This window comes from Streptomyces sp. NPDC093544, from assembly GCF_040683495.1.
Classification (GTDB): domain Bacteria; phylum Actinomycetota; class Actinomycetes; order Streptomycetales; family Streptomycetaceae; genus Streptomyces.
Genome location: NZ_JBFBEA010000044.1, coordinates 1 through 46,525 on the forward strand (window position 1 = coordinate 1; position 46,525 = coordinate 46,525).

Below are 46,525 nucleotides of genomic sequence, written 5' to 3' on the forward strand. Positions count from 1 at the left end.
ATCAGCGGCACGTGGACCGCCACGAGCGGTGGAAGCGTGCTCACCGCGACCGCGGACGCCACGAACACCGTCACCGAGACCAACGAGAACAACAAAAGCGGTACGACCGGACGCCGCCGTCGTCTCCGTGCGCGCGCCGTCCCCCGAACGGGCGGTGCGGTGGGCCGCCGACTGCCGCGAGGCGGGACTCGCTGTCGGCTGCTTCCGTCCCCCGTCCGTGCCGGACGGCATCTCCAGGCTGAGGCTGACCGCACGCGCGGACCTCACCGACGCACAGATCGACCACGCGGTACGGGTGATCAGCGCAACCCGATGACGCTCAGCTCGGTCGGACGATGCTCAGGTCGGTCCGGTGATGCTCAACTCAGTCCGGTGATGAATCCCTCCCAGGTGGCAGGGGTGAACAGCAGGACGGGACCTGTCGTGTTCTTGGAATCGCGGACGGCCACGAGTCCGGACCAGAGACCTGGGCCCGGCCGTGCCGTCTCGACGCAGTTGTTCATTCCCGTACTACGGCTGCTGCGCAGCCAGCGCACGTCGTGCAGCGAAGTACTGGAAGGTACGTACCGAGGCAGTGCAGACATGGTGCCTCCTTACGCGCCGTCACCTATCACGGCGATGTAATCCAATGAGTCCTCGGGCGAAAGGGCTTGGATCTGAAGGGCGTTGAAGGCCTCGCTGTAGGCCTCTAGGTCTTCTTTCCGTTCGAGATAGAGGCTACTCGTCAAGTGGTCTAGAACAACCACATCCAGATCAGATGTGTTCGGAAAGGAGAAGATAACGAAAGGCCCGGTGACTCCGATGTGAGCCCCGGCGCCGAACGGCAGGACCTGAAGCCGCACTTGAGGCAGGGTGGCGGCCTCTCGCAGGCGGTGCAGCTGGCGTGCCATGACCTCCGGGCCGCCGACGTCTCGTCGCAGCACCGCCTCGTCGAGGACAGCGCTCAGTTTCAGCGGCGGATTCGAACGCAGCACGTCCTGCCGGGCCAGGCGCACCTCGACGAGCGTGTCGAGCTTGCTGTCCTCAAGTCCCCCCACGGCGGCCTGCGTCACCGCACGGGCGTACTCGGGTGTCTGCAGCAACCCCGGCACCACGGACGTCTCCAGCGTGCGCATTCCGCTGGCCTGGGACTCAAGGCTGATGAAGTCGCGGTAGGTCGGTGGCAGGACACCTCGGTAGGCGTGCCACCAGTGGTGCCGTCCGTCGCCCTCCGCGCCCGCCAGTACGACCAGGAGGTCACGTAACTCGGGTTCTTCGACGGCGTACGCGTCCAAGAGCCGTTCCACGTCGGGGGGCTTGACCCCGCTGGTGCCGGTCTCGATCCGGCTCACCTTCGACTGGTGCCAGCCGAGGAGACCGGCCGCCTCTCCGCTGGTGAGACCTGCGCCGATGCGCAGAGCGCGCAGTTCGGCACCGAGCTTGCGGCGGCGTACCGCGGGACCGTTCTGCATGGCCGTACTCCTTACTCCTTCCGGGCCGCCCAAATACGGTCCTCCGTCGCAGAGTTCACCGCTTCGAGCGACAGATATATGCATATCTCGGTGGATCGCACCCGTGACAGGCCTGCTAATGGCAGTCTGGCGCGAAGCACCAGTCCGGGACCGTACTCGAACCATCCGCTCCGTGTCGGACCCCGGTCCCGTGGGAAAGGGACGACCGCGCCATGGCAGACCATCAGGAAGCATCCGTCACTCTGCCGAGCGATCCAGCCTCGGTTTCCACGGCCCGGAAATTCGTCGCCGAAGTGCTGGCGGAATGGGGCCTGCCGCGTGACTCCGAAGTCGCCGACACCGTCCGCCTGATCGTGTCCGAACTAGCCACCAACGCCGTCCAGCACACTTTCGGGCAGTCGCCCACCTTCAGAGTGGACGTCCGCCTCGACCGGGACGAACGTCTGCGCCTCGGCGTCACCGACAGTCACCCACGATTCCCCAAACGACTGCCCGCCGCTGTCCAGCAGGACAACGGGCGCGGCATGGTGATCATCCGCTGGCTGACCGCCGAGTGCGGCGGCAGACTCACCGTCCGGCCCACCCGCGAAGGCGGCAAGACCATCGCCATCGAGCTGCCCTGGAGAGCGCCGGCCGAGCCGGTGGTGACGGCCGGGGGGCCGCAAGAGCCCTGAGGGGCCGTGGAGACGGTCAGTGGTACGGCGGCTCACGCTGCTGGGTCCGAATCCCCTCCTCGGCCTTCTCCTCGACCTTCCCCTCGGCCCTCTGCTCGATCCTCTGCGGACGTGACGTAGTGCCGCACCAGCCGCGGCAGGACGCCCCACAGGGCCAGACAGACGGCCAGGGTCCCCGCGCCCGCGGCGATCCCGGCGCCGCGCCCCAGCGTCACGTCGACGACGAGGAGCACCGATCCGGTGAACGCCAGCATCAGCACGTACAGGCCGATGAGGGTCAGCCAGGAGGAGACCCGGACGATGGCGGGTTTGGCGTTCTGGTGGAACAGCGCCCGGTGCAGGGCGGCGGGCGCCGTGAACAGGGCGGCGGCCAGGAACGCGAGCAGGAGCGTGGTGACGTAGGTGGCGCGCTGTGTCGTGTCGAGCGACGGGAAGCGCGGGGTGAAGGCCAGGGTCAGCAGGAAGGCGAAGAGGATCTGCACGCCGGTCTGGGTGACCCGCAGCTCTTGGAGGAGCTCGGCGAAATTGCGGTCGGCACGCTCCAGCGGCTTCTCGTCGCGTGCCGCGCGGGGGCGTTGTTCCACCATGCTGGACGAGTAGCCAGTTCGTCCCGTTTCAAGCCTTTTTCACGTCCCGTGGGGGCGACGGCGCACGCCGTCGCCCCCACGGACGGGTCAGCTGACTCGCCCGTACCAGACGCTCTTCGTCCAGATCTTCTGGAGCTTCACGACCTCCCCCGACTTCGGGGAGTGCCAGATCTTCCCCTTCCCGGCGTAGATGCCGACGTGGTACACGCTCCGGCCCGAGTGGAAGAACACGAGGTCTCCGGCCTTGCGTTTCGAGGCGGAGACATGGTGCGTCTTGTTGTACTGCGCCGCGGCCGTACGAGGCAGCTTCTTGCCCGCCTTCTTGTACGAGTAGAGCGTGAGCCCGGAGCAGTCGAAGCGGCGCGGGCCGGCGGCGCCGTACTTGTACGGGGAGCCCTTCTTGGAAGCCGCGACCTGAAGTGCCTTCGTCGCCGAGGTGGCCGCAACGGCGTCGGATGCGACGCCCGGGACCACCAGGCTGCCGCCCACGGCGGCGATGGTGAGAGCCGAGGCCGTCCCGGCCCTCGTCCACAGCGACGGGACACGATTGAGCGCAGTCATGCGCAACCCTTCGTCAGCCGCCTGTGAAGGATGACCTGTCGGATTCGGGCTGGCGAAGTAGCCCGGCCGCGTGGTGCGGCTTCACCCCAAGGACCGCCCGGATCTCTCCGGCGGCCCGTCGTGCTGGGTCCTCCACTCCTGCCGATGCACATCTGTCGACCGGTCATCCGGGAGGCGGCAGGACTCGGCGTCCACCCGGACCGCCCCGCCGGTGCGGCGGGGGCTTGTCGTCGGAAGGGATCTTCACGCATGGATGTCGGAAAATCCGAGTGGAATCGGTGGTTTGTGGGCTTAGTCACCACTCACCCGTTCGGGTGGACACCCGGCCGTTCGAGCGAGTGTCCAGAAGGCCGACGACGCTCGTACCAGCAACGGAGGGCCCAAGTCCGCATCTGCGCTACGCGCGTTGCGCAACTTTCCCGCGCCGTTGAACGGACCCGTGTCTACGCCAACCGGGGGTACATCATCTGGGCCGTTTGAAACCCGGGCCGGACGCCTCGCGGCTCGGTGTGTGCGGCGGCCCGGGGCGTGGGTGCGTCAACGGGCCGGGTGTGGCCGCGTCAGCTTTCGGCACTGGGCGGCAGGGTGACGCGGGCCGCCCGCCGTTCGCCGTCCAGGACGCGCAGTGCCTGCGCCAGGGTCGGGGCGTGCACCTCGCTCTCGCCCCGCTGGTGCATCAGCGCGAGGGCGTCCCGCAGGGCCGTCGCCTTGGAGACCAGCGCCTGGGCGGCCTTCAGGCCTCGGTAGGTGTCCCCGGGGCGGGCCGGGTTGATGCGGCCGAGCAGGTCGACCACGTCCAGGTAACGGTCTATCAACTCGGCTTCCGCGCGCGTCAGTGCGGGCAGCGGGGGCAGTTCGGGTGGGGGCATCGGCCGCTCACCTCGCGCCGGGTGTGGGCCGCGGAGCCTTGCGGCTCGGGATGACCCCGTCGATCAGCCCGTACGCCAGTGCCGCCGGCGCGTCCAGGATCTTGTCCCGTTCGATGTCCGTGGCGACCCGCTCCGGACTCTGACCTGTGTGCCGCACGAGCATCTCCTCCAGCATCCTCCGAGTACGCGTCAACTCCTCGGCCCGGATGGCCAGATCAGAAGCCTGCCCCTGGATCGGCTCGGGAAACGACGGCTGGTGGATCAGCATGCGGGCACCCGGCAGCGCGAACCGCTTGCCCGGCGTACCGCTCGCCAGCAGCACGGCCGCTGCCGAGGCGGCCTGGCCGAGGCAGATGGTCTCCACGTCGCAGGTGACGAACCGCATCGTGTCGTAGATGGCCGTCATCGCGCTGAACGAGCCGCCGGGGGAGTTGATGTACAGCGAGATGTCCCGGTCCGGCTCCAGGTGCTCCAGGTGCATGAACTGCGCCATCACGTCGTTCGCCGAGGTGTCGTCGATCTGCGTCCCGAGGAACACGATCCGCTCCTCGAACAGCTTCGAGTAAGGGTCCAGGGTCCGCTGCCCCGAGCTCGTGCGTTCGGTGAATTCGGGCAGGACATAGCGGGCGGACGGGCTGTCCATGGCGCGTGCCTCCTCTGATCGACCTGATCGGCGTCTGTAAAAAATGTACAGGACGTACGCTTGAGCCGGTGAGGGTGTTCGCTCTCAGGGGAGGGCGTGGAGACCCGGTCTAAGGTGGAGGGCATGGCCTACGAGATTCCGGTGACGCAAGCCAGGGCTGAGCTCGCCGATCTGATCAACCGCGTGGTGTACGGCGGTGAGCGCGTCGTCGTTACGCGGCACGGGAAGCCCCTCGTCGCCCTGGTCTCCGCCGCCGACCTGGAACGCCTCGAAGCGCTCCAGGACCCCGCGGCCGAGCAGGTGGTCAGTTCCTACTCCACCGTCCGCGAGGCCACGCCCGCTCCGCGCGAGCGACAGAGGTTCGGCATCGCGGCGGAGCACCGGGGGCCCAACGCGTCGTAGGGGCCGGGTCGTTCAGCGGGGAGCGGCAGCCGGACGGCGCGGCGGTATGCCGACCACCTGGCACACCGCCCCCGTGGGCCGCCGGGCGGCGTGCCGGCGAGAAGTGACGCGCGGGGCCCCTGCTTGCGTGAAGCGGCGTGCGCTGCTTCTACGGATGGCCTTGCTTGCGTGAGGGGGCGGAGCTCATGCGCCCGACTTTGCCCGCGTGGCGAAGCGGTACCCGCGCGGGCGGCCCTGTCTGCGTGAAGCGACGCGGAACCCGTCCGTCTGGCCCGGCCCGCGTGAAGCGACGGAGGTCCGTCCGCCTGGCCTGGCTCACGTGAAGCGACGGGGGCTCGTCAGTCTGGCCCGGCCCGCGTGAAGTGCCGCGGCGATTGGCCCTGCCGAGCTCGCGGCAATACACCCGCAGTGGCTCCCACTGGCGATCCGCCGTCGTGAAGCGCTGCGGCGTTTCCCCCGGTCCTCGGAGTCAACCCACCGTGCAGTGGCTCCCGGTGGCGGCCCGCCGTCGTGAAGCGCCGCGGCATTTCGCCCCGCTCCTCGGAGCAACCCGCCTCCGCCCCGGCCTCGTTGGCAATCTGCCCCCAACAACTCGCCCGTGGCGTACCCGAGTCACAGGATCCCGCGCCCCCGGCGAACCGGATCCCGACCGGAACCGACCGTGCACATCCGCCTCGTCAGACGGGCCGATCCGCCGCCCGCGGCCAACTCCCCGCGCAGTGCGTGCTGAGCGTCCGCACTCGCGGCGGGCGTGCAACCGGCGGGGTCCCCGCGTCAGTTCACCAGCGCGGGCTCCCGCGCGGTGACCGTCTTGATGGGAGCCGACCGGCGTCGCTTGAGCGTGTCGCCCAGCAGTACGGCTCCCAGGCCGAGTACGGCCCACCAGGTCAGGGTCAGCGCCGGCCCGGTCGCGGCGGCGCCGTCGAAGAACGACACCGAGCGGAGCAGTGACGCACCCGCGCCCGGCGGCAGCCACTGGCCGATGGTCCCGACCGGCTCGGGCAGCATCTCCGGGGCGGAGGACGCGCCGGAGAAGGGATTGCCGAGCAGGACGACCAGGAACGCGCCGAGCCCGATGCCGGGCGGTCCGACGAGCGCCGCCAGCCCCGCGACGGCGCCACTCACGGCCAGCGTCGACAGGCTCAGCGCGCCGGCCTCGACCCACCAGTCGCCGGAGAGGATGCCGAGCCAGCTGTGTGTGAGCGCGGCGGCCACCAGCCCGACGAAGAGGGCGGTGCCGGTCAGCGCGCCGGCCGCGCGGAAGCCGCGGAGCCCGAGCAGGGTGGCGATGGATCCCGCGGCCACCCCGGCCAGCCCCATCGGGAGCACGCTCGAGGTCAGGGCCGCACCCCGTGGATCCTCCGCCGGGGCGGGGACCACGTCGACGGTTGTGACGTTCGTACCCTCCGGGGCCTGCCCCGCCACCGACTGCTGGAGCAACTGGGCGACGAGCGGGCTCGCCGCGGACGCGGTCAGCAGCTTCGGGCCCTGTCCGGTGGCCACGATCGCGCCGTATACGGTCCGGTCCTCGATGGCGTCCCGGGCGGCGGCCTCGTCGGCGTAGCGGTGGATCTCGAAGGCGCCGTTCTGCTGCGCCAGTTGCTTCTCGATCGGTGCGGTCGCGGTCACGGAACCCGCCACACCCAACGGCAGATCGCGGGGCGCGGTACGGGCGGCGGGCCAGGCGAAGGCCCAGAGTGCGAGTGCCACCAGTACGGGGATCAGCACGATCACGGCGGCCATGTTGCGGCCGTGCCGCGGCGGTGTCGAGGCGACATAGGAAGAGGGCACGGAGGCGGACGACATGGGTGGTCTCCCTGGAGGCTGGAATAAAGAAGGATCGTTCGTTTTAGGAATGCGTCCACCATCCTGCGGCCTCATTCCCTAGTCAAGAAGGAATGTTCGTTCTACGTTGAACGGCATGGCCCGTGTATCCCAGGAACACCTCGACGCCCGCCGACGCCAGATCCTCGACGGCGCGGCCGTCTGCTTCGCCCGCAACGGATTCCACGCCACGTCGATGCAGGACGTGCTGAAGGAGGTCGACCTCTCCGCCGGGGCCGTATACCGCTACTTCAGCGGTAAGGAGGAGCTGATCGGCGCCATCGTCACCGAGGTGCTCGACGAGGTCCGCGAGACGTTCGAGGAGGGCGCCCGGCAGAGCCCGCCGCCCCCGCCCGACGTGCTCGTGGGGTGGGTCATGACCAAGATGCTGCATAAGGAGCCGGGGCTGGCCCAGGAGGGGGAGTCGATCCTTCCCCGGCTGATCATTCAGGTCTGGGCCGAGACCCTCCGCAACGACCACTTGTCGACGGTCATCAACGAGGGATACGCCAAGGTTCGCGGGGGGTGGATCAAGGTGGTCGAGGCCTACCAGGACGCGGGCATGATGCGGGACGACGTATCGCCCGACAGCGTCGCGCGCACCATGATCGCCCTGGCTCAGGGATTCATGGCGCAGATGGCGCTGTTCGGCACCGTGCCGGTCTCGGTGCTGCAGGACGGTCTGCGGGGTCTGATGAGCATGGAGGAGCCCGGTCCGCGGCCATGAGTGGACCAGTCGTGGGTCGCGGGTGCAGACCACTCGCGGTCACCGGTGGCCCCTTCTTGGCCATCGGTGGGACCCTTCTTGGTCACGGGCGGATCAAAGGCTGGTTAACGTCGTTGAAACGCCGTCCAACTAGCCTGCGCATCCACGCCACCAGGGGTTTTGGTGGCTGCGGCCACCGGACCCCGCACGGTCCGGAGCAAGGACTGTGAGGTGGGACGCCGTGCAACTGACCCCGCACGAGCAAGAGAGGCTGCTGATCCATGTGGCCGCCGACGTGGCCGAGAAGCGCCGGGCCCGTGGGCTGAAACTGAACCATCCCGAGTCTGTCGCGCTCATCACGTCGCACATCCTCGAAGGCGCGCGTGACGGCCGTACCGTCGCCGAGCTGATGTCCTCCGGACGCAAGATCCTCACCCGGGCCGACGTCATGGACGGTATCCCCGAGATGATCCACGACGTTCAGGTCGAGGCGACCTTCCCGGACGGCACCAAGCTCGTCACCGTCCACGATCCGATCGTCTGACGGGGGAGCGAGAGCCATGATTCCCGGAGAGTTCCTGTTCGCCGACGGACCCGTCACCTACAACGAAGGCCGTGAGGTCACCCGGCTGACCGTCCTCAATGCCGCCGACCGGCCCGTCCAGGTCGGCTCCCACTACCACTTCGCCGAGGCCAACCCCGGTCTGGACTTCGACCGCGCCGCCGCGCGCGGCAAGCGGCTGAACGTCGCCGCCGGCACCGCCGTGCGCTTCGAGCCCGGGATCCCCGTCGACGTCGAACTCGTTCCGCTCGCCGGTGCCCGCGTGGTGCCCGGACTGCGCGGCGAGACCGGAGGTGCCCTCGATGCCTGAGATCTCGCGTGCGGCGTACGCCGATCTGTTCGGCCCGACCACCGGCGACCGCATCCGGCTCGCCGACACCGATCTGCTGATCGAGATCGAGGAGGATCGTTCCGGCGGTCCCGGACTCGCCGGTGACGAGGCGGTGTTCGGGGGCGGCAAGGTCATCCGCGAATCGATGGGTCAGTCACGCGCTACGCGCGCAGACGGCACCCCGGACACGGTCATCACGGGTGTGGTGATCGTCGATCACTGGGGGATCGTCAAGGCCGACCTCGGTATGCGCGACGGCCGGATCACCGGCATCGGCAAGGCGGGCAACCCGGACACCATGGACGGCGTGCACCCCGACCTGGTCATCGGCCCTGAGACCGAGATCATCGCGGGCAACGGGCGGATCCTGACCGCGGGCGCCGTCGACGCACACGTGCATCTGATCTGTCCGCAGATCGCCGACGAGGCGTTGGCCTCCGGCGTCACCACGCTTGTCGGCGGTGGCACAGGTCCGGCCGAGGGATCGAAGGCGACGACGGTCACTCCCGGCCCCTGGCATCTGGCGCGGATGCTGGAGGCGATGGAGGGGTACCCGCTCAACTTCGGTCTGCTCGGCAAGGGCAACACCGTCTCGCGCGAGGCGATGATGTCGCAGATCCGCGGCGGAGCGCTCGGTCTCAAGATCCACGAGGACTGGGGTTCCACTCCCGCCGTGATCGACGCCGCGCTGACCGTCGCCGACCGGACCGGTATCCAGGTCGCCATTCACACGGACACCCTGAACGAGTCCGGCTTCGTCGGCGACACCCTCGCCGCCATCGCCGGACGCGGCATCCACGCGTACCACACCGAGGGTGCGGGCGGCGGGCACGCGCCCGACATCATGACCGTGGTCTCCGAACCGCACGTGCTGCCCAGCTCCACCAACCCGACCCGGCCCTACACCGTCAACACCGCCGAGGAACACCTCGACATGCTGATGGTGTGCCACCACCTGAACGCGGCGGTTCCCGAGGACCTGGCCTTCGCAGAGTCCCGGATCCGGCCCTCGACGATCGGGGCCGAGGACATCCTGCACGACCTCGGCGCCATCTCGATCATCTCCTCGGACGCCCAGGCCATGGGCCGGGTCGGCGAGGTCATCATGCGGACCTGGCAGACGGCGCACGTGATGAAGCGGCGCCGCGGATCCCTCCCCGGTGACGGTCGCGCGGACAACCACCGTGTACGTCGCTATGTCGCCAAGTACACGATCAACCCGGCGCTCGCGCAGGGACTCGCCCGCGAGATCGGCTCCGTCGAGACCGGCAAACTCGCCGACCTCGTGCTGTGGGAGCCCGCGTTCTTCGGGGTCAAGCCGCACCTCGTGATCAAGGGCGGGCAGATCGCCTACGCGCAGATGGGCGATGCCAACGCGTCCATCCCGACTCCTCAGCCGATTCTGCCCCGGCCGATGTTCGGCGCCATCGGGCGCTCCCCCGCGTCCAACTCGTTCAACTTCGTCGCCCCGCTCGCCATCGAGGACGGGCTGCCTGAACGCCTCTCGCTCGGCAAGCGCTTCGTCGCCATCGAGTCGACGCGGGCGGTTACCAAGGCGGACATGCGCGAGAACGACGCGCGGCCACGCGTGCAGGTCGACCCGGACAGCTTCGCCGTGCACATCGACGGGGAACTGGTCGAGGCGACTCCGGCCGCCGAACTGCCCATGGCCCAGCGTTACTTCCTCTTCTGATGTCCAGGGCAGCGCTTCTCGTCCTGGCCGACGGCCGCTTTCCCGCCGGGGGGCACGCGCACTCCGGCGGGGCCGAAGCGGCCGTCAAGGCCGGGCGAATCACCGGCGCGGCGAGTCTTGAGGACTTCTGCCGGGGGCGGTTGCACACGGCGGGGCTCGTGTCGGCCTCGCTTGCCGCGGCCGCCGCGATCGGGGTCGACCCGGTGGTGCTGGACGCGGCCGCGGACGCCCGCACGCCGTCGCCCGCGTTGCGTGCCGTCGCGCGTCGGCTCGGGCGGCAGTTGATGCGGGCGGCCCGGGCGACGTGGCCGTCCGCCGAACTCGACGCGCTGGCGCGGGAGTTTCCCAAAGGGGCGCATCAGCCGGTGGTCCTCGGGCTGGCGGCGCGGGCCGCCGGGCTCGGGCCCGATGATGCCGCGTACTGCTCGGCCTACGAGGCGGTCAGTGGGCCGGCGACGGCGACGGTGCGGTTGCTGAGCCTGGATCCGTTCGATGCCACCGGGGCGCTGGCCCGGCTTGCACCGGAGCTGGACCAGGTGGCCGGTCAGGCGGCCGATGCCGCTCGCCGTGTTCTTGCCGAAGGAGTGGATGCGCTTCCTGCCGCATCGGCGCCGCTGCTGGAGATCAGTGCGGAGGCGCATGCGGCTTGGCCTGTACGTCTGTTCGCGTCGTAGGAGCCCGCGGCGGAGCCGCTGATGGATGCGGTCGCTCCCTCCGCCCCTACCCGTCCCGTACCTGGGGGCTCCGCCCCCAGACCCCCGATCGCCCGAAGGGCTCGTCCTCAAACGCCGGACGGGCTTGAAATAGCCCGGCCGGGCTGAAAGCCACCGGACGGGCTGAGACCTGGGAGCTGTAGCCATGCATCTTGACCACAGTCACGACGGGCCCGCCGCCCTCAGCGCCGATGCCCATCGTCCCGACGGCAGCCGCCGTGCCCTCCGTATAGGACTTGGCGGGCCCGTCGGGTCGGGGAAGACCGCGACCGTCGCTGCCCTCTGCCGAACGTTGCGCGACGAGTTGTCCATCGCTGTCGTCACGAACGACATCTACACGCGCGAGGACGCCGAGTTCCTGCTGCGGGAAGCGGTGCTGCCGCCGGAGCGGATCACGGCTGTCGAGACCGGGGCCTGTCCGCACACCGCCATCCGGGACGACATCTCCGCCAACCTCGAAGCGGTCGAGGATCTGGAGGACGAGGTCGGGCCGCTGGATCTCATCCTCGTCGAGTCAGGGGGTGACAACCTCACCGCGACCTTCTCCAAGGGGCTGGTCGACGCACAGATCTTCGTGATCGACGTGGCGGGCGGGGACGACATCCCGCGCAAGGGCGGGCCCGGGGTGACCACGGCCGACCTGCTGGTCGTCAACAAGACCGACCTCGCGCCGTACGTCGGGTCGGATCTGGGGCGAATGGCGGCCGACGCGAAGGCGCAGCGGGCCGAACTGCCGGTGGTGTTTCAGTCGTTGCGGGCCGAGAGCGGGGTCACGGACGTCGCCGCGTGGGTGCGGGAGCGGCTCGCCGCGTGGACAGTATGACGGCGGGGGTCCGGGCCACCGCACGGATCGCGGCACGGGACGACGGCCGGGGTGGTACCTCCCTGCCGGTCCTTGAGGGGGACGGGCCGCTCGCCCTGCGGCGCACCCGTGGGGTCGGATCCGAGGCGCGGGTCATGCTCGTCGGCGCGATGAGCGGTCCGCTCGGCGGTGACCACTTCACCGTGGAGGCGGAGGCCGCCGAAGGTGCCCGGCTGCACATCGGGTCGGCGGCCGCAACCATCGCCCTGCCGGGGCAGGCCAAGGGCGAGTCGCGCTACGACGTACGCCTGAAGGTCGCCGACGGCGGTGAGCTGTGCTGGCTGCCCGAGCAGTTGATCTCGGCCAACGGGAGCGATCTGTACGTCTCCTCGCGCATCGAGCTGGCGGCGGGCGCCCGGCTGGTCTTCCGGGAGGAGCAGGTACTCGGCCGCGCGGGTGAGGAACCCGGGCGACTCAGCAGCCGGCTCACCGTGCGGCTCGGCGGACAGGCGCTGCTGGACCAGGAGGTGGCGTGCGGACCCGGCGCCCCTGGCGGCTGGGACGGTCCCGCTGTCCTGGCGGGGCAGCGCGCGCTCGGGCAACTCCTCGTCGTACGACCGGAGTTCGCAGACGTAGCGGTGCAGGCGCGGCTCCTTGGCGAGTACGCCTCACTCATGCCGCTTGCCGGGCCCGCCGTGCTCGTGACCGCGCTGGCGTCCGACGCGCTGCGGCTGCGGCGGGTGCTGGACGAGGCGCTGAACTCACTCCTCCAAGGTGCGTGACGTGGGTTTCTCCGCTCAACGGGGCAGGGCTCACCGGTTATCGGATTAGTAAAGAAACCCCCGCCGCATCTGTTCTCAGGGACCTCACAGCCGAAAGGATCCCTGTACCAATCGAAACGATGTACGGGGAGGTCCCACTTGAGGGGCATCAGACCGACGAAACGGGTGACAGCGCTCGGTTCGGCCGGAGCGTTCGTCACGGCGACCCTGATTGCCGGAGCCATGGCGGCGCCGTCGGCCACCGCCGACTCCGGCCGCGGTCAGGACCGTGAGGCCCGTGGCGCGGCCACCGCCGCGGCCAAGGCCGCCAAGGCCGGGATCGACTGGCAGGACTGTCCTGCCGACTGGGCGCTCGCGAAGCCGATCCAGTGCGGCTGGGTCACCGTTCCGCTCGACTACGCCCACCCGAACGGCAAGCAGATCAAGCTTGCCGTCGACCGCATCGGGAACACGGGCACGACGGCGGAGCGCCAGGGCGCCCTCGTCTACAACCCGGGCGGCCCCGGCGGCTCGGGCCTGCGCTTCCCGACGCGGGTCACCAACAAGAACCCGATCTGGGCGAACACGGCCAAGGCGTACGACTTCGTGGGCTTCGACCCGCGCGGTGTCGGCCACTCGGCGCCCATCTCCTGCATCGACCCGCAGGAGTTCGTGAAGGCGCCCAAGGCCGACCCCGTCCCGGACTCCGCGGCGGACAAGCGTGCCCAGCGCAAGCTGGCCGCCGAGTACGCGGACGGCTGCGCCGAGCGCAGCGGCGAGATGCTGCCGCAGATGACCACGCCGAACACCGCGCGCGACCTGGACGTCATCCGGGCCGCACTCGGCGAGAAGAAGCTCAACTTCCTGGGCGTCTCCTACGGCACGTACCTCGGCGCCGTCTACGGCACGCTCTTCCCGGGGCACGTCCGGCGCATGGTCGTCGACAGCGTCGTCAACCCGTCGCGCGAGAAGATCTGGTACGAGGCCAACCTCGACCAGGACGTCGCCTTCGAGGGCCGCTGGAACGACTGGGAGGACTGGGTCGCCAAGAACGACGCGACCTTCCACCTCGGCGACACCCGGGCCGAGGTGCAGGACCAGTGGCTCACTCTGCGGGCCACCGCCAAGGCGAACCCGATCGGCGGGGTCGTCGGACCCGCCGAACTGATCGGCTTCTTCCAGAGCGCCCCGTACTACGACTCCTCGTGGGTGCCGGTCGCGACGGTCTTCAGCCAGTACGTCGCCGGTGACACCCAGGCGATCATCGACGCCGCCGCACCCGACCTGTCGGACACCGCGGGCAACGCCTCCGCGGAGAACGGCAACGCCGTCTACACGGCCGTCGAGTGCACCGACGCCAAGTGGCCCACCAGTTGGAACAAGTGGGACCGGGACAACACGCGGCTCAACAAGGACTACCCGTTCATGACCTGGGCCAACGCGTGGCTGAACCTGCCGTGCGCGACCTGGCCGGCGAAGCAGCAGACCCCGGTCGACGTCAAGACCGGCAAGGGTCTGCCGGCCGTCCTGATCGTGCAGTCCACGAATGACGCCGCCACTCCGTACGAGGGCGCCGTCGAACTGCACAAGCGTTTCAAGGGCTCCCGCCTGATCACCGAGAAGGACGCGGGCTCGCACGGCGTGACCGGCCTGGTCAACCCGTGCATCAACACGCGGGTGGACACCTACCTGCTCACCGGGAAGACGGACGCGGCCGATGTGACGTGCGCGCCGCACGCCACGCCCAAGCCGTAACGCACGAAGGCATGATGGGAGGGGCGGCCGGTTTCCCCGGCCGCCCCTCGCTCATGTCGCCAGGTGACCCCAGGCGCGTGGACGCCAGCCGGATCAGCTCCGGCAGGTTGGTCGGCCAGGCGGTCTTTCAACTCAACGGCAGCCGTGGGAACTTGCGGGCGTTCTCCGCGCGCTCGGCGGCCTCCTCGGCCTTGACGACGGCGGCGTACCGGTCGACGTACTCCTGCTCGGAGAGGGTGAGGATGGCGTACATGATCTCGTCGGTGATGGCGCGCAGGATGGCCTTCTCGTTCTCCATGCCGGCGTAGCGGGAGAAGTCGAGGGGCTTGCCGAAGCGGATGGAGACGGGGCGGATCCTGGGGAGTTTGCGTCCCGGAGGCTGGGCCTCGAAGGTGCCGATCATGGCACAGGGGATGACGGGCACCTGGGCTTTCAGGGCCATCACCGCGACGCCGACCTTGCCCTTGTAGAGGCGGCCGTCGTGGGAGCGGGTCCCCTCGGGGTAGATGCCGAGCAGTTCGTCCTTGCTCAGGACGCCGAGGCCCTCGCGGATCGCGGCCTGGCCCGCGTCCTTGCCGGAGCGGTCCACCGGGATCTGTCCGGCGCTGCGGAAGAAGAAGGCGATCAGGCGGCCCCTGATGCCGGGACCGGTGAAGTACTCGGCCTTCGCGAGGAAGGTGATGCGGCGCTTGAGGATCGCGGGCATCAGAAAATGGTCGGAGAACGACAGATGATTGCCCGCGATGATCGCCGCGCCCGATGACGGAATGTGCTCAAGACCCTCGATCCGGGGCCGGAAGGCCAGTCTCAACAGCGGACCCAGAAGGACGTATTTGAGCACGTAGTAGAACATCGGGGCGCTCCTCACTCCGGCGGATCGGCTCAACCGCGCCGTGTTCTAGCAGGTCAGCAGGCATGCAGTGAGGTGTCAGTGTATGGGCAGGTGCGGTCCGGTGGCACGGTGTCCGACCGGACTCGTGGCGAGGCCCGGCCGTATTCCTGACGGTATGTCACGCCGCCCGGGCGGGCCGATAGGCCCGGCGTACCCGAACGGCGTCAAACGCCCCCGAAGCTTGGGGCGGCGCCAGAAGCTGTTGGACCCAACCGTCCGGCGCCTTCGCTCGCAGGCCTGCTGAACGCTCTTCCCGGGTGACCCCGAGCGCGGGAGGTAAACGTTCTTGCGGCGCGTCGCCGGCCCGCCGCGGGAGTGACCGGTCCAGGGTCACGCCCCGCGCCGGGCCGGTCGCTCTCAGGCTCCTTGCCCGAGCACCTTCTCCAGCGATCCCAGGGCCGATCGCAGTTCCTCGCCCGTGATGGTCAGCGGCGGGGCCAGCCGGATCGTCGAACCGTGGGTGTCCTTGACCAGGACCCCCTCCCGCATCAGCCTCTCGCTGATCTCACGGCCCGTGCCGATGGCGGGATCGATGTCCACGCCCGCCCACAGTCCCCGCGCGCGGAAGCCCTCGACACCCCGGCCGACCAGCGCCGCGAGGCCTTCCCGCAGTACTTCGCCCAACTCGGCTGCCCTGCGCTGGAATTCGCCGGTCTCCAGCAGTTCCACGACCGCCGAACCCACCGCCGCCGCGAGCGGATTGCCGCCGAACGTCGAGCCGTGCTCACCAGGACGCAGTACTTCGAGCACGTCCCGGCGCCCGACCACCGCGGAGACCGGCACGATGCCGCCGCCGAGGGCCTTGCCGAGGAGGAGCAGGTCCGGGACGACGCCCTCGTGGTCGACGGCCAGCGTGGTGCCGGTGCGGCCGAGGCCCGACTGGATCTCGTCCGCGATGAACAGGCAGCCGTTGCGGCGGGTCAGTTCGCGTACGCCGGTGAGGTAGCCGTCGGCCGGGATGACGACGCCCGCCTCGCCCTGGATCGGCTCGATCAGCACAGCCGCCGTCGTCTCGTCGACGGCCGCTTCGAGCGCGGCGAGGTCGTTGTACGGGACGATCCGGAAACCCGGCGTGAAGGGCCCGAAGCCCGCCCGGGCCGTCTCGTCCGTGGAGAAGCTGACGATGGTGGTCGTACGGCCGTGGAAGTTCTCGGCGGCCACCACGATCGTCGCCTGGTCCGGCGCGACGCCCTTCACTTCGTACGCCCACTTGCGTGCCACCTTGACGGCGCTCTCCACCGCCTCCGCGCCCGTGTTCATGGGCAGCACCATCTCCAGACCCGTCAACTCGGCCAGCGACCGGGCGAACTGGGCGAGCCGGTCGTTGTGGAAGGCGCGTGAGGTGAGCGTCAGCCGGTCGAGCTGGCGGTGTGCGGCCTCGATCAGCACCGGGTTGCGGTGACCGAAATTGAGGGCCGAGTAGCCCGCCAGCATGTCGAGATAGCGGCGGCCCTCGACGTCCTCGACCCAGGTGCCCTCCGCGCGGGCGACGACCACGGGCAGCGGGTGGTAGTTGTGCGCGAGGACGGGCGCCTCGGCGCGGATCAGTTCGTCGGAAGTGTGTGCGAGCGCGGGAGCGGTCATGAGCGGATCTCCTGAGTGCAGCACTTGATGCCGCCGCCGGCCTTGTGGAACTCCGAGAGGTCGACGGGGACAGGGACGTAGCCGTGGTCCGCGAGCCGGCCGGCGAGCGCCTCGGCGTGCGGTGAGACGAAGACGTGACGGCCGTCGGAGACGGAGTTGAGTCCGAAGGCCATGGCGTCTTCGCGGGTGGCGAGCACCGCGTCGGGGAAGAGGCGCGCGAGCACCTCTCGGCTGCCGGGCGAGAACGCCTCCGGGAAGTAGCAGATGTTCTCGTCGTCCAGGACGAACAGCGCGGTATCCAGATGGTAGAAGTGCGGGTCCACCAGCTGGAGGCTGATCACCGGGACGCCGAAGAACTCCTGCACCTCGTGATGGGCCTCGCGGGTCGTACGGAACCCGGTGCCGGCTAGGACGAACCGGCCCACCGGAATCAGATCGCCCTCGCCCTCGCACACCGACTCGGGGCGGTAGACGTCGAAACCTGCGGCCTTGAACCAGGTCTCGTACGCGGTGGACTCGGGGCGGCGCTGGGGTGCGTGGAAGTACGAGCCGAAGACCCGGCCCGCCAGGACGAGCGCGGAGTTCGCCGCGAACACCATGTCGGGGAGGTCCGCCACCGGCTCGACGGCGTCGACGGTGTGACCGTGGGTGCGATAGGCGCGGATCAGCGCCTGCCACTGGTCCTGGGCGAGGTCCACGTCCACGGGTGTGTCCGGGTGCATCCAGGGGTTGATCGCGTACTGCACGGCGAAGTGTCTGGGTTCGCAGACGAGAAAGCGCCGAAGGCGCGGCACACGGCTGTCAGGCACAGAGAGATTCCTCCGCTTCCTGCGGTGGTGACTGAGGGTGTCTCCACGGTAAGAAACGGGGATACGTGCGACAAGCGACGAGAGCTGCGTGTCTGCGCAGGATTGCTGCGTCTTCAGTCGTCTCAGCGCACGGTTGATGCGTCCTCCGGGGCCGCGTGGGTCGCCCCCGCCTCCGGGGCCTCCGGCAGCAGGTGGGACAGCACCATGTAGCTGATCGTCTTCCGGATGAACGGCTCGGCCCGGATCCGTTCCAGCACCTCCTCGAAGTGCTCCACGTCGATCGCCCGTACGTGCAGCAGCGCGTCCGCGCCGCCGGTCACGGTCATGGCCGCGGCGATCTCGGGGTAGTTGCGCACGACCTCCGCGATCCGCCGGGGCGGGGCCGCGCCCTCGCAGTACACCTCGACGTACGCCTCCGTACGCCAGCCGAGGGCCGCTGGTTTCACCGTGGCCGTGAACCCGGTGATCACGCCGGTCTCGCGCAGCCGGTCCACACGGCGCTTGACCGCCGTGGCCGAGAGCCCGATCGTGGCGCCGATCTCCGCGAAACTGGTCCTCGCGTTCGCCATCAGCGCGGTGATGATCTTGCGGTCGAGATCGTCGAACATCGCGGGCTTGCTGCTCATGGCGGCACTGTATCCAGGGCCGGCTCCCAGACCGGTGCGGCCCCAATGCCCGTGCCGGTCCCGTGCCGGTCCCGTGCCGGTCTCATGCCGGCCCCGTGGCGACTCCACGCCCGGCCGGCGGCAGCCCCCACGCCCGTCCAGCGGTAACGCCCACATCGGTCCAGCGGCAGCGTCCGCATCCGGTCGGCGACAACGTCCACGTCCCGCACATGTCCAGACGTGGGAATACCTCCTACACTCCACCTTCATGCTGCGCGCCCTCGCCGTCGACGACGAACAACCGTCCCTCGAGGAACTCCTGTATCTGCTGAACGCCGATACCCGGGTTTCCAGCGCCGAGGGCGCGAGCGACGCGACCGCGGCGCTGCGCCGGATCAACAGGGCGCTGGAGTCCGGCCCCGACGGCCCGGAGGCGATCGACGTCGTCTTCCTCGACATCAACATGCCCGGACTCGACGGCCTCGACCTGGCCCGGCTGCTCACCGGGTTCGCCAATCCGCCGCTCGTCGTCTTCGTCACCGCCCACGAGGGATTCGCCGTCCAGGCCTTCGACCTCAAGGCCGTCGATTACGTGCTGAAGCCCGTACGCCGAGAACGCCTCGCCGAGGCCGTACGCCGGGCCGCCCAGCTGATGGACTCCACCCCGCTGATACCGGTGCACGAACCCGACCCGGACCACATATCCGTCGAGCTCGGCGGAGTGACCCGTTTCGTGGCCGTCGAGGACATCACCCACGTCGAGGCGCACGGCGACTATGCCCGCCTGCACACCGCCCAGGGCAGCCACCTCGTCCGCATCCCGCTGTCCACCCTCGAAGAACGCTGGCGCTCCCGCGGTTTCGTCCGGATCCACCGGCGCCATCTCGTCGCGCTGCGCCACATCGGCGAGCTCCGCCTGGACGCGGGTACGGTGAGCGTCCTCGTGGACTCCGTCGAACTCCAGGTCAGCCGCCGTCACACCCGTGAACTGCGCGACCTGCTGCTGCGCCGGACCACGAGCTGAGGGGGACGGTGTGCCACAGGACCCGATCGAACGCCGCGTCACGGTCACCGGTGCGCCCCGGCGCACCCGCAGAACGTCCGGCTACTACCGGCCCAGAACCGAGATCGACGAGCAGACCACCCTCGGTCACACCTACGTCCGCTCCCTGATGCGCAGCCAACTCCGGGCGGCACTGGTGGTGCTGGCCGTCCTGGTACTGCTCGTCGGACCGCTGCCCCTCGTGTTCGCCGCGATGCCGGACGGCGCGAGTCTGGAGTGGGCCGTGCTCGGATTCGGCGTGTACCCGCCGCTGGTGCTGCTCGCCCGCTGGTACGTGCGCCGCGCCGAACGCAACGAGCGGGACTTCGTGCGCCTGGTCGAGGACCGCTGAACGTGGACCAGAACTACGCCGTCCCCGCGGTCGCCCTGGTGGTCGTGGCGACCGTCCTGGTCGGCGCCTTCGGCCTGCGCATCTCCCGGACCACCTCCGACTTCTACGTCGCCTCTCGTACCGTCGGGCCACGGCTCAACGCGGCCGCGATCAGCGGCGAATACCTCTCCGCCGCCTCCTTCCTGGGCATCGCCGGCCTCGTGCTCGTCCAGGGCCCGGACATGCTCTGGTACCCCGTCGGCTACACGGCCGGCTACCTCGTACTGCTGCTGTTCATAGCGGCCCCGCTTCGCCGCTCCGGCGCGTACACCCTGCCCGACTTCGCCGAGGCGCGGCTCGGCTCGCAGGCCGTGCGACGCCTTGCCAGTGTCTTCGTCGTCGGTGTCGGCTGGTTGTACCTGCTGCCCCAACTGCAGGGTGCGGGACTGACGTTGGCCGTGCTGACGGACGCGCCCGACTGGTTCGGCGGAGTGCTCGTCGCGGTCGTCGTGGTCGCCACCGTCGCCGCGGGCGGTATGCGCAGCATCACCTTCGTACAGGCCTTTCAGTACTGGCTCAAGCTCACCGCACTACTGGTCCCCGCGCTCTTTCTCGTCCTCGCCTGGCAGAGCGACGGCGCCCCGCGCGACGCCTTCGACGAGCCGGCGGCCTTCCGCGAGCAGAGCGTCGTCCGCATCGACGACAGCCTCGATCTGAAGCTCTCCAAGCCGCTGGCTGTCACCGCGACGGGCACCGTCGACGGACACCGGTACGACGACCAGCACCTCGCGCTCCCCGCGGGCGTCCACCACATCGAGCGCGGCACCCGCCTCACCTTCACCAAGGGCGACGCGGTCCCGATGGCCGACCGCCGCAGCAACGGCGGCATGTCCACCTCACTGGCGGCGGGCCGCGAAGAACGCCCGCTGTACGCGACGTACGGACTGATCCTCGCCACCTTCCTCGGCACGATGGGACTGCCGCACGTGGTCGTCCGCTTCTACACCAGCCCGCACGGTGTCGCCGCCCGCCGCACCACGGTCGCCGTACTCGGCCTGATCGGCGCCTTCTACCTCCTCCCGCCCGTCTACGGCGCGCTGGGCAGGCTGTACGCCCCCGAGCTCACCCTCACCGGCGACGCCGACGCCGCCGTACTGCTGCTGCCCGACCGGATGATCGGCGGGGTCGGCGGTGACCTCCTGGGCGCGCTGGTCGCGGGCGGCGCCTTTGCGGCGTTCCTGTCGACCGCGTCCGGACTGACCATGGCGGTGGCGGGCGTGCTCACCCAGGACGTGCTGCCCTCGCGCGGTGTCCGGCACTTCAGGCTGGGCACCGTGCTCGCCATGGCGGTGCCGGCCGCGGCGAGCATGCTCGTGGGCGGACTGCCGGTCGCCGACGCCGTCGGGCTCGCCTTCGCGGTGTCCGCGTCGTCGTTCTGCCCGCTGCTCGTCCTCGGCATCTGGTGGCGGCGACTGACCCCGCCGGGTGCGGCCGCCGGGATGCTGGTGGGCGGCGGCTCCGCGCTCGTCGCGGTCGGCGCGACCATGGCGGGCTATCCGGGTACGGGCTCACTGCACGCCCTCCTCGCCTGGCCCGCCCTGTGGTCGGTGCCACTGGGGTTCGTGACGATGGTCCTGGTGTCGCTGGCCACGCCGGGGCGCGTGCCGACGGGCACAGCGGCGATCCTGGCGCGCTTCCACCTGCCGGAAGAACTGGCCGGGGACCACGTGCGCGCGGAGGCCAAGTCATGAGCGGCTTCATCGCCGGGCTATGTGTGGCCGTGCTCCCGTTGCTCGCCGCCGGTTTCTGGCTCGGGAGGCGCACCGCGCGGTCCGAGAGCCTCGGCGGGCTCGGCACCCCCGTCGAGCACGCGACCTTCCAGACCCTGCACACCGCCTCGCTCGCCGCGCCCCCGCTGCGTGCGGGCCTCACCGAGGAGACGGCGGGCCGGTCCGCCCGACGCCTGCGCACCCTCCTCGGCACCGACGCGCTGTGCCTGACCGACCAGGAAACCGTTCTCGCCTGGGACGGCGTGGGAGAGCACCACCGCACCGAGGTCATGGCGCGGCTCGCAGGAGCACTGGAGACCGGCCGCGGCGAGGCATTCCGGCTCGACTGCTTCGAGCCCGACTGCCCGCTGCGCTGGGCCGTCGTCGCCCCTCTCACCGTCGACGACCGGGTGCACGGCGCGCTCGTCGCCTGCGCACCCCGCGAGTCCGCCGTCCTCGTACGAGCCGCGGGCGAGGTCGCCCGCTGGGTCTCGGTGCAACTGGAACTCGCCGACCTCGACCAGTCCCGTACCCGCCTGATCGAGGCCGAGATCAAGGCACTGCGCGCCCAGATATCCCCGCACTTCATCTTCAACTCGCTCGCCGTGATCGCGTCCTTCGTCCGCACCGACCCCGAGCGCGCCCGCGAACTGCTCCTGGAATTCGCCGACTTCATCCGCTACTCGTTCCGCAGGCACGGCGACTTCACCACCCTCGCCGACGAACTGCACGCCATCGACCACTACTTGGCGCTGGTCAGGGCCCGTTTCGGGGACCGTCTCTCGGTCACCCTGCAGATCGCGCCCGAGGTGCTGCCGGTCGCGCTGCCCTTCCTCTGCCTCCAACCCCTCGTGGAGAACGCCGTCAAGCACGGTCTGGAGGGCAAGACCGACAAGAGCCACATCAGCATCACCGCGCAGGACGCGGGCGCCGAGGCACTGGTCGTCATCGAGGACAACGGCACCGGAATGGACCCCGACCGGCTGCGCCGCATCCTGGCCGGAGAGGTCAGCCCCTCGGGCGGTATCGGGCTGTCCAACGTCGACGACCGGCTGCGCCAGGTGTACGGGGACGACTACGGCCTCGTCATCGAGACCGCGGTGGGAGCGGGCATGAAAATAACCGCCCGGCTGCCGAAATACCAGCCGGGCGTGCATTCCGCCGCGCGCCTGCCCCGTCAGTGACCGTCAGGCGCTGCGCGCGGCCACCATGCCCAGCGTGATCAGGCCGAGCACGACCCAGCCGAACCACAGCCAGCCGTTGCTGCCGAGCGCCACCGTGTAGGCCGTCACCACGACGAGCCCGCCCACGGTGAGCACCCCCATTGCCTTCGTCGAACCAGGCGTCGAACCGGGCATCTGAGCACCCTCCTTCGGGCGGGTCCGCGGCGCATGCCGTGGCCTTGGCCCATTTTCCCCCGACAGGGCGCGATTCGCCAGGGCCGGGCGGCCTACTCACCCCCGCGCATCGGAGTCTTGTCCAGACGCTCGATGGCGCAGACCACCAGGTAGTACTTCTTGCCCCAGAGGCCTGTGCTGCGCAGGCCATGACTGAAGTACGTGGCGGAGGGATAACCGAACTCCTCCGGCCGGGCGTCCTTCGCGCACTGCGTGTCCGCCGCCGCGTCGGCGTCCTGGCCGGACGTGACCGTCTTGAGGTGAGTGATCTGCACGGCCCGCCCCGTGTGCTCCTTGTCGCAGGCGACCAGGTCGTAGTGGGTGCTCGCGCGCGCGTCCCCGTCCACATGGCCGAGGCAGTCCTCCCGCTGTATCTGGGTGGCGTCCTCGAAGGTCATCCCGTACGGGCGGAGCTCGCCGAGCGGGCCGTACACCGGGCCGTGTTTCCCGACCAGCAGGCAGGCGACATTGCCGCCGGCGGAGTCGAACCCCTCACGCGTCGGTACCACCGCCATGCTCCGCACGTGCCACGCGAGTTTCCCCGCGGTCTCCTTCGTCAGCTCCGCGCACCGGGCCGCTCCCCGGCTGCTCGCCTCCTCGAACGAGGAAGCCTTGTACAGCCCCATCACCTGCCCGTCCGGGACCATGTCCTTGCAACTCGGATCGAGCGTGAGGGGCGGAACACCGGCCACTTCGGAGGGAGGCGGATCGCCCCGGACGCAGTCGCCCTTCCGGAGCGGTTCGGAGAGTCCGACCGTGGTGCCGTACGGCTTCACGGGCTTGTTGGCCACGGCGTACCAGACTCCGCCCGCGGCGAGGCCCAGCGCGAGGAGCAGTGCCGCCAGGCCTTGCAGGAGGCGTGGGCGTTTGCGGCGCCGCCTGCCCGAGGGGCCGGACGTCGGGGTGGGCGGGCCTGCGTACCAGGGCGGTCCGTAGCCGTGGCCGGGCTGCGGGCCGCTCGGGTTGGCCGCAGTCGGTGGCGAGGCGGCCGGGGGCGGTGGGCCGAAGCCCTGGCCCGGCCGTGAGCCGTACGCGGGATGGGCCGGGTGAGCGCTGGGGGAGCGAGTGCCATGCGCAGTGGGGGAGTGAGTGCCATGCGCGGTGGGTGTGTAGGCGCCGGGTGTGGCGAGGCCCTGGTCCTGGGGCGGGATGCCGGAACCCTGGCTCGGTGACGCCGGACCGCCGTAGCCCTGGCCGGGTGGCGCCGGCCCTGGCCGCATCAGGCCCGCCGGAGTTCCGTCGGACGTGACGAGCCCGGCCCAGGGCGGCTGTGATCCACCGTCGACCTGGGTACGCGGGTGGTGCTCGGGCGTGATGATCCGGGCCAGGGCTGCCGCCGTGTCCTCCGCGGAAAGCCGAAGGGCGGGATCCTTGGCCAGCAGCGCCTCGATGACCGGACGCAGAGCCCCGGACCGCTGTGGTGGCGGCGGCTCCTCCAGAACCACGGCGGTGACCGCGGCGAGATCGGTGTCGCGGTCGAAGGGACCGAAACCCTCCACACCGAAGTACAGGGTGCAGCCCAGCGAGAACAGATCGGCCGCCGCGGTCGGCGGCCCGCCCGTGGCACGCTCCGGCGCCAGATACCCGGCCGTGCCGACCAGGATGGACGTCATGGTCCAGCGGGTCTCGGTGGAGTCCGGCTGGACCGAGATGCCGTAGTCGGTGAGCAGGACCCGGGATCCCGGCATGCCAGCGCGGTCCGGGGCGAGCAGGATGTTGGCGGGCTTGACGTCCCGGTGCATGATGCCGCGTTCATGGCCGGCGGTCAGCGCGTCCAGGACCGCGAGGCCGATACGGGCGCACGCGACGGGGGCCAGCGGGCCGCGCCGTAGCAGCCAGTCACGTAGATCCTCCGCGCCCGCCACGTACTCCATCACGATCCACGGCAGGCCCTCGTGCTCCAGGACGTCGTGCACGGTCACCACGTGCGGATGCCCCCGCAGCACCGCCGCGTGCCGCGCCTCGGCACGGGCCCGCGCGATCCGGGATTCGTGCTCCTCACCGGCCTCCGGCGCCGAGCGGAACTTGATCTCCTTGAGCGCGACATCGCAGTCGAGCCGCCGGTCGTGGGCGAGCCAGACATGGCCCATCCCGCCGGAGCCCACCTGGTCCATGAGCTCGTACCGGCCGGCGATGACCCGGCCCACTCCCGACTGCGGTGATCCTTGTGCCATCCGGTCGCTCCCGGGCTCTGCGCTGGTTCGGTACGCGGGTCAGGACGCGGCGCTCGACGCCGGTGCGCCGCTCAGCGTCGGGCCGGTCGTTGTAGAGCCGGTCGTTGTCGAACCGGACGACGTCGGGCCGGTCGAGACGGACTCCGTCTCCGTGGGGTCGGCCGAATCGCTGGTCGGTGTGGTTGGCGGAGGCGTGCTCGGCGTCAGGCTCCTCACCGGAGGCTCTGACTCCGCTCCGCCGGGCGGCGTGGACGTGAGAGGCGACCCGGAGCTGCCCCCGGACGGCGATCCGTCGCCCGGCGAGGAGGGGCCGGACGTCCCGCCGGACGGCGCCGATGACGTCGTATCAGGAGAGGTACTCGATTCACCCGGGCCGGTGCTGGACTTCCCGGGGTCAGGGCCGGTGCTGGACTCCCCCGGTACGGTGCTCGATTCGCCCGGTCCCGTGGTCGCTCCACCGGAGTCCGGGGGAGCGGTGAGGCCGCCACTGTCTTCGGGTGGGGCCTGCACGAACAGCGTCACGGCCGCGCCCCACTCCAGCGCGCTGCCCTCGGTGGGCTGGGACGCGGTGACGAGGGCGTCGTCGGCCGGCAGGGAGTCGCCGTCATAGGCCAGTACGAGCCCCGCGTCGGCCAGGCTCTGTGCCGCCGCGGCGAACGTCGTCCGCGTGACGGCCGGAACCCTGAGTTCTGCGTGCGGGTCGAAGGACTTGTCGTCCTCGCCCTCGGTGCCGATCGGGCGGTTGATCCCGTGGTCGGGGTCATGGACGTCGACGAGCTGGAGCCGCTCGATCTTGTGGCTCCCCGGCGGCGGCTCGACGACCACGATGCGGTCCTGCTGATAGCCGGCCCACTTCTTGTTTCCGCCCGTGAACTGCACCGACGCCTTCTTGACGTTTCCCTTGTAGGGGAGCAGTGGATTACCGCAGGAGCACTTCACCGCGGGAAGTCCCTGCGGGTCGACCAGAATCGCGATTCCCGCCTGTAGCAAAGCGTCGAAGGGGACGGCCTTGCCATTGTTGTACTCGTGATTCGTCACGAGGGTGTCGTGGCGCAGCACGACGGGTGTGAGTTGATCGATATGACCCGGGATCTCATCGGTGCCGATATTCCGCACCCGCGCCCATTCCTGCGCCTTGGCGGAGTTCTTGCTGTCCATGAGGAAGTTCTTGAGCTTCTCCACGTCGCAGGTGCCGGGTTTTGTCGAGCCGCCGAACTCCCCGGTGGCCCCACCGTCATCATCCTGCCCCGACGAGCCGTCGTCCCCGCCCGTCGCGCTGTCGTCCCCGTCCGTCGTGCCGCCGTACAGCCCCGGGCTGTTGCTGGCCTGGATGCCACCGCTCGGTCGCGCCTCGGGCAGGTGCATGTCCTTGCCGAGCCGGCCGTCCTCCTTGAAAAATGGATTGGCCTGCGAAATCCCCGCGGCGATGGCCCGCACCGCGGACAGTTGTTCGGATTTACTGCAGCCGCTGACCATCAGCACGGCAACCAGTAGTAAGGCGATCCTGCGGCCCGCCGTTAATCCCGACCTTTGCATGGACACGCGAAATGTCATGACCGCTCCCCCTGCGGTTTCCCCCGTGGACCTCGCGAGCCGTAGATGAGAGCGGACGCGAGGCTTCGCCCCCATGCTACTGAATAGAAATGCGTTTCAGGCAGGCTGAAAAAAGAAGGTAATTCAGCGACTACGAGCGTTGAGTGAGGCCAGATAGGCGTTGTACGCCTCGAGTTCCTTGTCGCCGTCGCGGTCCGCCGCTCGGTCCGAGCGGCGGGACTGCCGGCTCTCGGAGGCATGCCACTGGAAGAGCAGCGCGAGCAGCACGAGGACGGAGGGGATCTCGCTGAACGCCCAGGCGATGCCGCCCGCCGCGGTCTGGTCGGCGAGCGCGTCGATGCCGAGCGAGGCCGGCGGGTTCTCGTACGTCGTCACCATCGGACCGGACGCCATCATCAGCGCGATGCCGAAGAACGCGTGGAACGGCATGCCCGCGAACAGCTCCAGCATCCGCATCAGATAGCCCGGCCGGTGCGGCCCCGGGTCCACGCCCATGATCGGCCAGAAGAAGACCAGGCCGACGGCGAGGAAGTGGCACATCATCGCGATGTGCCCCACCTTGGAACTCATCAGGAAGTCGAAGATCGGCGAGAAGTACAGCCCGTAGAGGCTCGCGATGAACAGCGGGATGGTGAAGGCGGGGTGCGTGATGATCCGCATGAACCGGCTGTGCAGGAACATCAACAGCAGTTCACGGGGTCCTTTGCCGCCGCGCTTCGACGCGACCGGCAGCGCCCGCAGTGCCAGCGTGATCGGCGCGCCGAGCAGGATCAGGATGGGCGACAGCATGCTGATCACCATGTGCTGCACCATGTGCACGCTGAACATGACCATGCCGTAGTCGTTCAGCTTGGTGCACATCACGAGCATCACGGTCAGCACGCCGATGACGAAGGAGACGGTGCGGCCCACCGACCACTTGTCGCCGCGCCGCGCCAGTCGCACGACCCCCCAGCCGTACAGTCCGAGCCCCGCCAGACAGGCGACAAGGAAGAACGGGTCGGTGGACCATTCGAGACCCCGCCCCAGCGTGAACGGCGGCAGATCCATGGTCATGCCGCTCCCGCTGTGATCCATCCGCCGGCTCCTGTTTCGTACTGGTTGTGAGCTGTCTGTCCGCACCAGAGTAGAACTGCCCCCGGTCGCCGTTGCGACCGGGGGCAGTCCCGACTTCTAGCACCACGTACGAGTCAGAGGACGCACTCGGCCTCGGCGTACCGCTCGTCCGGAACCGTCTTGAGCGTCTCGACCGCCTCCGCGAGCGACACCATCACGATGTCGGTCCCGCGCAGCGCCGTCATCTTGCCGAAGTCACCACGGTGCGCGGCCTCCACGGCGTGCCAGCCGAACCGCGTGGCGAGCACCCGGTCGTATGCCGTCGGGGTACCGCCCCGCTGGACGTGCCCGAGGATCACCGGCCGGGCCTCCTTGCCGAGGCGCTCCTCCAGCTCGATGGAGAGCTGGCGGGCGATACCGGCGAACCGCTCGTGCCCGTAGACGTCCTTGCCGCCCTCGTCGTACTCCATCGAGCCCTCGCGAGGCTTCGCGCCCTCCGCGGCCACGACGATGGCGAACCGCTTGCCCGCGTCGAAGCGTTCGCCGACCTTGGCGGCCAACTCCTCGATGTCGAAGGGGCGTTCCGGTACGACGATGGCGTGGGCGCCCGCGGCCATGCCGGAGTGCAGGGCGATCCAGCCGGTGTGGCGGCCCATGACCTCCACGATCAGCACGCGCTGGTGGGACTCGGCGGTGGTCTTCAGCCGGTCCAGGGCCTCGGTCGCGACGCCGACGGCCGTGTCGAAGCCGAAGGTCACGTCCGTGACAGCGATGTCGTTGTCGATGGTCTTCGGCACGCCGACGATCGGCAGACCGTTGTCCGAGAGGAGACGGGCGGCCTTGAGGGTGCCCTCGCCGCCGATCGGGATGATCGCGTCGAGACCGAGGTCCTCGACATGACCCCTGGCCCGCTCCACACCGTCACGCAGATGCTCGGGCTGGACCCGGGAGGAGCCGAGTATGGTGCCGCCACGAGCCAGGATGCCGCTCACCGCGTCGAGGTCGAGCTTGAGGTAGTCGCACTCCAGAAGGCCTTTCCAGCCGTCGCGGAAGCCGATGACCTCGTCGCCGTGGTCGACGACGGCGCGGTGCACGACGGACCGGATGACGGCGTTCAGGCCGGGGCAGTCGCCGCCGGACGTGAGGACACCAATGCGCATCGCCCGAAATACCTTCTCAACGTGGGCCGGAGACCGGACCACGTTGTCCGGCAATATCCCCGCCACCCTACCGGCGGGAGGGGGCGGGGCCGTATGGGGCGTCCGCCTGCTGGACGCCCCCGCACACGTGAGCGCAGGCCCTGTCAGACGGGCCCCGCGGTGGGGATCGGACGGACAGTCCGGCCGCGGTCAGGCGGGCTGCTGCGCGGCCGTGATGCGCTCGTTGCGGAGCGCCTCGTACCAGCGGTCGTCGATCGGCGGCAGCGCGTTCACGTCCAGCGCCAGCTTCAGCAGCAGGTCCGCGATCAGCGGGTTGCGGGCGAGGACAGGTCCGTGCATGTACGTACCGAAGACGGTGTCGTTGTACGCGCCCTCGGTGCCGTCGCCCGTGCCGTTGCCCTTGCCGAGCCGCACGTTCGCGAACGGGCGCGCGGTGGGGCCGAGATGGGTGACGCCCTGGTGGTTCTCGAAGCCGGTCAGCTGAGGGAGGCCGAGGCGCGGGTCGAGGTCCGCGAGCACGTCACCGACGCACCGCTCGCCCTCGCCGCGCACGGACGTCACGTCGAGCAGACCGAGGCCCGGCTCGCGCTGCCCGAGGTCGTTGATGAACTCGTGGCCGAGGATCTGGTAGCCGGCGCACACCGAGAAGACGATCGCGCCGTTGCCGACCGCGCGGTGCAGACCGCCGTCGCGGCGCAGCCGTTCCGCCGCGAGCCGCTGCGGCCTGTCCTCGCCGCCGCCGATCAGGTAGATGTCACCCGAGGTGGGGATCGGCTGATCGCTGCGCACGTCGAGACGGGCCACGTCGAGGCCGCGCTGACGGGCCCGGCGCTCCACGACCAGGGCGTTGCCCTGGTCGCCGTAGGTGCTCAGCAGGTCCGGGTAGATCCACACGAGACGCAGGCTGTTGTCACTCATCTTCTTCGTCCTTCGTGGCTCAGTTGCCGACACGACGCCTCAGGTCCTGGAAAGCGGTGTAGTTCGCGACGACCTCGATGCGTCCGGGCGGCGCCAGCTGCACGGCCTGGTCGAGGTTCTCGCATACCTGGAACTGCTGGTTCGCCACCTCCAGGCGCACGGCGAGGTCCAGTTTGCGGTCGCCGAGAACGAAGATCGGGTGACCGGTGAGCTGTGTGTAGTCGACGTCCCACAGCCAGGACGTGTCCGTGCCGTCGGCGCCGCGCGCGTTCACCGAGAGGATGACCGGGGTCGGCGGCGGGTCGATCAGCGAGAACGTCTCCAGCCAGCCCGCGGGGTTCTTCGCGAGCAGCAGACGCAGGTCGCGCTGCATGAACTGCACCACGTCGTAGCGCCCGGCCACCGCCTGCACCTGGTACATGCGTTCCAGGGCGACTTGCGGCGGCACGCCGAAGACGGCGGCGACGGCGGCCGAGGACGCGGCGTTCGCCTTGTTGGCGCGGCCCGGCAGCTGGAGGTGGATCGGCCAGGCCGAGCCGTGCGGGTCCAGGACGTGGTCGCCGGAGAGCGCCCAGCTCGGCGTCGGACGGCGGAAGCCGCACTCGCCGCAGTACCAGTCGTCACCGGGGCGCTGCATCACACCGCCGCAGGACGGGCAGGACCAGGCGTCGTCCTTCCACATCTGACCGGCGGCGACCCACACCACGTTGGGCGAGGAGGACGCGGCCCACACGACCAGCGGGTCGTCGGCGTTGGCGATCACGACGGCCTTGGAACCGGCCAGACCCTCGCGCCAGTGCTCGGCCATCATCCGGGTCTCGGCGGCCCGGTCGAGCTGGTCGCGGGAGAGGTTGAGCAGTGCGATGCACTTGGGGTCGGTGTCCCGCGCGACACCGGAGAGGTACTTCTCGTCGACCTCGATGACCGCGTACCTGGAGTCCGAACCCCCGGCCAGCGCCGAGGTGATACCGGCGGGCATGTTCGCGCCCAGCGCGTTGGACACGACCGGGCCCGCGGCGCGCAGCGCCTCCGCGATCAGCCGGGTCGTGGTGGTCTTGCCGTTGGTGGCCGACACCAGGATGACGTCCAGGTGCGTGGCGAGCCGTGCGAGCAGGTCGGGGTCGAGTTTGAGTGCCACCCGGCCGCCGATCACCGATCCGCTGCCGCGTCCGGCGGCACGCGAGACGGCCGCTGCCGCCTTGCCCGCCGTCACGGCCAGCTTGGCCCGCGGCGTCAGCGGGTCCGAGTTGCCTGACATCGTGTCCGATCCTCCTTGCGTACGCGCCGCGCCTCTGCCCCCGGCATCGTGTGGCCCTCAGCCTATCGAGATCCACTCACGCGCCCGAATCGCGGCACCACGACGGTGCCCGCGCGACATTCGCGCGCCACCAAGGACCGTACCCTTGCGGCCATGCGACACGGCTCCATCCCGGGCTCCCGAGGGCGCGTCCTGCCCATCGCCCTGCTCGGCGACCCCGTCCTGCACACACCGTGCGCGGAGGTCACCGACTTCGGCCCCCAACTCGCCCGACTCGTCGAGGACATGTTCGCGACGATGTACGCCGCCCCGGGCGTCGGCCTCGCCGCGAACCAGGTCGGCGAGTCGTTGCGGGTGTTCGTATACGACTGTCCCGACGACGAGGACGTCCGCCATGTCGGCCATGTGGTGAACCCACGTCTCGTCGAAGCGGACGGTGTGGTCCTGCGTGGCCCGGAAGGCTGTCTGTCCCTGCCGGGCCTTGAGGCGGGGACCGAGCGGTACGACCACGCCGTCGTCGAGGGCTTCACGGTGGACGGCGACCGGGTGCGGGTGCACGGCACCGGCTGGTTCGCACGGTGCCTGCAGCACGAGTGCGACCACGTGGAGGGAGGCCTGTATGTGGACCGGCTCACCGGCTGGCGCCACCGTCGGGTCATGAGGCAGGCGGCGCGGGCGCCCTGGAGCGCCCCGTAGGAGCGCGGGGCTGTGCCGATTTGCGGCTCCGCCGCGTGGGCGCGACCAGCCACATACGGTCCGCAGTCGAAAGACGGCCGTCAGAACCCCGGGCCGCCGACACGGTCCCCGGCGGCGGCCAACCGCCCCCACAGCAGGTCGGCGAGACTCCGTACCAACTCGGCCCGAGAGCAAGGCCGTTCGCCCATCCACCAGTCCCCGGCCGCATGCATCATGCCGACGATCCCGTGTCCCCACACCCGAGCGAGCTGCTGACTGTCGGGCCCGAGATCCACCCGTTCCTCGATGACCTCGGCGAGCTCCTCGCCCATGCGGCGCAGCAGCGGCAGGGAGTGCTTGCTCACGTCGAACCCCGGGTCGCCGGGCTGGCCGCCCTCGGTGGGGTGCATCAGGAAGCGGTAGACCTGAGGGTGCGCCTCGATGGCCGCCAAGTACGTGTCGAGCGTGGCCTCGACGCGCTCGCGGCGCTCGGCCGGCGCGTCCAGCGCGGCGCGAAGTGATCCGAGGAGGGCGTCGGTGTGCCGCTTGGCGAGCGCGGCGTAGAGTCCGCCCTTGTCGCCGAAGTGGCGGTAGAGGATCGGCTTGGTGATGCCCGCCTCGGCGGCGATGGCGTTCATCGAGGCTCCGGGGCCGTCACGCAGAACCACTCTGTCCGCGGCCTCCAGCAGCTCGCGCCGACGGCGGTCGGCGGACCTCTGCTGATCGGTCCGCTGTGTGGTGTCCATGGTGTCTCCCCACCCGTGCTGATTCGGTGACGCCTGCGCAAACTAACACTCAATGGCGCATGTGTATCGAACGGGCTGCCGAGCGGGGCCCGGGAGTTGACTTTTCCTACTGGTCAGTAACAGACTCCAGTTACCGCAAGTAACACTTTAGTGCATTGTTGGAGGGGTCATGGCCGAGTTCACGATGGAGCTCAACGACGACCAGAAGGAGGTGCGGGACTGGATCCACGGCTTCGCCGCCGATGTGATCCGCCCCGCCGCCGCCGAATGGGACGAGCGTGAAGAGACGCCGTGGCCGGTCATCCAGGAGGCCGCGAAGGTCGGCATCTACTCCCTGGACTTCTATGCGCAGCAGTACTTCGACCCCACCGGGCTCGGCATACCCATGGCCATGGAGGAACTGTTCTGGGGCGACGCGGGCATAGCCCTGTCGATCGTCGGCACCGGCCTCGCCGCCGTGGGCGTCCTCGCCAACGGCACCGAGGAGCAGATCGGCACCTGGATCCCCCAGATGTACGGCGACGCAGGCGATGTCAAAGTCGCGGCCTTCTGCTCCTCCGAGCCTGACGCCGGCTCCGACGTGGCCTCCATGCGCACCCGTGCCGTCTACGACGAGGCCAAGGACGAGTGGGTCCTCAACGGAACCAAGACCTGGGCGACCAACGGCGGCATAGCCAACGTCCACGTCGTGGTCGCGGTCGTCGACTCGGAGCTCGGCTCCAAGGGCCATGCCTCCTTCATCGTCCCGCCGGGCACGCCGGGCCTGTCTCAGGGCCAGAAGTTCAAGAAGCACGGCATCCGCGCCTCGCACACCGCCGAGGTCGTCCTGGAGAACGCCCGCGTCCCCGGCTCCTGCCTCCTCGGCGGCAAGGAGAAGCTGGACGAGCGCCTCGCCCGGGCCCGTGAGCGTGCCAAGTCCGGCGGTGAGCGAGTGAAGAACGCGGCGATGGCCACGTTCGAGGCGTCCCGTCCGGCGGTCGCCGCCATGGCGGTGGGCACCGCGCGGGCCGCGTACGAGGTCGCCCTCGAATACGCGATGACGCGCGAGCAATTCGGGCGCCCGATCATCGACAACCAGGGCGTCGCCTTCCAACTTGCCGACATGCGGACGTCGATCGACGCGGCGCGACTGCTGACCTGGCGCGCCTCCTGGATGGCGGTCAACGGCAAGCCGTTCACCGCCGCCGAGGGCTCGATGTCGAAGCTGTTCGCCAGCGAGACCGCGAAGAAGGTCACCGGGCAGGCGATCCAGATCCTCGGCGGCAACGGCTACACCCGCGAGTACCCGGTGGAGCGCATGCACCGCGACGCCGCGATCTACACGATCTTCGAGGGCACGAGCGAGATCCAGCGGCTCGTGATCGCGCGCACCCTGTCGGGGATGCCGATCCGCTGACGCGGCAGGTCCGCTGAAGGGGCCGGCTCGTCGAGTGGAAGGGCCCGGAAGCCGCCCTCAGCGGTGTTTCAGAGGTGTGAGCTGCTCGATGTCGTACCTCGCCCGGAGTTCCTCGATCGCCGCGCAGTCCGGTGGACCGCCCGGGCTCAGGATCTCCAGCAGTTCCTCGAAGTACCGCTCGTGGTCCGGCGGCGGTGACGCCTGGAAGAACATCTTCGCGGGCGTCTCGGTCGGGTTGGAGAACGCGTGCGGACATCCCGGGGGTACGACGATGACCGTGCCCGGGGTCGCCCGCACCACGCGGGTGCCCGAACTCGACTCCCACCGCTGCCACTTGTCGGGTGTCCGCACCCGCGGCTCGAAGGCGAGAACGTCCAGCTCGCCTTCGAGGACGTAGAACAACTCCTCGCTGCGCGTGTGCACATGGGCTCCCACGTCGAAGCCGGGGGGCACCACGACCTCGAAGGTGGACGCCATGCGCGAGTGCGAGCCGGTGACCTTGAACGTCACGTGCTGGGCGGGCGTCTGCACGACCCGCCCGTGACCGGGCGGTACGAGCAGCCCCTCGGACGCTGTCATCCGCCGCTCACCACGTCACGGGCAGTGCCTCGGGCCCGCGGATCAACGCGCCCTTTCTGAAGGGGACCTGATCCGGCGGTACGGCGAGCCGCAGCCCCGGCACCCGGTCCAGGAGCGCGTCGACCATCAGCTCGGACTCCAGCCTGGCGAGCATGCCGCCCGGGCAGTAGTGCGGGCCGAAGCCGAACGACACATGTGGGTTCGGGTTGCGTGAGAAGTCGATCATCTCGGGGTCCGCAAAGACCTTCGGGTCGCGGTTGGCGGCCAGGTACGACACGTACACCGCGTCGCCCTCCCGGATCCGTACGCCGCTGATCTCGACGTCCTCCATGGCGATCCGGGAGAGGCCGACGGCGCTGCGGTGCGGGATGTAGCGCAGCAGTTCGTCGATGGCCTGGGGCCGGATCGCCGGATCGGCACGGAGCTGGTCGGCCAGCTTGGGGCGGGTCATCAGGATGTAGAACATCTGCCCGCTGTTGTTGGTGACCGCCTCGCCGCCGATCTGCAGGAGCACCGCGAGACCGACGGCCTCGTCCATGGTGATCTCGCCCTTGCCCACGGCCGCGCCGAGCAGCGAACCGACGTCCTCGCCCGTGCTTTCGGCGCGCTCGCCGATGAGCTTCGTGAAGTACGCGCCCATCTCGTTCTTGGCCTTCTCGCTGACCTCGGCGCCGTGCGAGGAGGACAGGATCAGCCCGGTCCAGGTGTGCATCAGGTGCCGGTCGGTGGCCGGGACGCCCATCAGCTCGCAGATGACGGCGATGGGGAAGGGGCTCAGGATCGCCGCGGTGAGATCGGCGGTCGGACCGGCGTCGAGCATCTCGTCGACGAGTTCGTCGAGCATTCGCCGGGCACTGTCGCGCAGCCGCTCGACTCCCCGCGCCGTGAAGGCCGCGGCCACCGAGCGGCGCAGCCGCGTGTGATCGGGCGGGTCGAGGAAGCCCACCGCGCCCGCCGAGGGGATGAAGTGCGGGGCGAGCCGGGTGACCTGCCGCCCCATGACGGCCTCACGGCTGAAGCGGGAGTCGTTGGTCACCATGCGGACGTCGTCGTACCGCGTCACCAGCCAGGCCCAGCCGTCGCCATTGGGCAGCTGGATCCGGGTGATGGGGCCCTCGCGCATCAGCTCGGTCAGGACCGGGTCGAAGTCCACGCCGGTCAGGTTGAGCGCCGGCCAGTGGCGTACGGGAGGCAAGGGCTCGGTGATCGTCTTCTCGGTCATCCAGGTCACGTCGTTTCGTCGGTTCCATTGTTCCAGCGGCCAAGTGACATCTCCGCGGTGATACCGGGGCCGAAGCCGGCCAGCATTCCGCGTGCGGCGTGCTCCGCGCCGCCCTCGTCGAACAGCCGGCGCAGCGCGTCCAGGACGACGGCGCTGGCGATGTTCCCGTACTCGGTGAGGGTGGCCCGGCTGAACCGGAAGGCGTCCGGCGGGACCTCGAGGAACTTGCTGAGGTCGTCCAGGATCCTCGGGCCGCCCGCGTGGATGATGTAGAAGTCCAGGTCGGAGGCGTTCCAGCCGTGCTGACGCGCGAGGTTGTGGAGCGCCGGGGCGAGCGGCTCCATCGTGCCCGGAACCCGCTTGTCCAGCAGGAAGTGGAAGCCGGTGGCGCGGACGTCGTACATGATCCAGTCCTCGGTCTTGGGGACCAGGTACGAGGCGTTGCGCTCCAGCGAGATGCCGGTGCCGCCCTTGCCGCGGACGACCGCGGCGGCGATGCCGTCGCCGAACAGACCGTTGCAGAGCAGTGAGCCGACGCCCAGGTCGGTGGGCTGGTAGCAGAGCGAGCAGAACTCGCAGGCGACGATCAGCGCGTTGGCCTCGGGGTAGGCCGAGCAGAAGTCGTGCGCCCGGTTGACCGCGGCGCCGCCTGCCGCGCAGCCCAGCTGGGCTATGGGTATCTGCCGGGTGTCGCTGCTGAAGTCCATCGCGTTGATCAGCCAGGCCGTGAGCGAGGGCATCATGAACCCGGTGCACGACACGTAGATGATCACGTCGATGTCGGTGGTGAGGAGCTCGGCGTCGTCCAGCGCGCGCTGTACGACGGCGGGGACGCGGGCCTTCGCCTCGTTGGCGTAGACCCTGTTGCGGTCCTCGAAGCCCGGGTGCTTGAGGGTCTCCTCGATGGGCTGCACGATGTGCCGGGTACGTACGCCGGTGTTCTCGATCAGCCGTAGGGCCAGGGGGAGTTGGGGGTGGTCGGCGTGACGGGAGCGTGCCAGCTCCAGCGTCTCCTCCATTGTGATCACGTACTCGGGGACTGAGACCGCGGGTCTGCACAAAGTCGCCATGAGGAAGCGCCTACTTTCGCCTTCCGGGGAACCGTTCGTCCCCCGGCGGAAGGGTGGTTCACCCACGATCACCCGAGAGGGCGTGGATATCGCGTCGGATTACTCCAGATCGGGGACATGCCCCAAGGAGTGGGACCCTGGTCGAAGGAGCTCGGAGACCGCCGAACCGAAGGGGCGCATGATGACAAGGACGGCCACTGACCTGCGGGAGAGTGCCACCGGGAAGCTTGCCCCGGACCCCCACGCCAACCGCCTTCTGCCCTTGATCGCCCGAGGCGCGGCGCAGCGCTCCACGCTCGCCGTCCTCGCCCTCGAACAGCGCCATGTGATCGCCGCGGACCGCCGTGCGTTCCTGCATCTGGCGGTACGGCCGGACGCCGGGCCCCAGAGCGCCGCCTTCTTCGCCACGCTCGCGGAGGGCGAGGCGCTGGCTCAGGACAGGCTGGGCGCGTACGCCGCCGCGTGCGGGGTCGATGAGGCGCGGGCCGCCGCGTACGAGCCGCTCGCGGACTGCCAGGCCTATCCCGCCTACGTCGCCTGGCTGGCACTCAACGGCTCACCGGCCGACGTGGTCCTCGCGCTGAGCGCCAACTTCGCGGCGTGGGGCGGCTATTGCGGGACGATCGCGGAGGCCCTGCGCAGCCGGTACGGCTTCGACGACGAGGCCTGTGGCTTCTTCGACTTCTTCGCCGAGCCCGCGCCGGAGCTGGAGCGCCTGGCGCTGTCCGCCGTGCAGGCCGGGCTGGACGCGGGACGGGTCGACGAGGACGAGGTGCTCCGGTACGGCCGCCTGCTGCAGGGCTGCGAGGCGAGGTTCTGGCACGCCCTGTGGGAGCTCGACGGGCGACCGAATCGACACGGCGTCGACTGACGCCGTGTCGATTCGGGCTGATCAGTCGGACACGGGTGATCAGTCGGACGTCGTCCCACTGCTGTGCGCGATGCAGGCCACGTCGATGCGGTCGGCGAGCTTGGCGAGTTCGATCGTGAGCGCCGCCACCGTGTCCTCGTCGAGTCCGTCCTGGCCGGCCTCCACCAGATGCAGCCACCGGCCGCCCACCGTGCGCAGCAGTTTGCTGACGTCGGCGGCCGCCACCTGCAACGTGCCGCGGTCGTCGACGATCAGAGGCAGGGTCACTTCGCGGTTCACAGAGGGGATCGTAACCGCGGAACGCTCACGCTCCGTGCCATACGGTGGTGATGTTGCAGAACTCGCGGATTCCGTGCCCCGACAGTTCACGCCCGTAGCCGGACCGCTTCACCCCGCCGAACGGGAACGCGGGGTGGGACGCCGTCATCCCGTTGAAGAACACGCCACCCGCCTCCAGATCACGGACGAACCGGTCCACCTCGGTCGCGTCGCGCGTCCACACGTTCGAACTCAGCCCGAACGGTGTGTCGTTGGCGAGGGCCACCGCCTCGTCCAGGTCGGCCACGCGGTAGAGGGTCGCCACGGGCCCGAAGGTCTCCTCCTGGTGGATGCGCATCTCGGGTGTGATGTCGGTGAGGATCGTCGGCGCGTAGTACCAGCCGGGTCCATCGGGCCGTTCCGCACCGCACAGGACCGTCGCGCCGGCCTCGACCGCGTCGTCGACCAGTTCTTCCAGGTCGCTGCGGCCCTGCTCGGTGGAGACCGGTCCGACGTCGGTGTCCTCGTCCAGCGGGTCACCGACCTTCAGGGCCTTCATACCCGCCGTGAAGCGCTCGGCGAAGGCGTCGAACACGTCCGTGTGCACGATGAACCGCTTGGCGGCGATGCACGACTGCCCGTTGTTCTGCACCCGTGCCGTCACCGCGGTCTTCGCGGCCCGCTCGATGTCGGCCGACGGCATGACGACGTACGGATCGCTGCCGCCGAGTTCCAGCACCGTCTTCTTGACCTCGTCCCCGGCGACGGCGGCCACCGCACGCCCAGCCGGTTCACTCCCGGTGAGCGTGGCCGCCTTGACGCGCGGGTCGCGCAGGATGTCCTCGACGGCCCCTGACCCGATGAGCAGCGTCTGGAAACAGCCCTCGGGGAAGCCCGCGCGCAGGAAGAGGTCCTCCAGGTAGAGGGCGGTCTGCGGCACGTTCGAGGCGTGCTTGAGCAGGCCCACATTGCCCGCCATCAGGGCGGGCGCGGCGAACCGGATGACCTGCCAGAGCGGGAAGTTCCACGGCATGACGGCAAGCACCGGGCCCAGCGGGCGGTAGCGCACGAGTACCCGGGAGGCGCCGGAGTCCTTGGCGTCGGACTCGGCCGGCTCCTCGTCGGCGAGGAGTTCCTCGGCGTGGTCGGCATACCAGTGCATCGACTTGGCGCATTTCGCGGCCTCCGCGCGCGCCTGCTTGACTGGCTTGCCCATCTCGATGGTCATCACCCGGCCGATGTCCTGCTGGTCCTCGTCGAGGAGGTCGGCGGCCTTGTGGAGCAGGCGCGCCCGCTCGGCGAAGGACGTGGTGCGATGTGCGTGGAACGCGGCCTCGGCGGTCGCGAGCCTGCGCTCGATCTCCTCGGCGCCGAGGGCGTCGTACGTCTTGAGCGTCTCGCCGTTCGCCGGGTTCACCGTCGCGATGGGCATGGCCGACCTCCTGAAGCTGGCTGTTCTTCGACCCTCCCGCGCGGCGGGGTGCGGCGCAACGTGGAGGGTTCACTGGCGGGCCGGTGCGGACACCGCCCTCACCCCGTGTGCTCCGCCAGCCGGTCCAGAAACTCCGCCTGCGCCCTCACGATCAGTGCCCGGGCCCGGTCAAGGCCCAGCCACTCCACCCGGTCCAGCTCGGGGAACTCCTGCCGGCGGCCCGACTTCGGCGGCCACTCCATCTCGAAGGTGCCGGGTACCACCGTCGCCGGGTCGAGATCGGCCTCGATCGCCCAGGCGGTGACGACCTTGCCCCCGGTCTGCCGGACCTCGCCGAGCGGCACGGCCTCGCCGTCGGGCGGCGGCAGCCCCAGCTCCTCCTGGAACTCGCGGCGCGCGGCGTCCCAGGCGGTCTCGTCGGGCTCGTACTCGCCCTTGGGCACGGTCCAGGCGCCCGCGTCCCGCCGCGCGAAGAAGGGGCCGCCCATATGGCCGAGCAACACCTCAAGGCCGTGGTCCGTGTGCCGGAACAACAGTAGTCCGGCGCTGCGCCTGCCTGTACTCACCGGGTCACCTCGGGATGCGCGGCGAGCAGCGTCTCGACCGTGTCGGCCTCGGCCGGGGTCTTGTCCTCGCGGTAACGCACCACGCGGGCGAAGCGGAGGGTCACGCCGGCCGGGTAACGCGTGGACTTCTGCAGACCGTCGTACGCGATCTCCACGACGAGTTCCGGTCGTACGGTCACGACGTGGCCGTTGTCCTCGACGGCCAGCTCCCTCAGGCGCTCGGTCTGCCAGGTCAGCATCGCGTCGGTCATGCCCTTGAACGTCTTGCCCAGCATGGCGAAGGAGCCGTCCTCGTTCCGCGCGCCCAGATGCAGGTTGGACAGCTTCCCCGTGCGCCGCCCGTGACCCCACTCGGCCGCGAGAACCACCAGGTCAAGGGTGTGTACGGGTTTGACCTTGAGCCAGGAGGCGCCGCGTCGGCCCGCGCTGTAGGGGGCGTCCAGGGCCTTGCAGACGACGCCCTCGTGGCCACGGGCGAGGGTGTCCGCGAGGAACTTCTCCGCCGCGGCGAGGTCTTCGGGACCTGCCACGATCGTGCGCCGCACGCGCATCGGCTCGGGCACCAGCCGCGCCAGCTCCGCGTGCCGCTCGGTGAACGGCAGGTCCAGCAGATCGTGCCCGTCGACGGACAGCGCGTCGAAGAAGACGGGGGAGACGGGCACCGCGGCGGCGGCCGTGGCCACGTCCACGCGCGAGCCCACCCGCCCGGCGATCTCCTGGAAGGAACGCGGCACCCCGTTCTCGTCCAGGGCGATCACCTCGCCGTCCAGGATGAACCTCGTCTGCTTCAACTCCAGCGCAGCGGTGGTGAGTTCCGGCAGCCGGTCGGTGATGTCGTCGAGAGTGCGGGTGTAGATCCGTACGTCGTCGCCGTCGCGGTGGACCTGAACGCGGATGCCGTCGAGCTTCTCCTCGACCGCGCAGGCGCCGAGCTTGCCGACCGCCTCGGACACCGAAGCGGCGGTGTGCGCCAGCATCGGCAGCACCGGGCGGCCGACGGTGAGCCGGAAGCCGTCAAGGGCCGCCGGTCCGTCGGAGAGCAGCGCCTGCGCCACCGTCTGCAAGGATCCGGCGAGCATCACCGCCCGTCGTACGTCCGCAGCGGGCGCGCCGGTCGCCTGGGCGAGCCCCTCGACCGCCACCGCGTCCAGCGCGCCCTGCCGCACCTCACCGGTGAGCAGCCCATACAGGAAGCGCTGCTCGTCCTCGGTGGCCGCCGCCATCAACTCGCCCACCAGACGCGTGCGTTCGGCCTGCGATCCGCTACCGGAGACCCCGCCGAGTTCGGTGAGTCGGGCGTCCACCTCGCGGACGGTCAGCGTTGGTTCCGGCGCGGGGGAGACGGGCGTACTGAGGATCTTCCAGCCGATGCCGAGGCGCCCCTGTGGCAGGCGGCCCGCGAGGTACGGGATCACGATCGGCACGTCGTCCGCCTCGGCGTCCCGGAAGAGCTCGGCGAGCAGAGCGGTCTTCCGGGACCGCGCCGAGGTGGCGGCGACCTCCTGGGACACATGGGCGAGCCGGCTCAGCAGCATGCAGCCATGGTGCTACGGAGCCGGCCGATACACACCCGCACGGCAGCTCTGCGCCCGTGGGGCCTGCTTTACACGCGCACGGCTGCCCTGCGCCTGGAGGGCGACCTCGCAGGCACACGGCTGCTCTACGCCCGCAGCCCCGCTTTACACGCGCACGGCCGCGTCGAGGTCCGCGAAGAGCAGGTCGCCGTTGATCGTGGCGCCCGCCCGGTAGCCGCCGCTCGCCGCGTTGACGACCTGCTCCGCGAACCCCATCGCGTTGCCCGCCGCCCATACGCCGGGAACCGTCGTCCGGCCGGTTTCGTCGACCACCGGATACGTGCCGAAGGGGGTCTCCCGCAGCTCGGCGCCCAGTCGTTCCAGCAGACCGGTGCGCGGGACCGCGCGGGGCGCGACGAACACCACCTCGCGGGCGTGGACCGTGCCGTCCGCGAGCCTCACCCCCGTGAGCCGGTCGTCGTCGATGACGAGCCCCGCGACCTCGCCGGGCACCACGGAGACCCCGGCCGCGGCGAGCCTGCGCAGGTCGTCGTCCGTCAGGCCGTCCTCGGCGACCGTGTGCAGGAACAGGGTCACGTCCTTCGACCACTGGCTGACGATCAGCGCCTGGTGCACGCTCATCGGGGTGGTGGCCAGTACCCCGAAGGCCTGGTCGCGGACCTCCCAGCCGTGGCAGTACGGGCAGTGCACGACGTCCCGCCCGAACCGCTCGGCGACACCCGGCACCGACGGCAGCTCGTCGGCGAGGCCGGTGGCGACGACCAGTCGTCGCGCATGCACGGTCCGCCCTTCCTCCAGGGTCACGTCGAACTCCCCGGCAGCGTCCCGGACCACGTCCACCGCACGGCCTGGGACCAGCTCCACGCCGTACCGCTCGATCTCCCGCCGCCCCTCGGCGAGGAACTCCGCGGGCGGCATGCCGTCTCGCGTCAGATAGCCCTGCATGTGCGCGGCGGGCGCGTTGCGCGGCTCGCCCGCGTCGACGACCAGGGTGGAGCGCCGGGCGCGCCCCAGGACGAGCGCGGCCGACAGTCCTGCCGCGCCGCCGCCGATGACGATCGCTTCGTACCTCTCGGTCATGGTGACCACCTCCATGGAGAAGGTCCCTCGGAGGTGGCAGAATTGACAAATGGCTTTGCCGATTCTGCAATATGGGGATGAGGGACGCAGGCATGAGTGACGCGGCGATGAGCGACACGGGCACGGGTGACACGGGCGTGAACGAGGACTCCCAGACGGATGAGGTGCTGGCCGAGGTCGGGCCGCGGCTGCGGCGGATCCGGAAGGAGCGGGGGGCGACGCTCGCGGGCCTGTCCGAGGCGACCGGCATCTCGGTGAGCACGTTGTCGCGGTTGGAGTCCGGGCTGCGCAAGCCCAGCCTGGAGCTGTTGCTGCCCATCGCCCGCGCCCACCAGGTGGCACTGGACGAGCTGGTCGGGGCGCCGCCGGTCGACGACCCCCGGGTGCGGTCGAAGCCGATCCTGCGGCACGGTCGTACGTACTGGCCGCTCACCCGGCAGCCCGGCGGACTCCAGGCGTTCAAGGTGCTCGAACCCGTTCGCAGGATGGAGCCCGAACCGCGGACCCATGAGGGCTACGAGTGGCTGTACGTGCTCGCCGGGCGCCTGCGGCTCGTGCTCGGCGATCACGACGTCGTCCTGGAGCCGGGGGAGGCCGCGGAATTCGACACCCGGGTACCGCACTGGTTCGGTTCGACGGGTGAGGGGCCCGCGGAGTTCCTGAGTCTGTTCGGGCCACAGGGCGAGCGGATGCACGTCAGGGCGCGACCCAGCCGGTCGTGACGCACGCGACTGTTCCCTGATCGGCAAGCGACCGCTTAGTATGCAATGGACCCCGGTCAGACGAAGAAGTCGCGTGGAGGCCCCGCATGCAGGCATGGCAAGTGCACCAGAACGGCGAGCCGGGTGAGGTGATGCGCCTCGACGACGTGGAGCGGCCGGTGCCCGCCGAGGGCCAGGTCCTGCTCAAGGTGCGCGCGGCGAACATCAACTTCCCGGACGCGCTGATGTGCCGTGGGCAGTACCAGGTCAGGCCGCCGCTGCCGTTCACACCCGGTGTGGAGATCTGCGGCGAGACGGAGGACGGCCGCCGCGTACTCGCCAACCCCGCACTGCCGTACGGCGGTTTCGCCGAGTACACCGTCGCGGATGCCGCAGCTCTGCTGCCCGCGCCGGACGCCCTCGACGACGCCGAGGCGGCAGCCCTGCACATCGGTTACCAGACGGGCTGGTTCGGTCTGCACCGGCGCGCCGGCCTGGAAGCGGGCGAGACCCTCCTCGTGCACGCGGCTGCCGGAGGCGTCGGCAGCGCCGCCGTGCAGCTCGGCAAGGCCGCCGGCGCCACGGTCATCGGCGTCGTGGGCGGGGCCGACAAGGCCGCCGTCGCCCGCGAGCTGGGGTGCGACGTCGTCATCGACCGGCGCACGCAGGATGTCATCGGCGCCGTGAAGGAAGCCACCGGAGGGCGGGGCGCCGACGTGATCTACGACCCCGTCGGTGGTGAGGCGTACACCCAGTCCACCAAGGTCGTCGCCTTCGAGGGCCGGATCGTCGTCGTGGGCTTCGCGAGCGGGTCCATTCCGAGTGCGGCGCTGAACCACGCCCTCGTGAAGAACTACTCGATCCTCGGCCTGCACTGGGGCCTCTACAACACCAAGAACCCGAAGCTGGTCCAGCACTGCCACGAGCGGCTCACCGAGCTGGCCGCGCAGGGCGCGATCAAGCCGCTGGTGAGCGAGCGCGTGCCGCTCGGCGGTGCAGCGGCGGCCGTGCAGCGCGTCGCCGACGGCGTCACGACGGGCCGCGTCGTCGTGGTCCCCACGCTCGGGAACGGAGCAACCGCATGACCGACGCCGCCGAACTGCGCCGCCGTACACAGGAGTTGCTGGCCGCACACCCGCCGCTTTCGACGGACCGACCGGACTTTCTCAAGGCCCGCTTCGATGCCGGACTCGCCTGGGTGCACTACCCCGAGGGGCTCGGCGGACTCGGTGCCCCGCGCACGCTCCAGGCCGTTGTGGACGCCGAGTTGGAGACCGCGGGCGCGCCCGACAACGACCCGCGGCGGATCGGTATCGGCCTCGGCATGGCCGCGCCGACGATCCTCGGGTACGGCACGGAGGAGCAGAAGAGGCGTTTCCTGCGACCGCTCTGGGTCGGGGAGGAGGTCTGGTGCCAGCTCTTCAGCGAGCCGGGCGCCGGTTCGGACCTCGCCGCGCTCGGTACCCGGGCAGTCCGTGACAATGGGGGCCCCTCCCGCTCGAGCGAAGCCGAGAGTGGGGGAAGCTGGGTGGTGAACGGCCAGAAGGTGTGGACGTCCAGCGCCCACCTCGCCCGCTGGGCCATCCTCATCGCCCGCACCGACCCGGACGTGCCCAAGCACCGAGGCATCACGTACTTCATCTGCGACATGACCGACCCGGGCATCGAGGTGCGGCCGCTGCGTCAGATCACCGGCGAGGCCGAGTTCAACGAGGTCTTCCTCACCGACGTGCGCATCCCGGACGCACACCGCCTCGGCGAGGTCGGCGACGGCTGGCGGGTCGCGCAGACCACGCTCATGAACGAGCGCGTCTCCATCGGCGGTATGCGCATCCCACGAGAGGGCGGCATGATCGGCCCGGTCTCCAAGACCTGGCGCGAACGCCCCGAACTGCGCACCCACGACCTCCACCAGAGGCTGCTGAAGCTGTGGGTCGAGGCCGAGGTCGCCCGCCTCACCGGCGAGCGGGTGCGCCAGCAGCTCGTCGCGGGGCAGCCCGGCCCCGAGGGTTCCGGGCTGAAGCTCGCCTTCGCCCACCTCAACCAGGAGATCAGCGGCCTGGAGGTCGAACTCCTCGGCGAAGAAGGCCTGTTGTACGAGGACTGGACCATGCGCCGACCCGAGTTGGTCGACTTCACCGGCCGCGACGCCGGCTACCGCTATCTCCGCTCCAAGGGCAACAGCATCGAGGGCGGGACCAGCGAGGTCCTGCTGAACATCGTCGCCGAACGCGTGCTGGGCCTGCCCTCCGAGCCGCGCACCGACAAGGACGTCGCATGGAAGGACCTGGCGCGATGAGCGACTTGTTGTACTCGGAGGAGGAAGAGGCGCTGCGCGCCGCTGTTCGCGACCTCCTCGCCGACCACTGCGACGCGGCGGGCGTCATCGTGCGCACGGAGTCGGACGCGCCGCACGACCGCGAACTGTGGAAGGCGCTCACCGACGGGATGGGCCTCGCCGGTCTCCTGGTGCCCGAGTCGCAGGGCGGCCAGGGCGCCACGCACCGCGAAGCCGCCGTGGTCCTGGAGGAGTTGGGCCGCGCGGTCGCGCCCGTGCCGTATCTGACGAGTGCCGTCGTCGCCACGGAGGCGCTGCTCGCCTGCGAGGGCAAGGAGGCCGCGGAGCTGCTGGGCGCGCTGGCGTCCGGACGGACTGTGGGTGCGCTCTCCGTCGCCCTGCCCGTGCCGCCCGGCGGCGCCTACAAGGTCGTACGGCATGAAAACGGCGCCCTGCACGGGGAGTTGACCGGCATCGCCGACGCGGCCATCGCCGACGTGCTGTTGGTGCCCGCGGACGACGGCGGGTTGTACGCGGTCGACGCTTCCGCCGTGACCGTCACTGCGCAGGTGTCCCTGGACCTGACCCGGCCGGTGGCGAAGTTGACCCTCGACGGGGCGTCCGGTCGTCTGCTCGGGGATGCCGAACCCGCTGTGCAACGCGCCCTGCGCGCCGGTGCCGGACTCCTCGTGTCCGAGCAACTCGGCCTGGCCGACTGGTGCTTGACGGAGACGGTCCGCTACTTGAAGGAGCGCAAGCAGTTCAACCGGCCCGTCGGCGGTTTCCAGGCGCTCAAGCACCGGCTCGCACAGGTTTGGCTGGAAGTCGTCAACACTCGCGCCGCCGCCCGGAACGCCGCCGACGCGCTCGCCACCGGCAGCGAGGACACCGATGTGGCGGTCGCCGTCGCCCAGGCGTACGCGGCGCCCGTCGCCGTCCATGCCGCCGAGGAAGCCGTCCAACTGCACGGCGGCATCGGCATGACCTGGGAGCACCCCGTCCACCTCTACCTCAAGCGTGCCAAGGCGGACTCCCTCGCGTACGGCACGGCGGGGGCGCACCGCGAGGTGCTGGCCGGGCTGGTCGACCTTCAGGCACCCTGACCCAAGCCTTCGTTGCCACCAGGCCCGCTCCCATGGGCGAATTCCAGGGGTCGTCGCAACACGTGATCACTGACGTGTGGTGGCGAGCAGTTTAGACAGACGCTCGGCTGGGGTTTCCCAGCCGAGCGTT

The 46,525-nt window shown here is 70.0% G+C and carries 48 protein-coding genes, 1 pseudogene and 1 riboswitch; of the genes and pseudogenes, 22 read left to right on the plus strand and 27 right to left on the minus strand.

Annotation, left to right across the window (positions count from 1 at the left end; all coding sequences use genetic code 11):
- Positions 1–97: 97 nt before the first annotated feature.
- A pseudogene (locus tag AB0N66_RS39495) lies at positions 98–316 on the plus strand (aminotransferase class I/II-fold pyridoxal phosphate-dependent enzyme); the annotation flags it as partial.
- A gap of 43 nt (positions 317–359) precedes the next feature.
- Here AB0N66_RS39495 and AB0N66_RS39500 read toward each other — a convergent pair.
- Both AB0N66_RS39500 and AB0N66_RS39505 read right to left on the minus strand, forming a co-directional pair.
- On the minus strand, positions 360–584 hold the full coding sequence (locus AB0N66_RS39500) for a DUF397 domain-containing protein (protein WP_365444769.1): 225 nt from the start codon (positions 582–584) through the stop codon (positions 360–362).
- Between the two features lie 9 nt (positions 585–593).
- Positions 594–1,451, minus strand: coding sequence for a helix-turn-helix transcriptional regulator (locus tag AB0N66_RS39505; RefSeq protein WP_365444771.1), 858 nt, complete (start codon positions 1,449–1,451; stop codon positions 594–596).
- Positions 1,452–1,663: 212 nt separating this feature from the next.
- Here AB0N66_RS39505 and AB0N66_RS39510 point away from each other — a divergent pair, with 212 nt between their 5' ends.
- The gene (locus AB0N66_RS39510; protein WP_365444774.1) at positions 1,664–2,125 is read left to right on the plus strand and encodes an ATP-binding protein; all 462 of its coding nucleotides are present in this window, start codon (positions 1,664–1,666) and stop codon (positions 2,123–2,125) included.
- 32 nt (positions 2,126–2,157) lie between these two features.
- Here the strand turns inward: AB0N66_RS39510 and AB0N66_RS39515 are convergent, their stop codons facing one another.
- From AB0N66_RS39515 to AB0N66_RS39530, 4 genes are all read right to left on the minus strand, one after another.
- Complete coding sequence (locus AB0N66_RS39515; RefSeq protein WP_365444777.1) at positions 2,158–2,712, minus strand: DUF6328 family protein; 555 nt, start codon at positions 2,710–2,712, stop codon at positions 2,158–2,160.
- Positions 2,713–2,799: 87 nt separating this feature from the next.
- Positions 2,800–3,273 (minus strand): C40 family peptidase, encoded by a 474-nt coding sequence (locus AB0N66_RS39520; RefSeq protein WP_365444779.1) that lies wholly within the window; start codon positions 3,271–3,273, stop codon positions 2,800–2,802.
- A 3-nt stretch (positions 3,274–3,276) separates the two neighbouring features.
- A riboswitch (cyclic di-AMP (ydaO/yuaA leader) is annotated at positions 3,277–3,473 on the minus strand.
- Between the two features lie 360 nt (positions 3,474–3,833).
- A complete protein-coding gene (locus AB0N66_RS39525) occupies positions 3,834–4,142 on the minus strand; it encodes a hypothetical protein (RefSeq protein ID WP_365444782.1) in 309 nt (102 codons plus the stop codon).
- 7 nt (positions 4,143–4,149) lie between these two features.
- On the minus strand, positions 4,150–4,785 hold the full coding sequence (locus AB0N66_RS39530; RefSeq protein ID WP_365444785.1) for an ATP-dependent Clp protease proteolytic subunit: 636 nt from the start codon (positions 4,783–4,785) through the stop codon (positions 4,150–4,152).
- A gap of 123 nt (positions 4,786–4,908) precedes the next feature.
- Here AB0N66_RS39530 and AB0N66_RS39535 point away from each other — a divergent pair, with 123 nt between their 5' ends.
- Complete coding sequence (locus AB0N66_RS39535) at positions 4,909–5,187, plus strand: type II toxin-antitoxin system Phd/YefM family antitoxin (RefSeq protein ID WP_365444788.1); 279 nt, start codon at positions 4,909–4,911, stop codon at positions 5,185–5,187.
- A gap of 774 nt (positions 5,188–5,961) precedes the next feature.
- Here the strand turns inward: AB0N66_RS39535 and AB0N66_RS39540 are convergent.
- Positions 5,962–6,993 (minus strand): ABC transporter permease, encoded by a 1,032-nt coding sequence (locus AB0N66_RS39540; RefSeq protein WP_365444791.1) that lies wholly within the window; start codon positions 6,991–6,993, stop codon positions 5,962–5,964.
- A 115-nt stretch (positions 6,994–7,108) separates the two neighbouring features.
- On the opposite strand from AB0N66_RS39540, the gene AB0N66_RS39545 reads away from it, so the two are divergent.
- From AB0N66_RS39545 to AB0N66_RS39580, 8 genes are all read left to right on the plus strand, one after another.
- Entirely contained in the window at positions 7,109–7,738 is a 630-nt protein-coding gene (locus tag AB0N66_RS39545; RefSeq protein ID WP_365444794.1) for a TetR/AcrR family transcriptional regulator, read from the plus strand.
- A gap of 220 nt (positions 7,739–7,958) precedes the next feature.
- Positions 7,959–8,261 (plus strand): urease subunit gamma, encoded by a 303-nt coding sequence (locus AB0N66_RS39550; protein ID WP_365444797.1) that lies wholly within the window; start codon positions 7,959–7,961, stop codon positions 8,259–8,261.
- Between the two features lie 16 nt (positions 8,262–8,277).
- The gene (locus tag AB0N66_RS39555; protein WP_365444800.1) at positions 8,278–8,589 is read left to right on the plus strand and encodes an urease subunit beta; all 312 of its coding nucleotides are present in this window, start codon (positions 8,278–8,280) and stop codon (positions 8,587–8,589) included.
- Complete coding sequence (locus tag AB0N66_RS39560) at positions 8,582–10,303, plus strand: urease subunit alpha (protein ID WP_365444803.1); 1,722 nt, start codon at positions 8,582–8,584, stop codon at positions 10,301–10,303. Before AB0N66_RS39555 ends, AB0N66_RS39560 begins: the two co-directional genes overlap by 8 nt.
- Positions 10,303–10,977 carry an urease accessory UreF family protein gene (locus AB0N66_RS39565; RefSeq protein ID WP_365444806.1) on the plus strand — a complete coding sequence of 225 codons (675 nt, stop codon included), beginning with the start codon at positions 10,303–10,305 and terminating at the stop codon, positions 10,975–10,977. Before AB0N66_RS39560 ends, AB0N66_RS39565 begins: the two co-directional genes overlap by 1 nt.
- A gap of 184 nt (positions 10,978–11,161) precedes the next feature.
- Complete coding sequence (ureG, locus tag AB0N66_RS39570) at positions 11,162–11,839, plus strand: urease accessory protein UreG (RefSeq protein WP_365444809.1); 678 nt, start codon at positions 11,162–11,164, stop codon at positions 11,837–11,839.
- The gene (locus tag AB0N66_RS39575; protein WP_365444898.1) at positions 11,836–12,600 is read left to right on the plus strand and encodes an urease accessory protein UreD; all 765 of its coding nucleotides are present in this window, start codon (positions 11,836–11,838) and stop codon (positions 12,598–12,600) included. The genes ureG and AB0N66_RS39575 overlap by 4 nt, the downstream gene beginning before the upstream one ends.
- A gap of 138 nt (positions 12,601–12,738) precedes the next feature.
- The gene (locus tag AB0N66_RS39580) at positions 12,739–14,334 is read left to right on the plus strand and encodes an alpha/beta hydrolase (protein WP_365444812.1); all 1,596 of its coding nucleotides are present in this window, start codon (positions 12,739–12,741) and stop codon (positions 14,332–14,334) included.
- 127 nt (positions 14,335–14,461) lie between these two features.
- On the opposite strand, the gene AB0N66_RS39585 is transcribed toward AB0N66_RS39580, so the two are convergent.
- From AB0N66_RS39585 to AB0N66_RS39600, 4 genes are all read right to left on the minus strand, one after another.
- Positions 14,462–15,187 (minus strand): lysophospholipid acyltransferase family protein, encoded by a 726-nt coding sequence (locus tag AB0N66_RS39585; protein ID WP_365444815.1) that lies wholly within the window; start codon positions 15,185–15,187, stop codon positions 14,462–14,464.
- A gap of 396 nt (positions 15,188–15,583) precedes the next feature.
- Positions 15,584–16,810: an ornithine--oxo-acid transaminase gene (gene rocD, locus AB0N66_RS39590; protein ID WP_365444818.1), complete on the minus strand. Its 1,227-nt coding sequence runs from the start codon at positions 16,808–16,810 to the stop codon at positions 15,584–15,586.
- The gene (gene ddaH, locus AB0N66_RS39595; RefSeq protein WP_365444821.1) at positions 16,807–17,619 is read right to left on the minus strand and encodes a dimethylargininase; all 813 of its coding nucleotides are present in this window, start codon (positions 17,617–17,619) and stop codon (positions 16,807–16,809) included. The genes rocD and ddaH overlap by 4 nt, the downstream gene beginning before the upstream one ends.
- Positions 17,620–17,741: 122 nt before the next feature.
- Positions 17,742–18,245 (minus strand): Lrp/AsnC family transcriptional regulator, encoded by a 504-nt coding sequence (locus AB0N66_RS39600; protein WP_365444824.1) that lies wholly within the window; start codon positions 18,243–18,245, stop codon positions 17,742–17,744.
- Between the two features lie 247 nt (positions 18,246–18,492).
- On the opposite strand from AB0N66_RS39600, the gene AB0N66_RS39605 reads away from it, so the two are divergent.
- From AB0N66_RS39605 to AB0N66_RS39620, 4 genes are read left to right on the plus strand one after another with little or no spacing between them, the layout of a single operon-like run.
- A complete protein-coding gene (locus tag AB0N66_RS39605) occupies positions 18,493–19,248 on the plus strand; it encodes a response regulator transcription factor (RefSeq protein ID WP_365444827.1) in 756 nt (251 codons plus the stop codon).
- A gap of 10 nt (positions 19,249–19,258) precedes the next feature.
- Positions 19,259–19,618, plus strand: a complete 360-nt coding sequence (locus AB0N66_RS39610) for a hypothetical protein (RefSeq protein ID WP_365444830.1) — start codon at positions 19,259–19,261, stop codon at positions 19,616–19,618.
- A 2-nt stretch (positions 19,619–19,620) separates the two neighbouring features.
- Positions 19,621–21,348, plus strand: a complete 1,728-nt coding sequence (locus AB0N66_RS39615) for a cation acetate symporter (protein ID WP_365444833.1) — start codon at positions 19,621–19,623, stop codon at positions 21,346–21,348.
- Positions 21,345–22,550, plus strand: coding sequence for a histidine kinase (locus AB0N66_RS39620; protein ID WP_365444836.1), 1,206 nt, complete (start codon positions 21,345–21,347; stop codon positions 22,548–22,550). The genes AB0N66_RS39615 and AB0N66_RS39620 overlap by 4 nt, the downstream gene beginning before the upstream one ends.
- Before the next feature lie 3 nt (positions 22,551–22,553).
- Here AB0N66_RS39620 and AB0N66_RS39625 read toward each other — a convergent pair whose 3' ends face one another.
- The 7 genes from AB0N66_RS39625 to AB0N66_RS39655 form a co-directional block, all read right to left on the minus strand.
- On the minus strand, positions 22,554–22,724 hold the full coding sequence (locus AB0N66_RS39625; RefSeq protein ID WP_365444839.1) for a hypothetical protein: 171 nt from the start codon (positions 22,722–22,724) through the stop codon (positions 22,554–22,556).
- Between the two features lie 92 nt (positions 22,725–22,816).
- Positions 22,817–24,937, minus strand: coding sequence for a protein kinase (locus AB0N66_RS39630; protein WP_365444842.1), 2,121 nt, complete (start codon positions 24,935–24,937; stop codon positions 22,817–22,819).
- Positions 24,938–24,976: 39 nt separating this feature from the next.
- Entirely contained in the window at positions 24,977–26,491 is a 1,515-nt protein-coding gene (locus tag AB0N66_RS39635) for a DUF6777 domain-containing protein (protein WP_365444845.1), read from the minus strand.
- Between the two features lie 123 nt (positions 26,492–26,614).
- Complete coding sequence (locus tag AB0N66_RS39640) at positions 26,615–27,568, minus strand: cytochrome c oxidase assembly protein (protein ID WP_365444848.1); 954 nt, start codon at positions 27,566–27,568, stop codon at positions 26,615–26,617.
- Between the two features lie 113 nt (positions 27,569–27,681).
- Entirely contained in the window at positions 27,682–28,707 is a 1,026-nt protein-coding gene (locus tag AB0N66_RS39645; RefSeq protein ID WP_365444851.1) for a 6-phosphofructokinase, read from the minus strand.
- A gap of 189 nt (positions 28,708–28,896) precedes the next feature.
- Positions 28,897–29,625, minus strand: coding sequence for a glutamine amidotransferase (locus tag AB0N66_RS39650; RefSeq protein ID WP_365444854.1), 729 nt, complete (start codon positions 29,623–29,625; stop codon positions 28,897–28,899).
- Positions 29,626–29,644: 19 nt separating this feature from the next.
- On the minus strand, positions 29,645–30,883 hold the full coding sequence (locus tag AB0N66_RS39655) for a MurT ligase domain-containing protein (protein ID WP_365444857.1): 1,239 nt from the start codon (positions 30,881–30,883) through the stop codon (positions 29,645–29,647).
- A 153-nt stretch (positions 30,884–31,036) separates the two neighbouring features.
- Here AB0N66_RS39655 and def point away from each other — a divergent pair, with 153 nt between their 5' ends.
- Positions 31,037–31,579, plus strand: coding sequence for a peptide deformylase (def, locus tag AB0N66_RS39660; protein WP_365444860.1), 543 nt, complete (start codon positions 31,037–31,039; stop codon positions 31,577–31,579).
- A gap of 80 nt (positions 31,580–31,659) precedes the next feature.
- On the opposite strand, the gene AB0N66_RS39665 is transcribed toward def, so the two are convergent.
- Positions 31,660–32,304, minus strand: coding sequence for a TetR family transcriptional regulator (locus AB0N66_RS39665; protein ID WP_365444863.1), 645 nt, complete (start codon positions 32,302–32,304; stop codon positions 31,660–31,662).
- A 169-nt stretch (positions 32,305–32,473) separates the two neighbouring features.
- Between AB0N66_RS39665 and AB0N66_RS39670 the strand changes: the two genes are divergently transcribed.
- Positions 32,474–33,700, plus strand: coding sequence for an acyl-CoA dehydrogenase family protein (locus AB0N66_RS39670; RefSeq protein WP_365444866.1), 1,227 nt, complete (start codon positions 32,474–32,476; stop codon positions 33,698–33,700).
- 57 nt (positions 33,701–33,757) lie between these two features.
- Here the strand turns inward: AB0N66_RS39670 and AB0N66_RS39675 are convergent, their stop codons facing one another.
- The 3 genes from AB0N66_RS39675 to AB0N66_RS39685 are packed head-to-tail and all read right to left on the minus strand — an operon-like array spanning position 33,758 to position 36,571.
- Complete coding sequence (locus AB0N66_RS39675) at positions 33,758–34,279, minus strand: cupin domain-containing protein (RefSeq protein ID WP_365444869.1); 522 nt, start codon at positions 34,277–34,279, stop codon at positions 33,758–33,760.
- A 7-nt stretch (positions 34,280–34,286) separates the two neighbouring features.
- Positions 34,287–35,501, minus strand: coding sequence for a cytochrome P450 (locus tag AB0N66_RS39680; RefSeq protein WP_365444872.1), 1,215 nt, complete (start codon positions 35,499–35,501; stop codon positions 34,287–34,289).
- A gap of 5 nt (positions 35,502–35,506) precedes the next feature.
- Complete coding sequence (locus tag AB0N66_RS39685; protein ID WP_365444875.1) at positions 35,507–36,571, minus strand: type III polyketide synthase; 1,065 nt, start codon at positions 36,569–36,571, stop codon at positions 35,507–35,509.
- 181 nt (positions 36,572–36,752) lie between these two features.
- Here AB0N66_RS39685 and AB0N66_RS39690 point away from each other — a divergent pair, with 181 nt between their 5' ends.
- Positions 36,753–37,442, plus strand: coding sequence for a transcriptional regulator (locus tag AB0N66_RS39690; RefSeq protein ID WP_365444900.1), 690 nt, complete (start codon positions 36,753–36,755; stop codon positions 37,440–37,442).
- 39 nt (positions 37,443–37,481) lie between these two features.
- Here the strand turns inward: AB0N66_RS39690 and AB0N66_RS39695 are convergent, their stop codons facing one another.
- From AB0N66_RS39695 to AB0N66_RS39715, 5 genes are all read right to left on the minus strand, one after another.
- Positions 37,482–37,721, minus strand: coding sequence for a DUF6213 family protein (locus tag AB0N66_RS39695; RefSeq protein WP_266468554.1), 240 nt, complete (start codon positions 37,719–37,721; stop codon positions 37,482–37,484).
- A gap of 25 nt (positions 37,722–37,746) precedes the next feature.
- Positions 37,747–39,132, minus strand: coding sequence for an NADP-dependent succinic semialdehyde dehydrogenase (locus AB0N66_RS39700; RefSeq protein ID WP_365444878.1), 1,386 nt, complete (start codon positions 39,130–39,132; stop codon positions 37,747–37,749).
- Between the two features lie 98 nt (positions 39,133–39,230).
- The gene (locus AB0N66_RS39705; RefSeq protein WP_365444881.1) at positions 39,231–39,698 is read right to left on the minus strand and encodes an NUDIX domain-containing protein; all 468 of its coding nucleotides are present in this window, start codon (positions 39,696–39,698) and stop codon (positions 39,231–39,233) included.
- Positions 39,695–41,233, minus strand: coding sequence for an ATP-dependent DNA ligase (locus AB0N66_RS39710; protein ID WP_365444884.1), 1,539 nt, complete (start codon positions 41,231–41,233; stop codon positions 39,695–39,697). The genes AB0N66_RS39705 and AB0N66_RS39710 overlap by 4 nt, the downstream gene beginning before the upstream one ends.
- A gap of 144 nt (positions 41,234–41,377) precedes the next feature.
- On the minus strand, positions 41,378–42,313 hold the full coding sequence (locus AB0N66_RS39715; protein ID WP_365444887.1) for an NAD(P)/FAD-dependent oxidoreductase: 936 nt from the start codon (positions 42,311–42,313) through the stop codon (positions 41,378–41,380).
- Positions 42,314–42,420: 107 nt separating this feature from the next.
- On the opposite strand from AB0N66_RS39715, the gene AB0N66_RS39720 reads away from it, so the two are divergent.
- From AB0N66_RS39720 to AB0N66_RS39735, 4 genes are all read left to right on the plus strand, one after another.
- A complete protein-coding gene (locus tag AB0N66_RS39720; RefSeq protein WP_365444903.1) occupies positions 42,421–43,035 on the plus strand; it encodes an XRE family transcriptional regulator in 615 nt (204 codons plus the stop codon).
- A gap of 86 nt (positions 43,036–43,121) precedes the next feature.
- Positions 43,122–44,099, plus strand: a complete 978-nt coding sequence (locus AB0N66_RS39725; RefSeq protein WP_365444890.1) for an NADPH:quinone oxidoreductase family protein — start codon at positions 43,122–43,124, stop codon at positions 44,097–44,099.
- On the plus strand, positions 44,096–45,313 hold the full coding sequence (locus AB0N66_RS39730) for an acyl-CoA dehydrogenase family protein (protein WP_365444893.1): 1,218 nt from the start codon (positions 44,096–44,098) through the stop codon (positions 45,311–45,313). Before AB0N66_RS39725 ends, AB0N66_RS39730 begins: the two co-directional genes overlap by 4 nt.
- Positions 45,310–46,395 (plus strand): acyl-CoA dehydrogenase family protein, encoded by a 1,086-nt coding sequence (locus AB0N66_RS39735; protein WP_365444896.1) that lies wholly within the window; start codon positions 45,310–45,312, stop codon positions 46,393–46,395. The genes AB0N66_RS39730 and AB0N66_RS39735 overlap by 4 nt, the downstream gene beginning before the upstream one ends.
- Positions 46,396–46,525 lie beyond the last annotated feature (130 nt).

What these genes read in the sequence shown, in the direction of transcription:
- AB0N66_RS39515 (WP_365444777.1), bottom strand. Translation starts at nt 2,712, where the DNA reads ATGGTGGAACAACGCCCCCGCGCGGCACGCGACGAGAAGCCGCTGGAG.
- AB0N66_RS39690 (WP_365444900.1), top strand. Translation starts at nt 36,753, where the DNA reads ATGACAAGGACGGCCACTGACCTGCGGGAGAGTGCCACCGGGAAGCTT.
- AB0N66_RS39525 (WP_365444782.1), bottom strand. Translation starts at nt 4,142, where the DNA reads ATGCCCCCACCCGAACTGCCCCCGCTGCCCGCACTGACGCGCGCGGAA.
- AB0N66_RS39600 (WP_365444824.1), bottom strand. Translation starts at nt 18,245, where the DNA reads ATGAGCAGCAAGCCCGCGATGTTCGACGATCTCGACCGCAAGATCATC.
- def (WP_365444860.1), top strand. Translation starts at nt 31,037, where the DNA reads ATGCGACACGGCTCCATCCCGGGCTCCCGAGGGCGCGTCCTGCCCATC.
- ureG (WP_365444809.1), top strand. Translation starts at nt 11,162, where the DNA reads ATGCATCTTGACCACAGTCACGACGGGCCCGCCGCCCTCAGCGCCGAT.
- AB0N66_RS39585 (WP_365444815.1), bottom strand. Translation starts at nt 15,187, where the DNA reads ATGTTCTACTACGTGCTCAAATACGTCCTTCTGGGTCCGCTGTTGAGA.
- AB0N66_RS39650 (WP_365444854.1), bottom strand. Translation starts at nt 29,625, where the DNA reads ATGAGTGACAACAGCCTGCGTCTCGTGTGGATCTACCCGGACCTGCTG.
- AB0N66_RS39510 (WP_365444774.1), top strand. Translation starts at nt 1,664, where the DNA reads ATGGCAGACCATCAGGAAGCATCCGTCACTCTGCCGAGCGATCCAGCC.
- AB0N66_RS39620 (WP_365444836.1), top strand. Translation starts at nt 21,345, where the DNA reads ATGAGCGGCTTCATCGCCGGGCTATGTGTGGCCGTGCTCCCGTTGCTC.
- AB0N66_RS39540 (WP_365444791.1), bottom strand. Translation starts at nt 6,993, where the DNA reads ATGTCGTCCGCCTCCGTGCCCTCTTCCTATGTCGCCTCGACACCGCCG.
- AB0N66_RS39640 (WP_365444848.1), bottom strand. Translation starts at nt 27,568, where the DNA reads ATGGATCACAGCGGGAGCGGCATGACCATGGATCTGCCGCCGTTCACG.
- AB0N66_RS39655 (WP_365444857.1), bottom strand. Translation starts at nt 30,883, where the DNA reads ATGTCAGGCAACTCGGACCCGCTGACGCCGCGGGCCAAGCTGGCCGTG.
- AB0N66_RS39700 (WP_365444878.1), bottom strand. Translation starts at nt 39,132, where the DNA reads ATGCCCATCGCGACGGTGAACCCGGCGAACGGCGAGACGCTCAAGACG.
- AB0N66_RS39720 (WP_365444903.1), top strand. Translation starts at nt 42,421, where the DNA reads ATGAGCGACACGGGCACGGGTGACACGGGCGTGAACGAGGACTCCCAG.
- AB0N66_RS39575 (WP_365444898.1), top strand. Translation starts at nt 11,836, where the DNA reads ATGACGGCGGGGGTCCGGGCCACCGCACGGATCGCGGCACGGGACGAC.
- AB0N66_RS39725 (WP_365444890.1), top strand. Translation starts at nt 43,122, where the DNA reads ATGCAGGCATGGCAAGTGCACCAGAACGGCGAGCCGGGTGAGGTGATG.
- AB0N66_RS39630 (WP_365444842.1), bottom strand. Translation starts at nt 24,937, where the DNA reads ATGGCACAAGGATCACCGCAGTCGGGAGTGGGCCGGGTCATCGCCGGC.
- AB0N66_RS39505 (WP_365444771.1), bottom strand. Translation starts at nt 1,451, where the DNA reads ATGCAGAACGGTCCCGCGGTACGCCGCCGCAAGCTCGGTGCCGAACTG.
- AB0N66_RS39710 (WP_365444884.1), bottom strand. Translation starts at nt 41,233, where the DNA reads ATGCTGCTGAGCCGGCTCGCCCATGTGTCCCAGGAGGTCGCCGCCACC.
- AB0N66_RS39685 (WP_365444875.1), bottom strand. Translation starts at nt 36,571, where the DNA reads ATGGCGACTTTGTGCAGACCCGCGGTCTCAGTCCCCGAGTACGTGATC.
- AB0N66_RS39670 (WP_365444866.1), top strand. Translation starts at nt 32,474, where the DNA reads ATGGCCGAGTTCACGATGGAGCTCAACGACGACCAGAAGGAGGTGCGG.
- AB0N66_RS39530 (WP_365444785.1), bottom strand. Translation starts at nt 4,785, where the DNA reads ATGGACAGCCCGTCCGCCCGCTATGTCCTGCCCGAATTCACCGAACGC.
- AB0N66_RS39715 (WP_365444887.1), bottom strand. Translation starts at nt 42,313, where the DNA reads ATGACCGAGAGGTACGAAGCGATCGTCATCGGCGGCGGCGCGGCAGGA.
- AB0N66_RS39545 (WP_365444794.1), top strand. Translation starts at nt 7,109, where the DNA reads ATGGCCCGTGTATCCCAGGAACACCTCGACGCCCGCCGACGCCAGATC.
- AB0N66_RS39635 (WP_365444845.1), bottom strand. Translation starts at nt 26,491, where the DNA reads ATGACATTTCGCGTGTCCATGCAAAGGTCGGGATTAACGGCGGGCCGC.
- AB0N66_RS39500 (WP_365444769.1), bottom strand. Translation starts at nt 584, where the DNA reads ATGTCTGCACTGCCTCGGTACGTACCTTCCAGTACTTCGCTGCACGAC.
- AB0N66_RS39625 (WP_365444839.1), bottom strand. Translation starts at nt 22,724, where the DNA reads ATGCCCGGTTCGACGCCTGGTTCGACGAAGGCAATGGGGGTGCTCACC.
- rocD (WP_365444818.1), bottom strand. Translation starts at nt 16,810, where the DNA reads ATGACCGCTCCCGCGCTCGCACACACTTCCGACGAACTGATCCGCGCC.
- AB0N66_RS39665 (WP_365444863.1), bottom strand. Translation starts at nt 32,304, where the DNA reads ATGGACACCACACAGCGGACCGATCAGCAGAGGTCCGCCGACCGCCGT.
- AB0N66_RS39645 (WP_365444851.1), bottom strand. Translation starts at nt 28,707, where the DNA reads ATGCGCATTGGTGTCCTCACGTCCGGCGGCGACTGCCCCGGCCTGAAC.
- AB0N66_RS39535 (WP_365444788.1), top strand. Translation starts at nt 4,909, where the DNA reads ATGGCCTACGAGATTCCGGTGACGCAAGCCAGGGCTGAGCTCGCCGAT.
- AB0N66_RS39735 (WP_365444896.1), top strand. Translation starts at nt 45,310, where the DNA reads ATGAGCGACTTGTTGTACTCGGAGGAGGAAGAGGCGCTGCGCGCCGCT.
- AB0N66_RS39675 (WP_365444869.1), bottom strand. Translation starts at nt 34,279, where the DNA reads ATGACAGCGTCCGAGGGGCTGCTCGTACCGCCCGGTCACGGGCGGGTC.
- AB0N66_RS39520 (WP_365444779.1), bottom strand. Translation starts at nt 3,273, where the DNA reads ATGACTGCGCTCAATCGTGTCCCGTCGCTGTGGACGAGGGCCGGGACG.
- AB0N66_RS39555 (WP_365444800.1), top strand. Translation starts at nt 8,278, where the DNA reads ATGATTCCCGGAGAGTTCCTGTTCGCCGACGGACCCGTCACCTACAAC.
- AB0N66_RS39565 (WP_365444806.1), top strand. Translation starts at nt 10,303, where the DNA reads ATGTCCAGGGCAGCGCTTCTCGTCCTGGCCGACGGCCGCTTTCCCGCC.
- AB0N66_RS39680 (WP_365444872.1), bottom strand. Translation starts at nt 35,501, where the DNA reads ATGACCGAGAAGACGATCACCGAGCCCTTGCCTCCCGTACGCCACTGG.
- AB0N66_RS39560 (WP_365444803.1), top strand. Translation starts at nt 8,582, where the DNA reads ATGCCTGAGATCTCGCGTGCGGCGTACGCCGATCTGTTCGGCCCGACC.
- AB0N66_RS39605 (WP_365444827.1), top strand. Translation starts at nt 18,493, where the DNA reads ATGCTGCGCGCCCTCGCCGTCGACGACGAACAACCGTCCCTCGAGGAA.
- AB0N66_RS39730 (WP_365444893.1), top strand. Translation starts at nt 44,096, where the DNA reads ATGACCGACGCCGCCGAACTGCGCCGCCGTACACAGGAGTTGCTGGCC.